This is a genomic window from Nitrobacter vulgaris, from assembly GCF_002028545.1.
GTDB classification, from domain to species: Bacteria; Pseudomonadota; Alphaproteobacteria; order Rhizobiales; family Xanthobacteraceae; genus Nitrobacter; species Nitrobacter vulgaris.
Genome location: NZ_MWPQ01000039.1, coordinates 113,017 through 161,972, shown reverse-complemented (window position 1 = coordinate 161,972; position 48,956 = coordinate 113,017). Strand labels below are relative to the sequence as shown.

Annotated in this window: 38 protein-coding genes and 1 tRNA gene (1 of these 39 running past the window's edge); 36 read left to right on the top strand and 3 right to left on the bottom strand. The window is 59.6% G+C overall.

Annotated elements, in window-relative coordinates:
- Together B2M20_RS09255 and B2M20_RS09250 are read left to right on the top strand one after the other, a co-directional pair.
- Positions 1-1,471: putative inorganic carbon transporter subunit DabA (locus B2M20_RS09255; RefSeq protein WP_139372873.1), on the top strand; the 1,471-nt coding region annotated here is incomplete at its 5' end.
- Complete coding sequence (locus tag B2M20_RS09250; protein ID WP_079446747.1) at positions 1,468-1,794, top strand: P-II family nitrogen regulator; 327 nt, start codon at positions 1,468-1,470, stop codon at positions 1,792-1,794. The genes B2M20_RS09255 and B2M20_RS09250, both read left to right, overlap by 4 nt.
- Here the strand turns inward: B2M20_RS09250 and B2M20_RS09245 are convergent.
- A complete protein-coding gene (locus B2M20_RS09245) occupies positions 1,735-2,715 on the bottom strand; it encodes a LysR family transcriptional regulator (protein ID WP_079446746.1) in 981 nt (326 codons plus the stop codon). The two genes, B2M20_RS09250 and B2M20_RS09245, sit on opposite strands and share 60 nt — an antisense overlap.
- Positions 2,716-2,958: 243 nt before the next feature.
- Between B2M20_RS09245 and B2M20_RS09240 the strand changes: the two genes are divergently transcribed.
- The 16 genes from B2M20_RS09240 to B2M20_RS09160 all read left to right on the top strand — a co-directional run bounded on the left by B2M20_RS09240 (position 2,959) and on the right by B2M20_RS09160 (position 18,102).
- Positions 2,959-4,380 (top strand): form I ribulose bisphosphate carboxylase large subunit, encoded by a 1,422-nt coding sequence (locus tag B2M20_RS09240; protein ID WP_079446767.1) that lies wholly within the window; start codon positions 2,959-2,961, stop codon positions 4,378-4,380.
- 70 nt (positions 4,381-4,450) lie between these two features.
- Complete coding sequence (locus tag B2M20_RS09235) at positions 4,451-4,777, top strand: ribulose bisphosphate carboxylase small subunit (protein ID WP_011315232.1); 327 nt, start codon at positions 4,451-4,453, stop codon at positions 4,775-4,777.
- A gap of 102 nt (positions 4,778-4,879) precedes the next feature.
- Complete coding sequence (locus tag B2M20_RS09230; protein WP_079446745.1) at positions 4,880-7,585, top strand: alpha-carboxysome scaffolding protein CsoS2; 2,706 nt, start codon at positions 4,880-4,882, stop codon at positions 7,583-7,585.
- Positions 7,586-7,596: 11 nt separating this feature from the next.
- Positions 7,597-9,123 (top strand): carboxysome shell carbonic anhydrase, encoded by a 1,527-nt coding sequence (locus tag B2M20_RS09225; RefSeq protein WP_079446744.1) that lies wholly within the window; start codon positions 7,597-7,599, stop codon positions 9,121-9,123.
- A gap of 13 nt (positions 9,124-9,136) precedes the next feature.
- Positions 9,137-9,394, top strand: a complete 258-nt coding sequence (locus B2M20_RS09220) for an alpha-carboxysome shell vertex protein CsoS4 (RefSeq protein ID WP_079446743.1) — start codon at positions 9,137-9,139, stop codon at positions 9,392-9,394.
- The gene (locus B2M20_RS09215; protein ID WP_079446742.1) at positions 9,394-9,642 is read left to right on the top strand and encodes a carboxysome peptide B; all 249 of its coding nucleotides are present in this window, start codon (positions 9,394-9,396) and stop codon (positions 9,640-9,642) included. The genes B2M20_RS09220 and B2M20_RS09215 overlap by 1 nt, the downstream gene beginning before the upstream one ends.
- A gap of 100 nt (positions 9,643-9,742) precedes the next feature.
- Positions 9,743-10,039, top strand: a complete 297-nt coding sequence (locus B2M20_RS09210; RefSeq protein ID WP_079446741.1) for an alpha-carboxysome major shell protein CsoS1 — start codon at positions 9,743-9,745, stop codon at positions 10,037-10,039.
- A gap of 74 nt (positions 10,040-10,113) precedes the next feature.
- Complete coding sequence (locus tag B2M20_RS09205) at positions 10,114-10,431, top strand: alpha-carboxysome major shell protein CsoS1 (protein ID WP_274533958.1); 318 nt, start codon at positions 10,114-10,116, stop codon at positions 10,429-10,431.
- A gap of 416 nt (positions 10,432-10,847) precedes the next feature.
- Complete coding sequence (locus B2M20_RS09200; RefSeq protein ID WP_079446739.1) at positions 10,848-11,114, top strand: 4a-hydroxytetrahydrobiopterin dehydratase; 267 nt, start codon at positions 10,848-10,850, stop codon at positions 11,112-11,114.
- 3 nt (positions 11,115-11,117) lie between these two features.
- Positions 11,118-11,753 (top strand): ParA family partition ATPase, encoded by a 636-nt coding sequence (parA, locus tag B2M20_RS09195; protein ID WP_079446738.1) that lies wholly within the window; start codon positions 11,118-11,120, stop codon positions 11,751-11,753.
- Positions 11,750-11,968 (top strand): hypothetical protein, encoded by a 219-nt coding sequence (locus B2M20_RS09190; RefSeq protein ID WP_079446737.1) that lies wholly within the window; start codon positions 11,750-11,752, stop codon positions 11,966-11,968. Before parA ends, B2M20_RS09190 begins: the two co-directional genes overlap by 4 nt.
- A 19-nt stretch (positions 11,969-11,987) precedes the next feature.
- The gene (locus B2M20_RS09185) at positions 11,988-12,914 is read left to right on the top strand and encodes a CbbQ/NirQ/NorQ/GpvN family protein (protein WP_201789012.1); all 927 of its coding nucleotides are present in this window, start codon (positions 11,988-11,990) and stop codon (positions 12,912-12,914) included.
- 90 nt (positions 12,915-13,004) lie between these two features.
- Positions 13,005-15,365, top strand: coding sequence for a nitric oxide reductase activation protein NorD (locus tag B2M20_RS09180; protein WP_079446736.1), 2,361 nt, complete (start codon positions 13,005-13,007; stop codon positions 15,363-15,365).
- A gap of 124 nt (positions 15,366-15,489) precedes the next feature.
- Complete coding sequence (locus B2M20_RS09175) at positions 15,490-16,011, top strand: hypothetical protein (protein WP_244553475.1); 522 nt, start codon at positions 15,490-15,492, stop codon at positions 16,009-16,011.
- A 5-nt stretch (positions 16,012-16,016) separates the two neighbouring features.
- The gene (locus B2M20_RS09170; protein WP_079446734.1) at positions 16,017-16,844 is read left to right on the top strand and encodes a S1 family peptidase; all 828 of its coding nucleotides are present in this window, start codon (positions 16,017-16,019) and stop codon (positions 16,842-16,844) included.
- 1,018 nt (positions 16,845-17,862) lie between these two features.
- Complete coding sequence (locus B2M20_RS09160; protein ID WP_139372872.1) at positions 17,863-18,102, top strand: hypothetical protein; 240 nt, start codon at positions 17,863-17,865, stop codon at positions 18,100-18,102.
- Positions 18,103-18,205: 103 nt separating this feature from the next.
- On the opposite strand, the gene B2M20_RS09155 is transcribed toward B2M20_RS09160, so the two are convergent.
- On the bottom strand, positions 18,206-18,388 hold the full coding sequence (locus B2M20_RS09155) for a hypothetical protein (protein ID WP_079446731.1): 183 nt from the start codon (positions 18,386-18,388) through the stop codon (positions 18,206-18,208).
- A gap of 1,119 nt (positions 18,389-19,507) precedes the next feature.
- Between B2M20_RS09155 and drmD the strand changes: the two genes are divergently transcribed.
- The 17 genes from drmD to B2M20_RS09065 all read left to right on the top strand — a co-directional run bounded on the left by drmD (position 19,508) and on the right by B2M20_RS09065 (position 47,128).
- Positions 19,508-22,711, top strand: coding sequence for a DISARM system SNF2-like helicase DrmD (gene drmD / locus B2M20_RS09150; RefSeq protein WP_079446765.1), 3,204 nt, complete (start codon positions 19,508-19,510; stop codon positions 22,709-22,711).
- Positions 22,708-26,634 carry an Eco57I restriction-modification methylase domain-containing protein gene (locus tag B2M20_RS09145; protein WP_244553474.1) on the top strand — a complete coding sequence of 1,309 codons (3,927 nt, stop codon included), beginning with the start codon at positions 22,708-22,710 and terminating at the stop codon, positions 26,632-26,634. The genes drmD and B2M20_RS09145 overlap by 4 nt, the downstream gene beginning before the upstream one ends.
- Before the next feature lie 41 nt (positions 26,635-26,675).
- Entirely contained in the window at positions 26,676-27,464 is a 789-nt protein-coding gene (locus B2M20_RS09140) for a hypothetical protein (RefSeq protein WP_079446730.1), read from the top strand.
- A gap of 22 nt (positions 27,465-27,486) precedes the next feature.
- Positions 27,487-27,924 carry a hypothetical protein gene (locus B2M20_RS09135; RefSeq protein ID WP_079446729.1) on the top strand — a complete coding sequence of 146 codons (438 nt, stop codon included), beginning with the start codon at positions 27,487-27,489 and terminating at the stop codon, positions 27,922-27,924.
- 147 nt (positions 27,925-28,071) lie between these two features.
- On the top strand, positions 28,072-28,326 hold the full coding sequence (locus tag B2M20_RS09130; protein ID WP_079446728.1) for a hypothetical protein: 255 nt from the start codon (positions 28,072-28,074) through the stop codon (positions 28,324-28,326).
- Complete coding sequence (locus B2M20_RS09125) at positions 28,313-29,191, top strand: hypothetical protein (RefSeq protein ID WP_079446727.1); 879 nt, start codon at positions 28,313-28,315, stop codon at positions 29,189-29,191. Before B2M20_RS09130 ends, B2M20_RS09125 begins: the two co-directional genes overlap by 14 nt.
- Positions 29,188-32,703 (top strand): DISARM system helicase DrmA, encoded by a 3,516-nt coding sequence (gene drmA / locus B2M20_RS09120; protein WP_079446726.1) that lies wholly within the window; start codon positions 29,188-29,190, stop codon positions 32,701-32,703. Before B2M20_RS09125 ends, drmA begins: the two co-directional genes overlap by 4 nt.
- Positions 32,700-34,556: a DUF1998 domain-containing protein gene (gene drmB, locus B2M20_RS09115; protein ID WP_079446725.1), complete on the top strand. Its 1,857-nt coding sequence runs from the start codon at positions 32,700-32,702 to the stop codon at positions 34,554-34,556. The genes drmA and drmB overlap by 4 nt, the downstream gene beginning before the upstream one ends.
- A gap of 41 nt (positions 34,557-34,597) precedes the next feature.
- Positions 34,598-35,308 carry a uracil-DNA glycosylase family protein gene (locus tag B2M20_RS09110; RefSeq protein WP_139372871.1) on the top strand — a complete coding sequence of 237 codons (711 nt, stop codon included), beginning with the start codon at positions 34,598-34,600 and terminating at the stop codon, positions 35,306-35,308.
- A gap of 299 nt (positions 35,309-35,607) precedes the next feature.
- Entirely contained in the window at positions 35,608-37,089 is a 1,482-nt protein-coding gene (locus tag B2M20_RS09105; RefSeq protein WP_244553473.1) for an SIR2 family protein, read from the top strand.
- A gap of 146 nt (positions 37,090-37,235) precedes the next feature.
- The gene (locus B2M20_RS09100; RefSeq protein ID WP_244553472.1) at positions 37,236-39,116 is read left to right on the top strand and encodes an ATP-binding protein; all 1,881 of its coding nucleotides are present in this window, start codon (positions 37,236-37,238) and stop codon (positions 39,114-39,116) included.
- Complete coding sequence (locus B2M20_RS09095) at positions 39,113-40,009, top strand: 3'-5' exonuclease (protein ID WP_079446723.1); 897 nt, start codon at positions 39,113-39,115, stop codon at positions 40,007-40,009. Before B2M20_RS09100 ends, B2M20_RS09095 begins: the two co-directional genes overlap by 4 nt.
- A 676-nt stretch (positions 40,010-40,685) precedes the next feature.
- On the top strand, positions 40,686-41,138 hold the full coding sequence (locus tag B2M20_RS09085; RefSeq protein ID WP_079446721.1) for a hypothetical protein: 453 nt from the start codon (positions 40,686-40,688) through the stop codon (positions 41,136-41,138).
- A 16-nt stretch (positions 41,139-41,154) separates the two neighbouring features.
- Positions 41,155-41,478: a DUF6634 family protein gene (locus tag B2M20_RS09080; protein WP_079446720.1), complete on the top strand. Its 324-nt coding sequence runs from the start codon at positions 41,155-41,157 to the stop codon at positions 41,476-41,478.
- Between the two features lie 49 nt (positions 41,479-41,527).
- On the top strand, positions 41,528-43,636 hold the full coding sequence (locus tag B2M20_RS09075) for an AAA family ATPase (RefSeq protein WP_244553471.1): 2,109 nt from the start codon (positions 41,528-41,530) through the stop codon (positions 43,634-43,636).
- A 162-nt stretch (positions 43,637-43,798) separates the two neighbouring features.
- Positions 43,799-44,728 (top strand): hypothetical protein, encoded by a 930-nt coding sequence (locus B2M20_RS09070; RefSeq protein ID WP_079446719.1) that lies wholly within the window; start codon positions 43,799-43,801, stop codon positions 44,726-44,728.
- Between the two features lie 630 nt (positions 44,729-45,358).
- Positions 45,359-47,128 (top strand): recombinase family protein, encoded by a 1,770-nt coding sequence (locus B2M20_RS09065; protein ID WP_079446718.1) that lies wholly within the window; start codon positions 45,359-45,361, stop codon positions 47,126-47,128.
- On the opposite strand, the gene B2M20_RS09060 is transcribed toward B2M20_RS09065, so the two are convergent.
- Positions 47,096-47,189: transfer RNA gene (locus B2M20_RS09060), tRNA-Ser, on the bottom strand. The two genes, B2M20_RS09065 and B2M20_RS09060, sit on opposite strands and share 33 nt — an antisense overlap.
- Positions 47,190-47,868: 679 nt before the next feature.
- On the opposite strand from B2M20_RS09060, the gene B2M20_RS09055 reads away from it, so the two are divergent.
- Positions 47,869-48,956 carry the 5' portion of a porin gene (locus B2M20_RS09055; protein ID WP_079446717.1) on the top strand. The gene runs 463 nt beyond the window's last position, so the window shows 1,088 of its 1,551 coding nt (coding positions 1-1,088); the start codon lies at positions 47,869-47,871; the stop codon falls past the right edge of the window.

Below are 48,956 nucleotides of genomic sequence, written 5' to 3'. Positions count from 1 at the left end.
CGTCACGGTGGAGGCGGTGGGTATGCTGTTCGGGTTGGACCTGTTCGGCAAAACCCTGGCGCCGCTGGCCTACAGCCGCTGGCGCAGCCGCATCGATACAGAAAAGCCGGTCACCCGCTTGTTGGTGGACAAGCTCACCCGCGAGCAGGCCGACTCCATCATTCGCACGCTGCAGCGAGCGATGATCGTTAAGGCGCTGCATGAGGAACTGAAAATCGAGCGCGAGCGGGTCGATGACGACATGATCCGCGAACTGCGCGAAATCGCGCTGCGCCACCGCGACGGGCCGACGCGGTTGCGCACGGAGTTCCGCGTATCTCAGACGCAGGAGGTCGAGTTCATCGACAAGCTGCGTGAGGCATATGGTGTCGATGCCGACTATGCAAATCATCAGCTCGAGCGGTTGGGGCGCATAGGTTACTCGCTCGACGAGCAGGTTAACTATGTGCACACGGCCCTGACGATGATCGGGCTGACCCAGACCTTCTCGCGCTTCGTGCTCGTTGTCGGCCACGGTGGGAAGACCGAGAACAACCCCTACGAGTCGGCGCTGGACTGCGGCGCCTGCGGTGGCGCCAGCGGCCTGGTTAATGCCCGGGTGTTCGCGCAGATGGCCAACAAGGCCGCGGTGCGCGAGCGGCTGGCGGCCATGGGCATCACCATCCCGGAAGACACCTGGTTCATGCCCGCGCTGCACGTCACCACCACAGATGCCATCGAGTTGTCCGACCTTGACCTGCTGCCGCCGCGCCATCTGGTGTATCTGGACCGCCTGCGCGAAGGCCTGCGCGCGGCCTCGCGGCTGACGGCGGCCGAGCGCATGCCCAAGCTTCTGCCGGACGCGAAGGCGATCGAGCCGGCCGAAGCCTGGCGCCTGGCGAACCGCTTGGCGGTGGATTGGGCGCAGGTCCGGCCGGAGTGGGGGCTGTCGGGGAACGTATACGGCATCGTCGGCCGGCGCGCGCTCACCGAAAACGCGGATCTAAAGGGCACCGCCTTTCTGTTATCTTACGACTGGCGCTGCGACCCCAAGGGCCGGCTGCTGGAAAATTTGCTCGCTGCCCCGGTGGTGGTGGGCCAGTGGATCAACCTCGAACACTTCTTCTCCACCGTGGACAATGCCCATCTGGGCAGCGGCAGCAAGGTCTACCATAACGTGTCCGGCCGCTTCGGCGTGATGACCGGTAACCTGAGCGATCTGCGGACCGGCCTGCCGATGCAGACGGTGATGCGCGAGGGACGGCCTTACCACGAGCCGATGCGTCTGATCGCGCTGATCGAGGCGCCGCTGGACTTTGCCGGCCGTGTGCTGGAACGCGTGGTCAAGGTCAAGAGTCTGGTGCTTGGCGGGTGGATTCGCGCCATCGTCATCGACCCCACTCAGGGTTACAAGCCTTTTGTCTTCAACAATGGCCAGTGGGAAGAGCGTCCGGCTCTGATTGCTCCTGCCGAGAAGGAACACTCCGCATGAACGAGATCAAACTGCATCCGCTGAAAAAGCTGGAAATCATTCTTCAGGGCGAGCACAGGGAATTCGCCACCGACTTGCTCGATCGCGCCGGGGTCAAGGGCTACACCATCATCGGCAATCTGTCCGGGAAGGGCGCCCACGGCATGTACGAAGGGCACTTGATGTTCAATGAAGATGACGTTCTCATCATGATCATCGCCGCCGTGCCGCAAAGCCTGTTCGATCCGCTGCTCGAGGGTTTCCAGCCGTTTTTCGAGGCCCATTCAGGAGTGCTTTTCGTCAGCGACATCCAGGTCGGTCGCCTGGTCAAGTTCATGGCGTGAGCGGAATTGCTGCGGATGCTTGGGCGAGGCCAGCAGCCGTGCTTGCTGGGTGATGAACGCCAGGAAGGACTGCGCCACCGCCGATAGGCGTTTACCTTTGCGGTGCACGACGAACCACTGCCGCACGATAGGAAAACTTTCCACATCGAGGGTGACCAGGCGGCGTATCGCCAGCTCCAATTCCAGGGTGTGCAGCGACAGGATGCCGAGCCCCAGTCCGGCTTCGACAGCTTGCTTGATGGCCTCGTTGCTGCTCATTTCCATCACTGAGTGGAATTCCACGCCGAGACGCGAAAAATGACGCTCCGCGGCGTTTCGCGTGCCCGAGCCGGGCTCGCGTGTAATGAACGGCTGGTGACCCAATTCCACCAGCGGAATCTTGCGGCGTCCGGCGAGTGGATGCTCGGGCGAGGCGATGACCATTAGCGGGTTGTCGAGAAATGCGCGCGCGACGAGCTCACCGTCCTCGGGCGGCTGCCCCATGATGGCCAGGTCCTGGTTCGCCGCTGAGAGCGTCTCGAGGATATGCGTCTGATTGGACACCTGCAGCCGTACCTGCACCCTGGCATGGCAGGCGCAGAAAGCTGCGATGAGCTTCGGCATGAAGTAGTTGGCCGTGCTCGCCACGGTGAGGTCGAGTTCTCCGCGATGGACGCCACGGAACTCCTCCATCGCCGACTCGAGGTCGCGCATCTTGGCGCCGAGGAGCGTGGTATGACGGTGCAACTCGCGACCTGCATCGGTGGGGTGGATCTTTTTCCCGACGTGGTCGAACAGCGGTACGCCGATCTGCTCTTCCAGCTGTCGCATCTGCATCGAGACCGCTGGCTGGGTGAGGTGCAGAACGTCGGCCGCGCGTGTAAAGCTCTGCTGTTGCACCACAGCGTCGAAGATCTGGAGCTGTCTGAGGGTCAGATGCATGGCCGATACATAAGCGACACTAATGCATTCGATCAAAAATATCAATTAGTGTTTATGCCGATCCTCTTCTATGTTCTTTACTCGTGAATCGCTGGGCTGGCTGAATCACAGGCCTTGCTGAGACCCACGAACGTCATCCCCGGGCCGGGTGGGGGGATGCCCCGCACCGCGGTAGGTCCTCGCCCGTCGTTCGCTTACCGCAGTTCGCTTACCGCAAAAGCGCGCATGAAGGAGTCCTCGAATATGGCAGTCAAATCATACCAGGCGGGCGTCACGCAATATCGGCAGAGCTACTGGCAGCCGGATTACATGCCTCTCGACACCGATATTTTGGCGTGTTTCAAGATCACGCCGCAGCCTGGGGTGGATCGCGAAGAAGCGGCGGCGGCGGTTGCTGCCGAGTCGTCTTGCGGCACGTGGACCACGGTGTGGACCGATCTGCTGACCGACCTCGATTACTACAAAGGGCGCGCCTATCGCCTCGAAGACGTGCCGGGCGACGATACCTGCTATTACGCTTTCATTGCCTATCCCATCGACCTTTTTGAGGAAGGTTCGGTTGTCAACGTGTTCACCTCTCTGGTGGGCAACGTGTTCGGGTTCAAGGCTGTCCGTGCTCTGCGTCTGGAAGATTTGCGCTTCCCCATCGCTTACGTGAAGACCTGCGGCGGCCCTCCGCATGGTATCCAGGTCGAGCGCGACAAGCTTAACAAGTACGGCCGTCCGCTGTTGGGCTGCACCATCAAGCCGAAGCTTGGTCTGTCCGCGAAGAACTACGGCCGCGCCTGCTATGAAGCGCTGCGTGGCGGTCTGGACTTCACCAAGGACGACGAGAACATCAACAGCCAGCCCTTCATGCGCTGGCGCGATCGTTTCGATTTCGTGATGGAGGCTGTTCAAAAAGCCGAACACGAGACCGGCGAGCGGAAAGGTCACTATCTCAACGTGACCGCGCCAACGCCTGAGGAAATGTACAAGCGCGCCGAGTATGCCAAGGAAATCCGCGCTCCGATCATCATGCACGATTACCTCGCTGGCGGGCTTTGCGCCAACGCGGGTCTAGCGAACTGGTGCCGCAACAACGGAATGCTGCTGCACATCCACCGCGCTATGCATGCGGTGATCGATCGCAACCCGCATCACGGTATCCACTTCCGCGTATTGACCAAGATCTTGCGTCTGTCGGGCGGCGACCATCTGCACACCGGCACCGTCGTGGGCAAGCTCGAAGGCGATCGTGCTTCCACCCTGGGCTGGATCGACCTGCTGCGCGAATCCTTCGTTCCCGAAGACCGTTCGCGCGGCATCTTCTTCGATCAGGATTGGGGTTCGATGCCGGGCGGCTTCGCCGTGGCGTCCGGTGGTATCCACGTTTGGCACATGCCTGCGCTGGTCACGATCTTCGGCGACGATTCAGTGCTGCAGTTCGGTGGCGGCACGCTGGGCCATCCCTGGGGCAACGCCGCTGGCGCACACGCCAATCGTGTGGCGCTCGAAGCCTGCGTCCAGGCGCGCGGCGAGGGCCGTCATCTGGAGAAGGAAGGCAAGGATATCCTCACCGCTGCCGCCGCTCACTCGCCCGAACTGAAGATCGCCATGGAAACGTGGAAAGAGATCAAGTTCGAGTTTGAAACCATGGACAAGCTCGCCGTCGCCAACAAGTAACCGGTCGCCGGCTAGGGTCGGCAGCGCCCATTGGGCGCCGCCGCCCAGCAAAAATCGAAAGGACTAAGTCATGGCTGTTCAAGCTTACCGTTCGCTCAAGAAATACGAGACCTTCTCCTATCTGCCGCAGATGACGCCCGAGCAGGTGCGCCGTCAGATCGCCCACGCGATTGCTCAGGGTTGGAATCCGGCGGTCGAACACACCGAAAAGGGCACGCCCGCCAAAGCGAGCTACTGGTACATGTGGAAACTGCCGCTGTTCGGCGAGCAGTCCGTCGACGCCGTGGTGGCCGAAATCGAGGCCTGTCACCGCGAGTTTCCGGATCAGATGGTGCGTTTCGTTGCGTACGACAATTACGCCCAGAGCCAGGGCATGGCGTTCGTGGTGTATCGCTGATGAAGTGGGCGCTGGAGCCGACTCGATTCGGCGCCCATGATTTGAACGCGGCGCGGCGCTTTGGTGCCGCCCCTTCATCGGGTTCTTTGTGCTGAGGTCCGAATGACAAACGTCGCCCCCGGTCATGCCACTGCAACTCTATCCGGCCGTGAACTGGCGCTCCAGCGCCGGCAGGCTATGGCGCGTCACGGCAAGGCCGGGACCGTCTCGACGGCGCAAACCGTCAAGCATTCCGCCGCCGGCCGCTTGCAGCTAAATGCGGCACACCTTGTTAGCGCGCATCATGGCGGTGCTGCTACAGCCGCATCGGCGGTGGCGTCTGCATCGGCCACATTTAATCAACCGGTGACATCGAAGTCCGCGGCGCGAATCCGACGGCAGGCGCTGTCCACGGTTGGGAAGGCCGGGTTGAAGAACGCCGGGCAGGGCGCGGCATCCCGTCCGGCGGCGCATTTGCGCCCGAGCCGTACGGCTCAAGCTGAGGTGCGTGGCTCCGATTGCGGCTGCGGCTGCGGCGGGCAATGCAGTTGCGGCGGACAGTGTGGCTGCAGCCGCGGCGCGCAGCGGAAGGACGCGGCGCAGATTGAGGCGGTGCAAATCGATACTCCGGCGGTCGCGCGTGCAGCCGTGAACGCGCCGGAGGCGACCGGCCGCGCGCTCGCTAAGATGCGCCGTGCTGCGCTGAACCAAGACGGTAAAAAGGGTCTGAAGCGCATCGCCCAAGCGACGCGGATCGCCGCTTCGATGCCGGCGCAGGATTGGCAGAGTGCCATGCTGAAAGGCGCAACCGGCCGTCAGGTCGCGATGCAGCATCGGTTGGTGCGGGCACTGGCGGGTCGAATCGACAAGACGTCGGGTGCCGGTACGCGCCCGACTGGTCGGGTGCGCGCTCGCAACGTGGTCGATGCACCGGCCAAGGTCGAGGAGGGGCACACGCTCTCTGGGCAGACCGTCACCGGTACCCAGGTCGAACGCATTTCCAAGGTGACCGGCAATGAGCCGGGCTCCTGCCGCGCGATTACCGGCACCGAGTATATCGGCTTCGAGCAGTTCCAGACGATCTGTGGCACCCGGCCCGAGCCGGCAGCGCCCAAGGTCGCGATCAGCAGCACGCTGCGCGAGCAACGCATCACCGGCACCGCGCTGGGGCGCTCCACCAAGACCACTGGCGATGAGCCAGGCGCGTGCCGTCCCGTGACTGGCACGGAATATCTTTCGAGCGAGCGCTTTGAGCAGTTTTGTTCGACGCGCCCGTCCGCCCCGCTGGGGAAGGTGGCGCTCACCCGTACCGACAAGGGCCAAACCGTCACCGGTGCGCTGGTCGACCGTCCGCGCCGCGTTACAGGCGTCGAGCACGGCGCCGATCGCGCTATCACTGGCACGCGTTACAGCCAGGGGGAAACCGACGACGCGCCCCCTAAAGTGGCGGTTACACATACAGCTGCGGGCAAGCCTGTCACCGGCACGGTGGTTGGCCGCAGTGAACGGCAGACCGGCGACGAGGCTGGAAGCTGCCGTCCGATTACCGGCACCGAATATCACACTGTTGAACAGTTTCGCGATTTCTGTCGAACGCCGCCTCCAGGAGGAGGCCCGCGAAAGGTCAGCGTGATGTCCACTCGCGACGAACAGGTCGTCTCGGGGACCGCGGTCGATCGGTCGGCCAAGGTAACCGGCAACGAGGTCGGTTCCTGCCGCAGCATCACCGGCAGCCAGTACTACACCACTGCCGATTTCGCCGGGCTGTGCCAGACGCAGAGCCCCAAGAAGGTGGCGGAGATGCAGACGCTGCGCGGTCGTACTGTGACCGGCTCGGAGGTCGCCCCAAGCCCAAAATTGTCCGGTGACGAGTCTTATGGGTGCGAACCCGTCACCGGCACGGACTACATTGGCACCCGCCAGTTAGCCGCAGTATGTCCAGTCGAAGCGTTGCCGGTAGTCTCGCCGGTCAGCAAAGTCGTGGTCGACACCACGCTGCGCGGCCAGACGATTACGGGCGTTGCTGCTGGACGTGCGGAACACGTCACCGGAAACGAGGCCGGGACCTGTGCGCCGATCAGTGGCACCCCATACATCGGTCAGGGCCAGTACTCGGGGTTCTGCGAGGCGCCGCAGCGTCAACAGCAGGCTGCGCGGGTACGCGACAGCGCGGTGATTCCGGCCACCGTCGTCACCGGTGATAGGCCGGGCGCGGGCGGGTCGCAGGTCACCGGCGACGAGCGTGGCGCTTGTGAGCCGATTTCGGGAACGCCTTATCTCGGGCTGGACAATATTGCGTCCGGGCAATGTGCGATGAGTGATCGCTTCCGCTCGCGGGGTGTGGATCAGCGTCCGCCCGCTCCCCGGGATTTCAGTGTCACCATTCCGGCGCGGCAGGCGCGCGAGCGGCAGACCGAGGTCGTTACCGGCAGCGGCATGGGCAGTTCGCGCATCACAGGTCCGATCAACAAGGCCGATGGCCTGATCACCGGCACACCGGAATTCCGGCACGGCGACCAATCGCGCCGTCCGCGTGACGAAGAGCATTCGCTTCCCGCTGCGCGTCGTTTGAGCGGCGAAGGCAGTCAGCAGGGTCGACGCGTCTCGGGAGATGCTTGGGACGGTAACAGCCGTGTCACTGGCACCGAGGGTTCGTCCAGCTTGGCGCGTAATCCTTCTATGCGCGGCCAGCCGCGTGGAGTCGGGGTGAGTGCCGTAACGTTTCGCGGGATCGAGCGGCCGGAAGTGCCAGACTCGGTGATTACGGGTTCTGCGGGGAACGCCCGTGGCGGCGCCGTGGTGACCGTCTCCGGCGGGGCGCGCGGCTGAGGATCGCGGATATGAACACGCGCAAACGCCTTCAGGCCCTGCGACGAGAAGCCAGCCCAGTTGCTGTGGCGGCTCCCGAGGCGGTGGCTATGCCCGATCATCCGGCGTGTATGATCGGCGGCGGGCAGATGTGCGAGCATGCGCTGGTCGATCGCGATCTCAATCGCATGCTGTTCGATTACGAGCGAACCGTGCGCTCGCGTTTTACCCGCATCGTCGACGTGCTCAAACATATCTCGACGTATCAGCACGACGGAAACTTCACCGAGCGCGCGCAGCAGCTTGCCCGCGAGCAACTCGGTTTCGATCTGCCGTCGCAGGTGCTCGAGGACGCCTGGGTGTGCGGGCTGGATTTGTCCGCACTGCACTCGCGCTGCATATTCAGCGCTCTGAAGGCGAGTGTTGAAAATGCGTCGACCGAGCAGGCCGGTTGGCGCCAACGCTTGCCGCTCGATGAGAACTTCCTGCGTTCGTGCGGCTACCACACCGTTGACATCAGCCCTTGTTCCGACGGCAGGCTGCAGGGCGTCAGCCCCTATGTGCTGCGCATTTTGCCTGGGCCGAATGTGCGGGTGAAGGCGTATGCCGGCGCACTGTTCGATGTCGACGTCGATGTATCAGACTGGGCGCAGCGCGAAGTCGAGCGGCTGTCGGGCGCTATGGTCGATGGTGACCGCCTGAATTACCTCAAGATCGCCGTCTATCATTTCAGCAGTTCCTCGCCGGACGGCCAGGGTTGCGCTGCTCACGGCAGCAACGACCGTCAGGCCACCGAGGCGGCGCTGCACCGCCTGCAGAATGAGTTGCGGACGGCGATCGACCAGACTTTCGGTGCGGGCGCCGCTCCAGATGTGCTGCTTATCGGCGTTGACACGGATCTGGATGCGCTGCGCATCCATCTGCCTGATGGCTTCGGCGAGCTTAACGCGCACCGCTACTTCGAAACCGCGCAGGTCTACCGCGACACCCTCGGGCTAGCGCCCGATGCCGCGCGGGCGCGTATCGCCGGGATCGTTGCCGATGCCGAGGGCATGGGTGGCTGGGGCCAGGGCAACGGCCGTATGCACGATGGTATGCGCCGCCTGGTGCTGGCGCTGGCTGAGGCCAACCTGTCGCAGGTCGAGTACGTCATCAAGCACCACACCGGGCGCTACGCGACAATCGGTCACGACGAGGAATGCATTGTTGCCGGTGAAGCGCTGCGGCCGCTGCAATTGCGCAATCTGTTTTATTTCGCTCACCTCAATACAATCGAGGAAGGCGCGCCCGACATGGATGTCGGGATCAATATCTTCTCCAAGCTCAACGTCGCGCACGGCCTGCCCGTGCCGGTTCTGGTGCATTTCGAATACGACGTGCGGATTCCTCAGTCGCGCGAGCGGGCGATCGCGCGGGGTCGGCGGGTGCGAGACGCGATCGAGTCGCGTTACCCCGATCTGGCCGCCCGGGGTCTGCTCAATTGCGCGATTGCGGTGAGCGAACGTGACGGCGACGAGCGCTGCGCCTTCGTCGCCGACGACGCTGTCGATGATCATTGAGGACGTATGAGCCATGAAGATCATGCGTGTAAGTACCACCCTCGTGTCGACCAATCGCATCCATGCCATGGGTCATCGTCCGCTGCTTGTCGTGCAGGAAACGCCGAATGGACCGCGCAGCGTCGCGGTCGATGCCGTCGGCTGCATCCCGGGCGACTGGGTGATTTGTGTCGGGTCCTCCGCGGCGCGCGATGCGGCAGGGGCCAGGGATTATCCATCCGATCTGACCATCGTCGGTATCATCGACCATTGGAATCCGGAGGTGGCGTGATGGAAATCTGGCGCGTGGTCGATGAATTGGTCTGCACCCGGCGTGTGCCAGAGATGAACTCGGCTTCGCTTCGGATTCTGAGGGGCCAGAAGGGAGAACTATCGGTGGCGACCGACCCGGTCGGAACGCCGCCTGGCAAGTGGGTATTCACTGCTGCCGGCACAGCCGCACGTATGGCCATGCCTGATCGAACAGTGGCCACCGACCTGACTATCTGCGGCATCATTGATGGCTGGGAGGAGGAGTGATGACGCGGTGAGCAAAGAGCAAAACGGCGCGCGCGTAGCGGGCGTCAAGGTGCCGTGACTGGCTTGTGATTCTTTTATTTCGACAACAAGGAGTGAACAGATGGCTGAATCGATGGGTATTGCGCTGGGCATGATTGAAACTCGCGGACTGGTTCCCGCGATCGAGGCGGCGGACGCGATGACCAAGGCTGCCGAGGTGCGCTTGATCTCGCGTCAGTTCGTCGGGGGCGGCTACGTCACCGTGCTGGTGCGTGGCGAAACCGGTGCGGTCAACGCGGCGGTGCGTGCCGGGGCTGACGCCTGCGAGCGCGTGGGCGACGGTCTGGTGGCCGCGCACATCATTGCCCGCGTGCACAGCGAGGTCGAAGGCATTCTGCCGAAATCGCCGAGCGCTTAAGCTCGGCTTTTTCTCCTGCTGGTAATTGGAAGGACAACGACATGGCAACACACGTGAACGGCATTGCCCTGGGCATGATTGAAACCCGCGGGCTGGTGCCCGCGATCGAGGCGGCCGACGCGATGACCAAGGCCTCCGAAGTGCGGCTGATCGGCCGGCAATTTGTGGGCGGCGGCTACGTCACCGTGCTGGTGCGCGGCGAAACCGGTGCGGTCAACGCGGCGGTGCGTGCCGGGGCTGACGCCTGCGAGCGCGTGGGCGATGGCTTGGTGGCCGCGCACATCATCGCGCGAGTGCACAACGAGGTCGAGGGTATCTTGCCGACCCAACCCGAGGTCAACGGCGGCAGCCGTGGCGGTCGCGACGCCGAACTCACGTCCACCCGCAGCTGATCCTGCGCGGAGGACGTCGTGGCGGTCGATCGGCGAACCCTGGCTGGCTCGCACGCGCGCTCAATCAAGAGTTGGCGGCGTGCAGCAAGTATCTCGTCCAAGCGTGCTCGCACGCTCCTGGGGAGATGCCGAAAATTTGGCACGCAAGCGGCGCGCCGAGCCGGAGCGACCGGGTCATGCCGAGCGTTTGATGGCGCGGCAGGTCCTGTTGGGTATGACACCTTGCGGCGGGCAGTTGCCCGCGGCGCGGCTGGGTCGGACAACGGTTCGGTTCGGGTCTCTGCAGTTGTCGACGCGTTGACGTACGCGCCGTCGGCTGCGCGGTAACGACACCGCCTCGCTATTCGAAGCCTTGCTACAGGAGGCGCTAGCGCATCTCGATCACGTAACCCAGATCGAACCGGGGTAGGACGCCCATGACTGATGATTTCCAAGGTTGGGAGCGCCGCGACAAGCCGCCGACGTTGTTTCGTCGCTTTGCGTTTGCGCAATATGCGCAGACCCGCGCCTTCCTCGACGCGCTTTCGGCGCTGTCCGAGGAGATTCAGCGCCATCCGCAGAACATCAACTTCGGCACCACCTACGTCAACATTACGATCGGGGCGGCCGACGGCGCCGCATTGAGCGCCGAGGACGAACAGTTCGCCGGGCGTATCGCTGCTCTGGCCGAGCGCGGGGAGTGAGCGATGGGCGGGCCACTGGTCATCGCGGTGATCAACCAGAAAGGCGGCGCCGGCAAGACCACCGTGGCCATGCATCTCGGTGCGGGGCTGGCGCGGCGTGCATCGGCGGTTGTGGTGGATCTGGATCCGCAGGGCTCGGCCACGCAATGGGCCGCGGCAGGCACGCAATCCTTTCCGGCCACGGTCAAGCACTTGCGCGTGGGCGTGGGCGCGGTCGATCTGCGGCGGGACTTTCGCGCCTATCCGTTCGTCGTGTTGGACTGCCCGCCGGCGGTCGAGAGCCGTGCGGCGGCGCTGGCGCTGCAAAGCTGCGACGTGGCTGTCATTCCGGTGCTGCCTTCGCCGATGGATCTGTGGGCCAGCCTGCGGCTACCGCAGGACATCGATGAGGCTCGACGACTCAACCCGGGACTCCGAGCCTACCTGCTGCCGAACCAGATCGAGGCGCGCAGCGCGCTATCGGCGGCGATGCAGGAGGCGCTGGCCGAGTTCGGCCTGCCGGTGATGCGTACCCCGGTGCGCCGCCGCGGCATCTACAAGACCGCTGCGCTTGAGGGCGTATCGGCATACCAACTAGGGGCGCGCGGCCAAAGTGCGGTCGCGGAAATCGAAGGCCTCATAGAGGAGATTCTTGCATGACCAGCATCAAAGACAAGCTCGCCAGCAGCGTCCGTCAGGCCAAGACTGGCGCGGAGCCTACCCCTGAAGAAAAGACCGAGACCCGCAAGACGGCGCGCTCGGCTTCGACCACTGCCAAGGCCGCTACCGCCAAGCGCGCCCCGACAGAATCACTGGCGGCCGAGCCGCCGGATAGTAAGCAGGAATTGTTCCCCGACCGCATTTGGCCGGATTGAGATTTCCAGGAACCCGATCATGCGTGACGATCCCACCAGGCGCGGCTACCTTCCGCGACGAAACCCAGCCTTCCACGTGCCCGCGGATTCCCCTGCGCCGAGCGGCGCGGCCCCTCGCGCCGTGACGGATGCGGCGGCCGGCGCCGCGGCCGGGCTCGACGCCTACCGCGTCGCCAAGGAGCCCTACTACCGCGCGGTAGCCGATGAAATCGAGCTTTATGAAGCCGCCTATTCGGTCCGTATGCCGATGATGCTGAAGGGCCCGACAGGCTGCGGCAAAACGCGCTTCGTTGAATACATGGCGTGGAAGCTCGGCAAGCCGCTGGTTACCGTGGCGTGCAACGAAGACATGACCGCCAGCGACCTTGTCGGCCGCTTTTTGCTCGATGCCAACGGCACCCGCTGGCAGGATGGACCTTTGACCATGGCGGCCCGTTTCGGCGGAATCTGCTATCTCGACGAAGTGGTCGAGGCGCGTCAGGACACCACGGTTGTGATCCACTCTCTGACCGATGCGCGGCGCATTCTGCCGCTCGAGAAAAAGGGCGAGATCGTCGAAGCGCATCCGGATTTCCAGGTCGTCATCTCTTACAACCCCGGCTATCAGTCGCTCATGAAGGATCTGAAGCAGTCGACCAAGCAGCGGTTCGGTGCGCTGGACTTCAGCTACCCTGAGCACGAGGTCGAGGCCGAGATCGTCGTGCACGAGAGCGGCGTCGAGTTGGAAGCGGCAAAAAAGCTGGTCCACATCGCCGAACATGCGCGCAACCTCAAAGGCCATGGGCTGGACGAGGGCATCTCGACTCGCATGCTGATCTACGCGGGCTCGCTGATTTCCCGCGGCGTCGCGCCGCTGGCTGCCTGCCGCGTGGCTTTGGTGCGCCCCATCACCGACGATCCCGATATGCGCAACGCGCTCGATTCCGCGGTGACGACATACTTCTGAGCGTCTCCGACGGCTTGCGGGCGCGAGGTGAGAAAGGAAACGAGAGGTCGGCCGGGCTAGAATTACAAGGGCAGTCCGAACTTACATATCATGGCCATCCACCTAGACGAATTCCAGGAGCTTCTCGACGAACTGCCCGGCCGTGCGCAGGAGTTGTTGCGCGCCTCCTGGAACGAGGCTGCGCGCACCATCAGCCCGCGCGGACTGAATAATTATCTCAAAGGCGCAGTGGCGCTGCATGAGCTTGGTCGCGGCGAAGACCTAGTGGTGAGTTTCATCCAGTCCATGCCGGAGGTCGGGCGTGCCATCGGCGAGGAGGTGCTGCCCGATCTGGTCAACTTCCTGCTGAGCATGGCATCCAAAACCTCGGGGCAGGTATTGGCGCTGATCGCCAGCACCGCGCCGCTCGCAGCGCACAGAGTGGGCGATGCCGAACTATTTCGCCAATACCTCAATGTGCTCGAGATCGTGCTGGCCCAGGCTCCGCGCGGCTTGCGGCCGATGCTGGAAAATCTCGACCGCCTGCTCAGCCAGCTCACGCTGGGTGGCTTGCGCCGCTGGGTGCAATGGGGAGCGCAGGCGTACAAGGCGGACTTCGAAGGGCAGGCGACTTATTTCGGACTGCAGAGCGCCGATGCGATGGCCGTGCTGCAGCAAGAGCGCAAAGGCACGCTGTTCGTCGACATTCAGCGGCGGCTCAACATCTACATGCGTGCGATCTGGGGTCGCGATTTTTTTCTGCGTCCAACCGCCGGTGATTACGAGAGTCGCGAAGGGCTCAAGCCGTATATCGAGCATTATGTAATCCACATCGCAGACGCCTATGACGACTATAAACCCGAGGGCGATGCGACCGCGCCCGAACGGATCGTCAGTGCGCTTGAGGTCTACCGCGCCGCCATCAACCATTGCGCTGCGCATCTTGTATTCACCCAGACGCCGCTTTCGATGCAGCAACTGTTGCCGGTGCAGATGGCGCTGATCGAGCTGTTCGAGGATGCGCGCGTGGAGGAGTTGGCGATTCGCAAATTCCCCGGGATGCGCCAAGCCTGGTTAGCGCTGCATCCGGTGTTTGACTATTCGGCCCAGCCGCAGACCGTGGGGGAGCTGCTTGATCGTCTCGCCCGCGCCTTGCTCGATCTCGACACGACCGACCCGCATCCGTTTGTGCAGCAGGGCGTGGCCGCGTTTCGTGCCCAGTCTGATCTGGACAGCAATCAGGTGAGCTGGAATTTGGGCGTGGATTTATCGCACCACCTGTTCGAACTCGACCTGCCTACCTACAACAAGCTTACGGATGCGCTTAGCGCCATCTACCGTGATGACAATCGCGCCGTCTGGTTTCTGGAGGAATACGACGAGGCGCAGGTGATGGCTGCCACCTGGGAGACCCGCCAGCAGGTGCGCAAAAAAGTCAACGTGATGGAAATGGTCAACGAGGTGGACGTTGAGTTTGCCGGCGACGATGCGCAGGAGGTTTGGGAGCTTCCGACCGAGTTCTATCTCGACCAGGAGAACGTCAGCATCAACTCGCTGGAAGGCCGTCCGCCGGTCTCCGAGCCTTTCCACTATCCCGAGTGGGACTATCAGATCCAGCTCGAGCGTCCAAACTGGGTGACGTTGCTTGAGTACCACCCGGTGATGGGCGAACTGGAGGTGATCGAGGGTATCATCCTAGAGCACAAGCCGGTGATCTCGCGTCTCAAGTTCCTGATCGAGTCGATGGTGCCGCAAGGTATGCAGCGCATTCGTCACGTGGAGGATGGTGACGAGATCGACATCAACGCCGCGGTGCGCGCGATGATCGATATTCGCATCGGCCAGCAGCACGATCCGCGTATCATGATGCGCTACAAGCGAGCGCTGCGCGATCTGGCGGTGCTGGTGCTGCTGGACATGTCCGAGTCGTCAAACGAAAAGGTGCGCGGCCACGACTACACAGTGATGGACCTTACGCGCGCCGCCACGGTATTGCTGGCAGGTGCGCTGGATCGTATCGGTGACCCGTTTGCCATCCATGGGTTTTGCTCTGACGGCCGGCACGATGTGCATTACCACCGCTTCAAGGATTTCGACCAGCCGTATGACGATGTAGTCAAGGCGCGGTTGGCGGGGATGAAAGGACGGCTCTCCACTCGCATGGGCGCAGCGTTGCGTCATGCCGCCCACTACCTGGCGCTGCAGCCCAGAAGCAAACGTGTCATATTCGTCGTCACCGACGGCGAGCCGGCCGACAACGACGTCACCGATCCGAAATACCTGCGCCACGATGCCAAGGCCGCAGTGGAAGAACTCAGCCGTCAAGGTATCACGGTCTATGGTCTGTCGCTCGATCCGCATGCCGACCAATACGTGTCGCGCATTTTTGGCATAAAGAACTTCACCGTTATCGATAAGGCTGAGCGCCTGCCGGAAAAACTGCCCATGCTCTACATGAGCCTGACGCGGTGAGGGTGGGCTGAGGATGAAGATCACCCTGCGAACCTACGTGTTCATGGACGCGCTGCAACCGCAGCTGGCGTCCTATATCGCGACGTCCTCGCAAGGTTTTCTACCGGTGCCTGGCGATGCCTGCATGTGGATCGAGGTCGCCCCCGGCATGGCGGTGCACAATCTTTCGGATATCGCGCTGAAAAAAACCAACGTGCGCATGGGTGAGCAGGTCGTCGAGCGCGCTTTCGGTTCGATGGAGCTCCACTTCCGCAATCAGAGCGAAGTGCTCGCCGCGGGCGAGTTGATCTTACGGCAGCTCAACACCACGATGGATTCTCGGCTGCGCTGCAAGATAGCGTGGAACGAGATCATCCGCGCCATCACGCCCGACCACGCCACGCTGATCAACCGCCAATTGCGCAAGGGCTCGATGATCCTGCCCGGCAAGAGCATGTTCATCCTGGAGGTCGAGCCGGCGGGCTATATCATGTATGCCGCCAATGAGGCCGAGAAGGCCGCGCACATCACCTTGGTAGATGTCAAAGCCTTCGGTTCTTTCGGCCGGTTGACCATGATGGGCAACGAGGCCGAGGCCGAGGAAGCACAGCGCGCCGCAGTGGCCGCGATCGAGCGATTGAACCAGCGCGCCGTAGCGCACGCGTGAGCCCCATGGAAATCGACTCCATAGCAAAGAAGCTGCTGTTTTCCACGGTGCGGGTGGACACCGAACTCGAGGACGGCAGCGCCGGCTCGGGCACGGCCTTCATCCTCAGCCACGCCCACGCTAAGGGCAGTACGCCGTTTATCGTCACCAACCGGCATCTGGTCGAGGGCGTGCGCCGCGGTGGCCTGGTGTTCACCCAGACAAGCGAGGGTAAGCCGGCATTCGGCCAACGCTTTCAGCTCAACATCGACGACTTTCCCGCGGCGTGGTTCGTCCATCCCGACCCCGCGGTCGATCTTGCCATCGTGCCGCTGCGGCCGCTCGAGCGTGCGGCGCGCGATCTCGGCGTGCAGCTATATTATCACGCGATCGACAGCCAGCGCATTCCCGATGCGGCAACGGTGCGGGGCTTCGATGCGCTGGAGGAGGTCCTGTTCGTCGGCTATCCCAGCGGAGTGTGGGATCAGGTCAACCTCGTGCCCATCCTGCGCCGGGGCACCACCGCCACGCCGCTGGAACTCGATTTCGAGGGGCACAAGCAATTCCTGATCGACGCCGCGGTGTATCCCGGATCGAGCGGCAGCCCGGTTTTTGTGGTGCGCGACGATCCACTGCGCCCGCGCGGCGACGCGGCGCGTACGATATGGTTTGCTGGCGTGGTGGCGGAGGTATTCTTCCGAGAAGAGGCCAACCAGCTCGTGCCCGGGCCAGTACCGACGCAGAGCGAGTCCGGGTTCATCGGTGCGGAGATGATCGACCTCGGCTTGGTGATCAAATCCGAATCCGTGCGCGAGCTCATCGACGCATACGTACAGAAATGGCTGTCTGACTGAAACAGTCTACGCGGCGCTCGACAATAATGCAGCGGGAGTCATGCCCGACGCTTGTTCAGCGTGTGTCGACAGTCAATGAACTGGCGTGCACGCTCCCTCGTCCGAATTAACGCGAAAGATCGGTCGAGGGTATGTCAGGGCACTGCTCTTAACTCATCGAATAAGATGGTCCCAGAATGATATCGTCCCAAGACAAACCTAGCTCGACCCGCTTGGCTTCCGCTTTTTTCGCAGCCGCCAGAACCTCACCGTCTTGAGACGATCCTAGCATTCCAAGAATCTTCGAGATCAATTTCAACCGTTCGTTTTTCTGTTGCACAGGCGACTCAGGTCCTCTGCGCCTGAAGCTCCGAGCTTCCCTTTGTCGCGACGCGAGAGCCCATCTCCCATCGAGCCGGACGACTTTGCCCACCGCTTCCAGAGTTCGAAGCGCACGATGAACTGATGCAATCATCGACCTGCTGCGCACCCCGCCGTTGACGACGTGAGCGAGGTCAAGTGTCGAGAGGGTGATGATCAATTTGTCCGATAACGCCTCGAGTATCGCTCGTTGGATCGCGCCAAAGCCCCGGGACATTTGAAATCTCCACTGTCGAGCACCTAAACGTTATTTCGATGCAACGCTTAGAATCAAGAAACAAGCGCCAATCTCGATGAACCACCACGTAACGCCATCACGCTTTTGCGACCCACGCGGACTTCACTTGTAGATGGTGGCGTTACTCACGCCATCCTTGCGGCGATATCCCGGTGATTTGGTCTTCGGTGAACCTGCTGCGCTTCATCTTCGCGTTTCGGTAGTAAGACACGCTAGATTCTCCTTATTAGACGCATTTATTCTAAATGGGCACGGACCCGCGGAGGTTACCCTTATGGCAAAGCTCTATTACTCCGAATATTCCGTCGTTGGCGCATTCGAATCCCCCGCGCAAATGGCGCTTGAACCGTCGATTGCGGTGCGGGTTTTATCGGGTCTGCGGGCTTGTTTTGGGCGGACAACTTCCAGGGCGAAGTTCGTATGACCAATGTGCTTATCCACGGCGGCGGGCGTGGCATGGCGATTTACGCCGACACCGGGACGACGCACATTTCCTTCGAGAACGTCTTCTTCGTTCCATCACCGGATGGGTGGAAGTTTTTCGACTACGACATCAGGGCAACGGGCGGCACGCTGATCGTAGACAAGTGGGTCAACGTTCGCGCCGCGACGATCGTCGACGGCGTCATCGTACCCGGTGCGTCATTGCCGTCCCCGTAACGGGTCGGCTATTTCGACAAAGCAAGGGACCAATACAAGCGGGTACAGGCGAGATGCCGAGTCCAGAAGCGTACAGCGGGCCACCCGGCGATGCTCGGCCCGATCAGGTGCCACCGCTATACTCAGTATCTTGTTGGCCGTGAGGATGTTTCGGGTCGATCATATCTGCCCTTACGGCCTTCCTGATTTCGGCTTTCCTGATTTCGTCCTCGTCGGCCTGCTGGCTCGGATTTTGACTTTGGCTCTGCTGCTGCAGGTCCGGATTTTTCTCGTTCTGATTGGACATAGGGAGCTCCTTTTTTATTGCCCCCACGGCTGAACATATAGTGACAGCCGATGCTCTCTTGCAGAGTCGGGCCACCTTTTTTGTCCCTCGCCAGCTTCCGCTTTTCCCACATTTGGCCTGAGCGCCGCACACCCTATCGCCCGAGCGCGGGGGCTACATCAGGAACTGCGAAAACCCTGTGCGGTTGTAGTTCCTAGACAGGCATGGAGTGCAGGCAACATGGCATCCCCAAATGACAATCCCTCCAGGGGGAAGGACCATATAAGGCGCGTCAACAACACCACGATCGGCTGGGTTATCGGAGGTGTAGTGCTCGTGATGCTACTCAGTCTCTCAGTCTTCACCGGGCGCGGCACGCCACCGAAATCCGGCGAGAATGCGCCGAATAGCCCAACGCAAACGCAACCGCAGAGATGAGCTCGCCTTAGATCAGGCTCCCGATAGAGGCGGCGCGCCTCGAACCGAAGCGCATTCTGGCGGCCCAGCTCCTTCGCCAGGGCCCTTGCTCATCCCGCCTGGGACAGGGCGTAGGCACAAATCTCAGGTCGCGCTCGAGGGACAGCAGGGCGTCAGATTCTACATCGCGAAAATGCGCGAAGGGGATTCGCCGGAATGGCTGGCGGCCGAGCTTTCGGACGGGGTGGTTGGTGATGAGCATGTCTGATCATAGAGCGAACGGATCGAAACACACTGTGCCGGGTTTTGTGCTGGCCGAAATCGCTTCTATTGGCGGCAACCGCGCCATATGCGGGAGTATTTTGCGAAGAATATTGCAGGAAACCTGCATAAAACATTGATTGGCGGGTGAAGCGGAACAGAACTGAGAACCAAGAATTATATTGGAATGTCAATATCTTACGATCCGATCTCAGACGGCAGACACAGGCTCAACGGCAAGCTAGCCTAATAATAGCACTGCAATCCGAAGGCATTTCGCAAGCGCGAATAGCGAAGAAGCTAGGACTCAGTAACCAATCGGTCTTCCGAGTTCTAAAGAAGGCCAGAGAAGCGATCAGCAAGGACTCCTGAGACGATTCCGAAGGGTGAAATCGCCCCGCATTCTGTTAGAAATCGCAGAGGGTTGGAATCTTTGGGGTTGGTGTCTTGGCTGGTGACGAGGTGGTGCGTGGGCTTATCGGTGGGGAACTAGTTCGGCTCAGAGGAAGGGAATGGGTGGTGGAGGGGGTCCCGGATGGGGCCGCGCCGCTGCGAGCATTTGACCTTGCCTGCATTGACGACGATGCACAGGGCGAGGGTTTGCGTGCCATTCTCGAAGCTGAACTCGATCTTAGCCGCGCCGAAGATGACGCCTGGCATCGGATTGGCGAGAGCGGGACGGACGATCCCGAGGTCTTTTCAGCCCACCTGCGCGCCGTAACGTGGCGGTCGGCGACCGCTGCCGACCGTAATCTTTTCCAGGCGCCTTTCCGGGCGGGAATCCGGCTCGATCCGTATCAGCTGCTGCCCCTTGCCAAGGCACTGCGGCTGCCGCGCGTGAACCTCCTCATTGCGGACGATGTTGGCCTTGGCAAGACAGTGGAAGCTGGCCTCGTTCTCAGGGAAATGCTGCTCCGCCGCCGTGTTGATTATGCCGTCGTGTCGAGTCCGGCAGCCATGACGGCCCAATGGCAGGACGAACTGGCGCAAAAGTTCGGCCTCGGCTTCACCATCATCGATCGCGACTACCTGGCTGCGGTCCGCCGCAACTACGGGTTCTCCGCGAATCCTTGGTCAGTGGGGTCGCGCTTCATCATTTCGCACAGCCTGTTGGCGGACGAATCCTATTCCGACGGCCTAGTACAGCTATTTGGCAACTTCCGGCCCCGGGCCATGCTGATCCTCGACGAGGCGCATCATGCGGCTCCCGCCAGCGGCATGGCCTATGCCACCGATAGCCAGTTTACCCGCGCTGTACGAAACCTTGCCGAGCGGTTCGAGCATCGTCTGTTCCTCTCCGCCACACCGCACAACGGGCACTCCAACAGCTTCTCCTCGCTTCTGGAAATCCTCGATCCGCAGCGCTTCACCCGCGGTGTGCCGGTGGAACCCGACGACCTCGAACCTGTGATGGTACGGCGCCTGAAAAGTGACCTCCTGAAACTGGACGTATCAAAGTTCCCGAAGCGCCGGATCGAGCCCGTCGTCCTCTCCAACCTTCCAGCGGAGACGCCGGAGCTGGTGCTGTCGGATTTGTTCGAGGATTACCGGTCGTGGTGTGAGGACGGCCTGCAGGGGACTTCGCTGGCGAAGGCTCGTTTCGTGATGTCCGGATTGCAGCAGCGGCTGCTTTCGTCGATCCCCGCATTTGCCCGAAGTCTGAGAAAGCATCTCGAGACGTTGAAGCGGCATCGGGAGAAGGCCGAGACCGCCGCCTCCGAGGCAGCGGCTTCCCTGATCGCCGACAATCCCGCCGAGTTCGAATTCAGCGAGGGCGCCAGTGAAGATGACCTGTTGAAGGCAGTTCAAGAGCAGGAGGACGAGGTGGCGGAAGCCGCCACCGACGCGATCGCTCCCGACGTCCGGAACTTCGACGAGGCGATCGCGCGCGTTGAAGCGATGCTGGAGATCGCGCGACGCAACGAGCGGAAACCCGACGCGCGCGTCGAGTGGCTCATCGGCTGGATCGAGAAGAACATGATGTCCTTGCCTGGACGGTGGAACGACCGCAGGCTCCTCATCTTCACCGAATGGGAGGATACGAGGCTCTGGCTGGAAAAGCGCCTGAAGGAAGTCTTCGAGGACACCGACCACGGCGAGGAACGCATCGCCACCTTCACTGGCATCACGGGCCAGGATCGGCGCGAGCAGGTGAAATTCGCCTTCAACGCCGATCCGGCCAAGGAACCGCTGCGCGTCCTGCTGTGCACCGATGCCGCACGCGAGGGCATCAATCTGCAGACGCGCTGCTATGACCTCATCCATTTTGACCTGCCTTGGAATCCCTCGCGCCTTGAGCAACGCAACGGCCGCATTGATCGCAAGCTGCAGCCTGCCGAGGTCGTGACCTGCCGCTACTTCGTCTATGCCCAACGTGCCGAGGATCAGGTTCTCGCTGCCCTCGTCCGGAAGACGGAGACGATCCGCAACCAGCTCGGTTCGGCCGGGCAAGTCTTGGGCGACACCATCCACAAGAGGCTCGCGAGCACCGGCATCACCAGGCGTTCGGCCGCCGCCATGGCGCGCGAGATCGAGAAGGACGATGGCAACGCCTTCGTCCACCGCGCGCGGCGCGAGATGGCCGATGAGGAGGAGAAGCGGCTCGGGCGGCTATCTCGCGAACTCGGCGTGCTCGACCGGGAACTGGAGCATGCCCGCGAGCGGGTCGGCATCGAGCCGGATGAACTGCAATCCGTCGTCCGTACCGCGCTTGCGCGGGACGGTGTACCCCTGCCGCCTGCTGCCGACCTGGGTGTCGATGGCGCGTTCCAACTGGACCCGAGCTTGCCGATCTTTGCCAAGGATTCGTCCTGGGGCGACCTGTTCGACGAGTTGCGTGAAGGGCGGCCACCGAAACGGAAGCAGCTTGCCGAGTGGCGGGTCAAGAAGCCCGTCAGGGCGATCACATTCGAGGCACCCGTCCTGCCCGACGGGCGCGATGCCGAGGGCATCGTGCACGTCCATCTGGAGCACCGCCTGGTACGCCGCCTCCTGTCGCGATTTGTTTCCCATGGTTTCCGGGCCGGGCTGAACCGCGCGAGCGTCATCTACGGACCTGGCACCCAGCCCCGTGTCGTGCTCATCGGACGGCTTGCCCTGTTCGGTCCGGCTGCAGCGCGGCTGCACGAGGAAATCCTGCCGGTGACGGCGTTTTGGAGTGAGGCGGCCCGCTCGGATCAGGGACTGAAGGCATTTGGCGCCGCGGGAGAGGAAACCACGCTGGCCGAGTTACAAGAGGCGCTGAGGACCGCGAGCATGCCGCCGCAGGAGATTGTCGGAAAGCTACTCGCAGGCGTTCAGAAGGACCTTGCTGACCTCCGCCCGGCGCTGGTGGATCGTTCCAAGGCGGCTGCCAAAGCGGCGAAGAAGGACTTGGCCGAAATAGCAATCAAGGAATCGGTTGCCCTCCGGAGTTTGCTGGAGGCCCAACGCGACAGGATTCGCAAGGCGGCGGCCGGCAAGGACACCGACCAGTTCGAACTCGACCTGACTGAACCGACCGAGCGACGCCAGCGGGAGGCGGATCGTCGGCACTGGCAGCGCCGCCTCGACACCTTGGAAAAGGAGCTGGTGGAGGAGCCGAAGCGCGTCGCCGACTCCTATGATGTCAGAGCCGAGCGATTGGAGCCGGTTGGTATTGTTTATCTCTGGCCGAGGCTGTCATGAGCGTCATGTTCGACACCCAGGTCGATCCGCAGCTTGAATGGCTCTACCACGTTGGGCCTGTCGGCTTGGTCATCGGCCCGAATGTCATCCGGGAAGAAGGCCTAAACCCGCCGCACCAGACCGCAGTGGATACTCGGACGGTGGCGGAACTCCTGGACGCGGACGGCGATGGACCGGTTCTGACAGATCCCTGGGTCTTCTTCGAACGAATTCTTGGCTGGGAAGCGCGCTATGTGGCCGGGGCGCCTGGTGGGCCGGCACTGCCAACGAAACTCGCTGCCCGGGTCGACGAGCACGACGTGGTCCTGTCGCCCGACTGGGCGGTGCGCGATCTGGGCGGCACCGATCCGGAGCCCTTCCAGGTTCTCGTGAAGCTTCACACCGATCTGGAGGCGGACAAGCGCGGCGCGCTCGACGGCTGGGAGGCGACGCCGCACCAGCAGTTCGAACGACTGCTCCGCGAGACCGGCGTCGCCATTGGCGTGCTGATTGATCGCTCGCATCTGAGGCTCATTTACGCGCCGCGCGGCGAGACTTCCGGCTGGCTATCCTTTCCGCTTCGCAGCCTAGCCACTGTCGCCGGTCGTGCGATGCTCGCAGGCGTGAAGCTGATGCTTGGCCACGCGCGGCTGTTCACCGAGCCGGAGCCGCGCCGCCTGCCGAAATTGTTCGCCCGCTCGCGTGAGGCGCAGAACAAGGTGTCGGCCGAACTCGCCGAGCAGGTGCTGGGTGCGCTGCACGAGTTGCTGCGTGCCTTCCACGCCGCTGACCGCGAGCGCATCGAGCATCTGGCTGCGACGCGACCACATCACCTCTACGAGGGTCTGCTCACCACGCTGATGCGGCTGGTGTTCCTGCTCTATGCCGAGGATCGCGATATGATTCCGACCATGCGCACAGGCGAGGCCGTCGAGATCTACGAGCAGGGTTATTCGGTGCGTGGACTCTATGCCCGGCTAACCGAAGACCGTGCGCTTAATCCCGACACGATGGACGAACGCGTCGGCGGCTGGGGACGGCTGCTGGCGCTGTTCCGGCTGGTACATGGCGGCCATCCGTCCGGCTGGATCACCGCGCGGGGCGGAAAGCTGTTCGACCCGAACGTGTTTCCTCTCCTTGAAGGCCGGGATGAGGGTGACCCGCTGACGGCGGCGAAAGTCCTGCCGATCCGCGACGGTGCGATCCTTCGAATCCTTGAATTGCTGATGACCATCGAGGCACGCGCCATCACCGGCGATCGGGTGCGCGAAAGGCTGTCCTACCGTTCGCTCGATGTTGAGCAGATCGGCTCGGTCTACGAGACGATTATGGGCTTCACGGTGTTGCGCGCGCCCGGCCGGATGATCGCGGTCAAGGGCGAGAAGAACCTGCCCGTTTTCGTCGACATTGACGCCTTGGCTGCGAAGAAGGGCGCAGACCGCCAGAAGCTTCTTAAGGACGTAGGTGTCTCGCCGACGGGAAAACGGCTGGAGGCGATCAAAAGGGCCGAAGGGGCCCAAGAACTGACAGAGGCTTTGGCGGTGATTGCCGAACCGCGCGGTTCGCCGGGCGGCCATGTGACGGTGGTCGGCAGCCCAATCTTGCAGCCGACCGATGATCGCCGACGTTCTGGTAGCCACTACACCCCGCGCTCGCTCACTGAGCCAATCGTGCGCCATGCGCTGGAGGCCGCCTTCGAGCGCATCGGTGTAGAGGCGACGCCGGATCAGGTGCTGGAGATCAAGGTCTGCGATCCGGCCTGTGGCTCCGGCGCCTTCCTCGTCGAGGCCTGCCGTCAGCTCGGCGAGCGATTGGAGAAGGCCTGGGGTCGTCATCCGGACCTGAAGCCAAAGATTCCCGCCGACGAGGACGAGGCGCTGCATGCCCGGCGCCTGGTCGCCCAGCGCTCGCTCTACGGCGTCGACAAAAATCCGCTGGCCGTCGATCTCGCCCGCCTGTCGCTCTGGCTGGCGACGCTGGCGCGCGAGCATGAGTTCACCTTCCTCGACCACGCGATTAAATCAGGCGACAGTCTCGTCGGGCTGACGCGCGCGCAGATCGAGGCGGCGCATTGGGATGAGACAAAGAACAGCGCGCCGCTTTTTCGCGGGTTAGTCCATGATCGCGTCAACGAGGCGACCACCGGACGGCGGGAGATTCAGTTCGCATCCGACGATGTGACCCGCGCCATTCAGGAGGCACGCCACCGCGTTGTCGAGCGTAGATTGGATCAGCCGCGTATGTACGGCGACGCTCTCGTCGCGGCCTTTTTCTCGGCCCAAAGGGCGAAAGCCCGCGAAGAAGCTCGTGTCGAAGTCGCCAAGTTGTTGTCAGGCTCCGGTACCAACGAACGCGAGGATCGTCTCGCTGCGGTCGCTGCCACGTTACGGCACGGCGAGCATCCGATACGGCCGTTCCACTGGGAGCTAGAATTCCCGGAAGTGTTTTCGCGCGACAATTCGGGGTTTGATGCGATGGTGGGGAATCCCCCCTTCTTGGGGGGCAAACGAATCTCCACAGAGTTGGGCGACAAGTACCCCGAGTGGCTTTCATTTACTCACAGCGAAACCAACAAAAATACGGACCTTGTTGGCCAATTCTTCCTTAGATCATTCGATCTCCTTCGTCATGAAGGTGCTCTTGGCCTGATTGCAACCAGTACAATTCAGCAGGGCGATACGAGAGAGGGAAGCATTTCAGTAATATTGAGAAATGGAGGCCGTATATTTCGAGCAATCCGGCGGAAGAGATGGCCTGGCGACGCTGCTGTAATTGTCTCTGAACTTAATATAATTAAAGGATCGGAACGGCAGGCGTTTCTTGATGGCAAGCCAGTTCATCGTGTCTCTGCCTATTTGGTCAGCGGAGATTATGATTCTTCACCACACCAGATTTCCGCAAATGATGGTCGGTCGTTCATTGGCTCGATTCTATTGGGCATGGGGTTCACGTTTGACGATTCAAATCCAGATCGTGGCCAGTCATCGTCCATAGCTGATCTTGAGAGAATGACCTCAGCGCGACCGATCCTTTCGACCAGAATACATCCCTACCTTGGTGGCGAGGAGGTGAACACTGATCCCAGGCAGGCTTCACATAGATTCGCATTCGACCTTAGCGATCTTTCTGAAGAGGATGCGCTCCTCGAATATCCTGAGCTGATGGAAATCGCGCGGGAGAAAGTCAAACCAGTTCGGGATCAATTGAAGCGGGGCGTATATAGGGACAAATGGTGGCGCTTCGGAGAACCACAGTTTGCTTTATATGAAGCGGCGCGAAAATCAGAATATGTCTTGGGTATATCTCGCGTCACAGCACACGTTGCCTTTGCCTTTCTGCCATCGGAAACAATATTCGCTGATACCGTCGTTGTGATAACAAACCCAAGTCAGCAAATGTTCTCTGTGCTGCAGTCACGTCTCCATGAAAACTGGGCGAGATATTTTTCATCTACGCTTGGACAGACACTTCGATATGGCCCCACAGACTGTTTTCGTACTTTCCCATTCCCGGTTGGCTACACCAACGACGAAGCACTTGGTCTCGCTGGACAGGCCTACCACGACTTCCGCGCTCAGTTCATGGTCGCCCGCAACGAGGGGATGACTAAGACCTACAACCGCTTCCACGACGCAAACGGGACGTCGACCGGCATCGTGCGCCTGCGCGAACTCCATGCCGACATGGATCGAGCTGTGCTGCGCGCCTATGGTTGGGACGACCTCGCCGACCGCGCTCAACCGCAATTCCTGACCGAGGAAACCGAGGACGATCACACCTATCAGGGCCGGCTCTTTTGGCCGTCCGACGTCCGCGACGAGGTGCTCGCCCGCCTCCTCAAGCTCAACGCCGAGCGCCACGAGGATGAGGTTCAACTGGGATTGGCAAAGGCGGGAAGTATCAGGGCAAGCGAGGAGGACGAGTTGGAGGATGCAGCGGAGTAGTGAATGTCATTGATGCACGTGTATTCATAATCGAGAATTGAATGGCTGCCCCAGATCCCAAGCGTCAGAAGCTGGCTTTTGTTGTTATAGATCGTCTTTTCATGGATGCTTCCAATGTATGGGTGATCCATTACTCATGCGAAAGCTTTTACGATCGAACCGACGGAAAGTCGCCGCGCATCACCTCAATAGCGATCCGAAAGCTGAATTCGGGGCAGACCATTTCCTTCTCAATTCACCAGATCGGCGAGCTAGAGAGTGTTCCGCTGGATCGGATCATCAGCCAATATGACGCGCTCGAATCCAAGATGCTGCAAGCATATTTTCAGCACATAAGCAGCCACCAAGGCATGAAGTATCTGCATTGGAACATGCGCGATATCAATTATGGATTCGCGGCCATCGAACATCGTTTCAAGGTACTGGGCGGGACGCCATTCGTCATCCAGGACGAGAATAAGTTTGACCTGGCGCGTTTGCTGATCGACATCTACGGAGTGGCATATACAGGACATCCGCGCTTAGAAACCCTACTTGAGAAGAACAACATCCAACCTCGGGACTTCCTTACTGGCGCGGGAGAAGCGGAAGCATTCGAGAAGCAGAATTACGTCGGCTTACACCAGTCAACGTTGAGAAAAGTCGATGTGATCGCTAACATCGCCGGGCGAGCTCATGATCGATCCTTGAAAACGAACACGTCGCGGTGGGAGATGCACGGCGGTCGCATTCGCACTGCAATAAATTGGATGGCAGAAAATCGCACTTTTCAACTTTCTGCGGGGGTGGCCAGCATCATTGGCGTGGGCTTGGCAATCTACGTGCTCTGACTGAGCACAGCTTGGGGGAGCGATGCTAAAGACGATTCGCGAGGCGAAGGTCGGCAAGGCGACGGTGCGTCTCGTGCAGACGCCGAACGGCTATAGCGGCTTGGTATTGCTTGATGGAAGGCGGCAGGCTCTCGAGGAAGGCGACGACGCAGATGATGTGTGGCGTCGGATTCATGATGCGGCGGCAGGGCTGAACCCGCGTTTCTTCGGCTACGACGGTGCCCAATCCCGGTTTCTGCATTTCTTTCCGCAGGGATTTGAAGATGGGGACTACACCGGCCATGAGCGTGCTTACAAGTTGAAGGCAAAGGAGAAGCTTGACGAAACTGCGCCCCTTCCGGAAGTAGCCAGAGGACATGGGTTTGGAGAAGCGATTTTCTCGGCCTACCGGGCTACAAATCTCTTATCGCCCTTCGAGAAGACGCGACTTCAGTCGCTGCTCAGGGGGGCCGGATGCTGACGAATTCATCCAGGCAGCAGCAGCATTCGCCAACGGCGATATCAAGGGCGGGCTAGGCGCGATGGCCACCGCGTTAAAGCGTCACGATAACGCGAAATGGACGGTGGTTGCCTACCTACCATTCCTGTGGGAGAGCCTGACGTTCACATGTTCCTCAAGCCCACGATGATCACCGCCTTCGCGGAGCGCGTCGGCCATCCCTTTGCCAACGCCTACAAATCGGAACTTGATCCGGCCGTTTATGAATCCTTATTCGATCTGGCGCGAACTACCAGGAACAAGATTTCCGACCTTCGTCCGCGGAACATGACCGACGTTCAATGCTTCATGTGGACGTCAGTGGAATACACCGAAGACGATAAGCAAGACCTTCTGGAAGCGCGGGCTGATGAGCATCACTGAGGACGCAACCGCCAAGATCGAACAATTGAGCAAGAGGCTCATCTCGATGTCAGCCGCAGATATCGCAGGAATGATCGACAGCGGCGACACTCTGAATGATGTGACTTTTCGACTCTGGCGCGAAGAGGACTTTGGTGCCTTTTACGCGCCATTCGATTGGGTCAACGAGCAGGCCGATATCGTGTTGATCGGCATCACTCCCGGAAGACGTCAAGCGAAGGATGCGCTGCTTGCGTTGCGTGCAGCGCTTATGGCGGGGAAGCCGATCCCAGAAGCCGCAGCGCAAGCGAAGCAGGCGGCTTCCTTCAACGGTGATATGCGATCCATCGCTACAGAACTCATGGACCACTTCCGCCTCAATGAAGTGTTCGGACTGCGTGGCTGTTCGCTGTTATTCGATGTTGCGGCGTCTCGGGCTCACTATACTTCAGTTTTGCGCTACCCGGTTATCGAGTGGAAGACGGTAACTAAAAAGGGAATGAAGACGACCAAGTGGACCGACTATGGTGGTGATGACCAGATCATCCGTCGGATATGCATGAAGAAGACAATAGAGACAAAATTTTTGCCGGAGCTGCGTGAATTTGCAAATGCTTGGCTTGTGCCATTTGGCCCCATCCCGGCCCTCGTTCTTGAGCAGCTTGCCGATCGTGGTGAAATCGACCGCTCCCGCATCCTGACAGGCCTCAACCATCCTTCCGGGACGCAATGGAATCGACATAATTGTCAACTGGACCGTGTCGACCATAGAGCCTGCGCCAGGAATGTCGGCTGCTCTACAATCCAGGATCGAAGCAGGCGGCTCCGCCAGAGGATACGAGAAATCTTATCCATCGACGGCCAAGCCGAGAGGACCGTTTCATGACTAGCTCCGTAGAAATCCGGTCCAAGCTTGTCGACCTGCTTCGCCGCGATCTTATTGGGCCGCATCCGGACCTCGATCATGATCTCGCGCACGAGGTGCTGCCCGAGAAGCCATCGCGATGGTATGTGGGTGGCTTTATCGTGCCCGCCTATGATGGCGTTGTACCGGCCGTTGCGGACGAAGACGAGGTGGTAGAGGAAACCGGTGACGACCTGCTTGCGGGTGAAACGCTGGATTCTGCGGTTGACGGCGATGCTGACGAGAAGGATTCGTCCGACCAACCACCACGCGACAGGTTTCTTCCGTCTTCAATCGGCCTAACAGTGATGCTGCCGGAAACGGTGAACCAGATCACCATGCGGGCGACGTGGGGAAACTACAAGACCGAGCCGCCTTTACCTGATGCACTGCTGATCCCGGAATTGTCAGAAACAGGAAAACCAAAACCCGAAAAGCCCGACGCGCTGCGCTGGGTCCGCATCCCCGGGGAAGCTAGGAAAGTGCTCGATGTCACGCGGAACCAGTCCGGTATTCCCCTTCCGGAGAGTGCGGCACCGCAACGCCCCGGCGGCGGCCTCGAAATTTCCGTCCACCAGCGTGTTCTTCAACAGAACACCCCAGAGGGGACTGAAGAGCGATTACGGGTGGTCACCGTATTCTTGGTGAACCGTCGACGCAGTGCAAAGGCCCCCTACAAAGACGTGGCCTACGCATTTCAATGTCGGATAGAACTCGAGTGTGATGAGGGATTTTATCCTCGCGGCGACCTGTCTACCTACCAATCGGACGATCCAGACCTCAGGCTCGCCGATCTTCATTACCGAGATGTCTGCGAATACGGCGTCGGCCGAAATACGTCGGCAGGCTGGGAAGGAAGCGAGGACAGATCAAACGGAGACGCGCCGATGACGCGTGTCTGGACGGAATTCCTTCCACAGCAGGAAGTAGAACGTGTCGTGCCTACCAGAATCGATGGCGTTCAGTTCGGCATGGAAGCTCTAGCCGCGGCGGCGATGTCGGGCCCGGCGGCACTTGGCGCAGCTCTGGACGCTTTACCTGATCTCTACGCGGAGTGGCGACGAGATCAGGAGCACCTGATGACGGGTCTTGCTCCACGACGGCTACAGACTGTTCAAGCGTTGTTTGCGAATGCTGATGCTGCGAATCGAAGGATTCGCGCTGGGATCTCTCTTCTCAAGCTTAACAGCCAAGCGCGCGAGGCCTTCGGGCTCATGAACGCGGCGATGGCCATGGCCAATCGACAGCGTGAGGCCGCGATACAAAAGAGGGCTCCTGACGAACTAGATCCGCCGACTTGGCGGCCGTTCCAGCTTGCATTCGTCCTCCTCAATCTCGCCGGTATGACCGACCGCAACAATCCTGAGCGAGACATCGTCGATCTGCTGTTTTTCCCCACGGGCGGCGGCAAGACCGAGGCGTATCTTGGCCTTGCCGCTTACGCGATTGTGCTGAGGCGGTTGCGGGGGTCAGGGGTTCTGGGGGCGGGTGTGAGTGTCATAATGCGCTACACATTGCGACTCTTGACCCTTGACCAACTCTCGCGCGCTGCCGGCCTCGTTTGCGCCCTTGAGCTTTTGAGAACGAAAAATGAGAACGGTCGCAAGTCGCTGGGAGATTGGCCAATCGAAATCGGCCTTTGGGTCGGTGGCGCGGCTTCGCCGAATAATCTTAAGCCCCGGAATCCGTCTGACAAGGACGCCGCGACAACCTGGCTGAAACGCTACCAGAGGCGCCCGAAGACCAAGTCACCTGTGCCGCTGAAAGCCTGTCCGTGGTGTGGGACTCCGTTCAAGCCGGAGAGCTTTCACTTTACGCCAAACAGCACGGCACCGCAAAACCTCGCCATCAAATGCGAGAATGCGGAATGCGATTTCACTCGTGATCGAGCACTTCCTATAATCGTTGTGGACGAGCCGATCTATCGTCGCTTGCCCGCATTTCTCATCGCCACGGTGGACAAGTTCGCCTCGTTGCCTTGGATTGGTCAGAGCGGCGCGTTCTTCGGACATGTCGATCGATACGAACCGGAAAGGGGCTTCTTCGGCGCATCCGAGCCCGGCCAAGGCAGACCGCTCGGAAATGGCCACCACCTCGACCCGCCGGATCTGATCATCCAGGACGAATTACATCTTATCTCGGGTCCGCTCGGAACAGTCGCGGGTCTCTACGAAATGGCAATCGATCTGCTCGCGTCTCGTTCGGGTACACATCGGTCGGTCCGACCAAAAATTGTCGCATCGACTGCCACCGTGCGTCGGGCAGAAAGGCAAATCGCCGCTTTATTCGATCGGTCCGAAACGGCCGTGTTCCCACCGCCCGGCATCAGCCGGGCCAACAGCTTCTTTGCTAAGACAGTGCCGTCTTCGGAAGAACCTGCGCGCCTCTATATAGGTGTCGCGAGCCAGGGCCGCGGGCCAAAGCTCCTTTTCCTTCGAAGCATGCAGACGCTGCTTTCAGGATCGCAAGCACTGACTGCACCGCAGCCAGCTGATGAGAATCCAGCTGATCCGTATCTCACCGTGCTTGCCTACTTCAATGCGCTCCGCGAGTTGGGTGGTGCACGCCGCATCGTGGAGGATGAAATCCGCGAGCATGTTGCGAACTATGGCGACAAGCGCCAGCGCGTCGCGCCCGCGGGGATGGCATTTGCGAACCGTCAGATGCGACAACCTCTGGAATTGACATCGCGCGTCACAACGGACGAGGTCGCACTGGCGAAGGATCGTTTAGGCAGGGCATTGATGAAGGGTGGATTTGTTGACGACGATAGCGTGGATGTCGCGCTGGCCACCAATATGATTTCGGTCGGCCTCGATATCAGCCGTCTCGGTCTGATGCTCGTCCAGGGCCAACCCAAAACCACCGCCGAATACATCCAGGCCACCAGCCGTGTAGGCCGCGCTAGCGGAAAGCCAGGTCTGGTAGTGACAATTCTAAACCTCCATAAGCCGCGGGATCGCGCCCATTACGAGCAATTCCGCGCCTTCCACTCTTCTTTCTATCGCGCGGTGGAAGCAACAAGTGTGACACCGTTTGCTCCACGAGCGCTGGATCGCGCTTTGGCGGCGGTCGTCGTTGCGGCGGCACGGCACCATGATCCTGCGCTTTCACCTTCGGACGCGGTAAGCAGGCTTAAGGACTATTCAGGCGCTCGCGATACCGTCATTACAGCTCTTCGTCGGAGAGCACTTTCCGCTAGGGTAGACAGGGACTCGATAGACCGGGCTGTGTCCCGTGCAGTCGAACTCTTCGACATGTGGGAGCAGGTCGCGGAAACACAGACGGCAACGGGCGGCACCTTCACATATGACGGATCCGGCGTGGAAAGACGGCTACTGCAATACCCGCTGGATCGCGCTTCTGAAACGCTCGACCGTGCGCACCAGCAGTTCGTAGCCGCACGCTCGATGCGAGATGTCGAATACGCTGTCTTCCTGAAGAGTTGTGATCCATTCGGCCAACCTTTGCACGAATCGGAGCATGATCAATGAGCCGCCCCAAACAGAGCTTGAGTCAACTGTTCACGTCTTTTGGACCCGGAGCGATGCTCGATCTTCCAACTCGGTCGGTGGTCATAGCGGGGCTTGATCACTGGGATGGTAAAAAGATAGCCTTCAAGCGCATTGAGGAGCCGCGGCTCGCAATGTTGCTTCAGACCTTTCTTTCACAGAACGGGCGTTGGGACGCGAATAAGCCCGTCCAGCTTCGAACACCGCCGATTGCCCAAGACAGTCGAAACGAGAGCGATCCGGCGAGCGTCGCCGTCAGGGTCTTCCCCACTTGGTTCACCTGTGAGGGCGTTGTTAAAGAGGCTGGAACAGCGGATCCTCGACGTAGACGGCTCGTTCGCTGGAATGAGTTGGACGCGAGCGGCGGCAGGAAGAAATTCCAACGCGATGATGGCAAGAAAGTCGATGTCACGCCAATCCGTTTTGTTGGCGCCTGCAAGAAGGGACATCTTCAGGACATAGACTGGAAGTGGCTCGTTCATCGCGGGGAAAAGTGTAGCGAAGCCCTGTGGATCGAGGAGCAAGGCACCAGTGCCGATCCCTCGAATATCCGCATCGGCTGCCATTGCGGTCGCCCATCAGTATCCCTTGCGGACGCATTCAAGCCGGGATTTCTAGGACGATGCATGGGAAAACGCCCGTGGCTAGATAGTGAGGAGCCAGGCTGCACGGAGCAACTGCATTTCTTGTCGCGTTCAGCAACCAATACTTATTTTCCCCAATCGGTGACGATCATATCATTGCCGATCAATGAGGATGCGCTGAGCGAGGCTATCCGGAAGAACTGGTCCAGCTTGCAGAAGGCTACGGATCCAGCCTTCGTTGAAGTGTTGAGGAATGTGCCTGAAATTGGCGCCTCTCTGGCGGGATACGGAAATGAGGATATCTACCGTCGTATTATACGAATGCGCGAATCTGTCGTGCGAGAGGCCGTGCAAGATCCGAAAATTGCGGAATACGATTTACTGGCGAGCGGTGACAGCATAATCGGTGCCGATGGCATCGGCGAACCGCTCTTCGCAGAGACCTTAGACGTTCCGGACATTAACCGGTGCGTTACTGTTGATGGACAGCCATATCTGAATTCGATTGTCGCCGTACATCGGCTGAAGGCAGTGACGTGTTTATACGGTTTCACTCGACTTGAGCCTGCGCCCACCATAGCCGAGGAAATGTTGGAAGAGGTGCGGCTCGCAGTGGACGGCGCGCCATTGGCCGAGAATGAAGACTGGCTGCCTGCCATGGAGCAGACCGGCGAGGGGATATTTCTGACGGTGAAGCCTGCTGTGATCCGGGATTGGCTTCAGCGAAAACGAGTAGTGGATCGCGCCGGGAAATTGGTAGCAGGAGTCAAAAACTACGAGTCCCGTCACAATGTAAAACAGCAGTTTCCAAGCGTGCCTTACATCCTCTTGCACTCGCTTTCGCATGCGCTCATGGAGGAGATCTCTCTGGATTGCGGCTATCCACTTAGTTCTCTGAAGGAGCGAGTTTACGCGATAGCATCGAGAGAGGCAGATCAATCTGATCGCTTCGGAATTTTGATCTATACCGCCAGCGCAGGAGCCCAAGGAACCCTGGGAGGATTGACCGAAATCGCGATCAGAATTCCCCGATTGATCGAAAGCAGTTTGGAACGCCTAAAATTATGCTCGAACGATCCTATATGCGCCGACCATGACCCGTCGGTTTCGGGTGATGAACGTTCTCTCATCGGAGCGGCTTGTCATGCATGCGCTCTCGTGCCGGAGACAAGTTGTGAGAATCGAAACAATTTTCTGGACCGGACGTTGCTGACCAATACGGTAGCAAACGCTGACGCCAATTTGACGTGACAGTTTAGAACATTGACGACTTGCCGCGTTTTCAGCGGGAGATGGCGATTATGCTGGAGCGGCACCCTTATAATACTCGTGAGCCCATTCCAGATGACACACGGCTTGTTGTTATCGGCACGGCCCCACCTCCCAGGTTCTCCAATCCCGCATGCGGCGGCATGAGAGGGTTGGATTTCGATTTCTTCTATGGTTCAGAAGATAACTACATGTGGGAATTTCTGGAGAACATCGCCAAGCGGAAACAAGGCGTCAAGCTTTTTGGAGACGATCTTTCACCCCAACAATGTTGCGATGCTGCGCGGAAGTTTTTGCGCGACAATCGAATTTGGATGCATGACGTGCTGAGTTCCTATCAAAGAAAGGAAAGCAAAGAGCATTTGGCTGACGATGCTTACATCATCCCAGTTGAGCTATCTTCCTTTCGAGAACTGCTTCACACCGCCGCAATTTCAAAGCTGGCTTTCACAAGTGAAAAGGCCGCAGAGTGGACCTTTACTGCATTGATTCAGGAAGGGCAGTTGGCGAATCCTGAGCATCTTAAGGCCGCCTTTAAGGAATGGCGCGCGATTGATCGAGGCTTGGAGATCGAAGCATACGTCCGAACAAAATTCAAAGAGCCATTTATAGAATGCCAAATTGGTGGCCGCAATTTCCACCTTCACATTTTGCCGACGCCGACGAGGCGCAGCGGGGTAAAGGGGCTCACCCTCGGATTAAAGGAAGACATCTACGAGCATGTTCTGTTTTGACCGAGTGTCAGTCAGTGACTTTGAACCCACGCAGGAGTTCTGATCTGATTCAGCTTGGCCATTCTAGAACGAAGTTTGCGTTTCTGGTCGTTCTTATCGTCCTCTTTGCAATGTCGGCCGCACATGCGGATTGCGAGCACAGGCTTGTTCTTTCTAATTGGAGATGGTGTGCGATACCCGAATGGTGAAGACGGTTGCTCTTCGACCATGCCGAACCGTTCGGGGCGCTCATGGCGCGATGTGCAGATACAGCCGCGCGAGCTACCGCGGCAAAATAAGAAACTGATGAGGGGGTGTGCATGAGTGAGGGCGACGAAGGACGCAAATTTCAATTTCTGCGGAACGGCGATGCCGAACCTTTAGATCTTGACTGGAACAAAGGGGGTGAGAGCGCGCGTCAGGCCATTTCCGAGGCCATGAGCGCCAAGAACATAGCATTCTTGCTTGGCGCGGGATGCTCCTCCCTGATGAAGGGCGGCAAAGAGCTCGGCATTTCAACGATGGCGCCTCTGGCAAAAGAGTTTTGCGGGGAAACCCTCGACGCGCGCAATGCGGGATTTTACGCTGAGACGCCATCGATGGAGGGCGGTGAGGCCGTCGCTGATGACGATGTCATCGAAGCCGAGGGCCGACCGCCCGACCCAACTGCTGACCCGCTGACGGAAATGTTCGGTGATTCAGTCGTAGCCGAAGACGCTGGCGCCGGCGGTGTGTTGGAAGCACAGGTCCTTGGCGAACGAGAGCGGGAGCCCGCGCCATGGCGGTTGACCAAGGCCGAACTCGATTATCTCGATGCGCTCGGGATCAATTTGGGGAAAGATTACAGCCGCAACCTTGAGCGCCTGATGGAGGTGCTATTCGCACAGCGGTTTGTGCTACGTCATAGCGAGAACACCGACCTTAGCCCCGACCGCGCTGTTCTCGATGGCATCATCAAAAAGGTCCAAGATTTCCTGTGTATCCGTGTCACCAACGGGAGCTTCGCCGCGGACGGCGACACCACCGTGCGCGATCTCTACGAGCGGTTTTACAAGAAGCTGGTCCTGCGCGATCGGTCCTTGCCTCGGCCGTGGGTGTTCACGACCAACTACGATCATTTCAGCGAATTGGCGATGGACCGCTTGGGCATTCCATATGCCAACGGCTTCTCTGGTGTGGTTGAACGCCGCTTCAACCCAGCCAGTTTCCGCTATGCCTTAGCCGAGCAGCTCGATGTCGCCAGCCGTAAGTGGACCGCCGTCGATGCCTTCGTCTATCTCTGCAAATTGCATGGCTCGGTCACTTGGACCGAGGACGATCACGGCTTGTTCCCGATCAAGGAGGTTTGGCCGCCAGCGTCCGCGAACCAGATGCTGATCTATCCGACGCCGGCGAAGCAGAACTCTTCGCTCGGCTCGCCCTATGCGGACCTCTTCCGGGAATTTCAGTCCCGAATCGTACGCGAGCAGAGTGTTCTCATGACGGCCGGCTACGCCTTTGGGGACGAGCACCTGAATAACATCATCTACCAGGCGCTAACGATCCCGACTTTCCGCCTGGTGATCTTTGCGGCGCCGGACATGGACGGGGAGATCGCCAAGCTTCGGGCGCTGCGCGATCCTCGGATTTGGATCATCGGTGGCGACGGCCCCACCGAGGGAACGAAGGCGCACTACTTCGATATGATCGTCGAACATTTCATGCCGCAGCGTCCCAGCGATCGGATCGACGATGCTGTTCGCAAGGTGTTGTCTGAGTTGGCGCCGAAAAGGGACGATGAAAAGAAGGAAGATGAGGCATGAGCCACGACGATCGCAAGCGCGCGATCGGCAAAGTGGTCTCGGTCGCAGCCGACCGCTTTGTCGTGGAGATGCACGCCGGGACCGACAATTTTACGGTCGTCGGTTTCGACGACGTACACTACGTGGCGCGGCTGGGGTCATTCTTGATGATCCCGTCGCAGTCGGAATATGTCGTGGTTGAGGTTGTAGGCTTGCGCGAACGCGATGCGAGCGCGCCATCCGAGCGCGGTGACTTCGACCGGGCTGGCTCTTCCAAATACCTGGATGTGGTGCCTGTCGGCATGTTGCCGATGCGCGGCGGCGTGTTCCGTTTCGGCGTATCCGTTTTCCCATCCCTGTATGCAGATGCGCTCTATGCCTTGGATGGCGAACTCGATCGCATCTTCGAGACCGAGGCGGCCATTGAGCCATCGGTCGGCCCGGCTGGCGGTGCCAGCCAACCTGCAGGCGCCACGCGCTACCGCGTTCTGCCAATCGGCAAGTCGGTGGTGTTCGAGGATTATGACGTCAAAGTCCGTCTGAACGAGTTCTTCGGCGGCCATGTCGCCGTCCTGGGCAATACCGGCAGTGGTAAGTCATGCACGGTCGCGTCGGTTTTGCAGTCTCTCTTCTACAAGCCGAACGAACATCACGCCCGCGGAGCGACGTTCATCGTCTTTGACGTGAATGGCGAGTATCACGAGGCGCTCGCGCCTTTGGCGAAAGACGGCGGCATTGGCGTCCATCGAGTGATCCTTGATGGGACGACCGCCGGCTTTCGCATGCCGCACTGGTTCCTGGAGATGGCAGAATGGGAACTGCTTTTGCAGGCCAGCGAGCGAACGCAACTGCCGGTCCTTCGGACGGCGTTGGGTCTGACAAGCCTCTTCCACGCCAACACGCCAGATGCCCTGGCGCTGCGTGAGCATTTTGTCGCCACTTGCATCATTGAGTGCTTTCGAGGAGCAGATGGCGACTCTCCAGTGTCGAAGTTTCAGCGCGTCGTCTCTCTTCTCCAGAAGTATCCGACGAACGATCTGAATATGGCGCTGTTGAACCGCTTCAGCCCGAATTTTCAGTACGGAAATTTTCATGGGAATAACCAATCGTTGTTTCTGGACGAAGTACGGAAGAAGCTCCGGGAGGATGCGCCCTTACCAGCCTACAATCGGACGCCGTTCTCTTTCGATGAGCTGCACGAATGTCTGGATTTCGCGATCCTCTATGAGGAGGCCCACGGCAACCGCCAAATCCGAGATTACTGCTCGGCCATGGTTACGCGGCTCAAATCTCTTCAGGAGCGGACGGAATATGCCTTTCTGCGGCACGAAGGCGCCGACGTCGATGCGGCCGTAAGCGATCTGGAGTTCTTGAGCAACATTGTGGGACTGGAAAAGGCCGCTGGCGGCGCATTCGCTAAATGCAATCAGGTCATCATTATCGACCTGAATGCCGTCGAAGATGAAATCGTTGAGTTGGTCAGCGCGGTCATTGCGCGCATGCTATTTCGGTTTCTTTGCCGCGCAGAACCTCGAAACCGCTTCCCGATACACCTGCTCCTCGAAGAGGCTCACAGGTATGTCGCCTCTACACCTTCCCGGTTCTCCATCGACGCCACCAAGATTTTCGAGCGCATCGCCAAAGAGGGCCGCAAGTACGGCATGTTCGTGCTCCTGGCGTCGCAGCGTCCGAGCGAGCTGTCCAAGACGGTTCTCAGCCAGTGCTCCAATTTCCTGGTTCACCGCATTCAGAACCCCGACGATCTCTCTCAAATTCGCCAGATGACTCCATTTATTTCGGAGTCCGTCCTGAAGCGGCTGCCGTCGCTGCCTCGGCAGCACGCGCTGGTGTTTGGAACTTCAGTCAATCTTCCCACGACATTCAAAGTGCGGGAGGCGTCGCCGCGACCGCGTAGCGACGATACGGCCATCGTCGATCTCTGGTTCCATGAAGAAGGTCGAGCCGCTGATATTCGCCTTACACCCCGGTCGGTCGATGATGCCGCAGCGGCTGGAAGGGAGCCAACAGCGGAGAACGAAGCAGGATGATGACTTCTTCTGACCATCTGGAGTTGATCGCGCAGACGCTGGAGGCCACGGGGGATTACCGCGTCATCCGGCGCCTTAAGCCGCGCCCATCTAACGTTCCCCCTCCCGGTACGCCGGTCAGACTTGGCCTTGTGGTGGATGTGGAAACTACAGGGCTCGATCCGCGGCGCGAAGAGATTATCGAACTCGCCATGACGCCGTTCAGCTACGGCCTGGATGGCACCGTCTTCAGCGTGGGCGAAAGTTTCCAAAGGTTGCGTCAGCCGAGCGAGCTGATTACGCCTGAGATCACCGCGATCACTGGCATTACGAACGAGATGGTGGCGGGTCAAGTCATCGACCAGGCTGAGATCGCTAAATTCGCGGCGCCGGCATCACTCATCATTGCTCATAACGCGGCGTTCGATCGCCGCTTCCTTGAACGGTTCAGCGATGTGTTTTCGTCGAAGCCGTGGGCTTGTTCGCTCAACCAGATCGACTGGGCTGCGGAAGGGTTTGAGGGTACGAAATTGGCCTATCTCGCCCAGGCGACCGGCTTCTTCTACGATCGTCACCGAGCGATGCACGATTGTCTCGCCACCGTCGAATTGCTGGCGACTCGACTGCCCAAATCCGGAGTCACGGGCCTCAGTCGCCTCCTGGATGGTGCCCGAGCCGTGACATGGCGAATCTGGGCGGAGAACTCCCCATACGAATTGAAAGATGTCCTCAAGGCTCGAGGGTATCGCTGGAACGGCGATCCTGGACCTCAGCCTCGTGCTTGGTACATCGACGTTTCTGAGGCTCAACGTGAGACCGAGCTACGTTTCTTAAGAACGGAGATCTATCAGCGTGCGATCGACCCTGTGCTCCGGCGGATCGATGCACATGATCGCTTTTCAGATCGGATTTAAACTATTTGCGAAAGACGAATGGGATGGAACTGGCTTAGCCGGTCAGTATGTCTACGTCAGAAAAGCAGCTCCACGTCTCGGCGACGAAATCATGGACGAGACGTGATTGGGCCGGCTCCGGCTGGACGATAAATAAGAAACGGGGTTGAACGGACCTGGCGGCGTGAGGGGCTGAAAGCCCCCGCCAAACAACCCAAGCGAGGGCGTCGTTCGCTGACCATGACCCGTCGGTCATCGGGTGATGAATGTTCTCTGATCGGAGCAGCGTGCAATGCATGGGCTCTCGTGCCGGAGGCGGGTTGTAAAAACCGAATATTTTTTGGCTTGGACTCCACTGCGATAGGTTCCGTTGCGCATCTCGATGGACATGATCCACATTACGTTGCGTTCTACAGCCTTTGCCAGGCGATATTAACCATGCGTCGGGTTTCTCCGGATGCCCTCCGGAAAGGTGCAGGCCAACATGGTACAACTTGTCTCAAGTTTGATGACTGGTTCGCCAGATTGCGCAGCGAAATTTCAACCGCCATCAAACGCCAAGCTTCGTTGAAATGAATCCCTGAAGAACCGCGGCGGCGCTTGCAGCCCGCCCGCGCGGCAGGATTCGCGACAGCAAGTCCTGCACCAGTACGTCCAAGACCCGTCGCTTTGATCCTTTTTTTTGGGAGGGTAACGCATGCGCGTAGCGATCAGTCGTGCCTTCGAGATCAGTGAATCTTCTGGATTATCCCCGAACGCAAGGATACCGGTTCCTGCGCTGGCCAACGACGATAATGACCCGGCTTCCCCATTGACGTGGTGGAGGACCAAAATCCCCGGCGAGTTCAGAAAAAGGGACTCCGCCACCCTTCGATGGGCCCTGATAGGAACGAGGATCGACGGGGAGCCTTACTGGCCTGACGTAGCCACGGGTGAAGTGCCCGCCGCGATCAAGATTACCGTGGATCGACTCAAGAAGCGGAAGATCGATCACGCTGAAATCGATCTCGTCCTCTCGGCCATGCTTGCTTTCGCGATAGACGGCGACGTCACATCCGGAATTCTCATTTCCTCGGCGTTGCGACGGCGGTCAAAAATCGACCCGCAGTGCCGCCTGCTCAGCGATCTCTGGCTGATTGCCGATTTCTGATCGTCAGGAGGATGCAATGACAATCGAGACGCCGTTTCGGAATATCATCGACCTTCAAAACGCCTTGGTTGATCTGTCGCACGACATCCATGACATCCGTGTTCATGGTTGGCCGAACCATCCTTCCCTGGCCAACGCACCCTGGCTGGAGAACTGGTCTTCCGCGGCATTGTTCAGCCCGTGCCTGATTGGCGAGGTAACGGATCATCCGCTGCTCGGCGATCGGCCCCGCATCCATACCAGTCAACTCATGGTTCTGGACGCCGAACGTGGATGGGCACGAACCTGGTCGCGGTTCTATCGACTCGGGCCGCCACATCATGGCGATCGGCACCACTGATCCCCCTCGCCAATCCGACATCATCATCCTTTCACAACGAGGCACCCTCATGTCCGTGATGGAAACCGACGACCGCGTCGCCGCGACTGCTTTAAGCCCCGCCACCAAAACGTCGTCAGATTTACTGGCGCGCGCCTTCCTCGACATTTTAGCTCGCGCAGCAGGCGCCGAGGCCAAGCCTCTGCTCCGGAGTGGCGATCCCACTGATCCGATCGAGCAGCTGCTCGATGATCTTTCCGGCAGCGCCGATCCGGACAATCAGACCTCCATCCGGCCGGACATTGCCGCCGTCGCGATCCTCACGGCCCGCGCCATCGAGACGGTGCCCGGGCTCATCAAGGAATTGCGTCGCGGCAATCCAGTGATCACGATCGCCACCCATGACGCAGAGCTGGTCGCCCTCGTTGCCGAAGTGCTGCACGAATGCGCGTTCGGCTCCGATATCCAGGTCCTGCAAGGCAGACAGTATGGTTCGAGCCGCCAGCAACGAACAGCGTTGGCGTTCGTGCGTGACGGGACCGAAAACGGGGACAAGCCAGAGAAGGGCAACGACACCGTCGCATCCGCCCTCCATGCACAGAGCCCCATCATTGGCATCGCTCCGGAACCACGGCGCCATTTGCCGCGCGATCTGATGCGGACGGCAGAGCATCATCTGGTCCTCGGCGAGATCGACGAACGCGCCATCGCACTCGTGATCGAGGCCGTCACCGGTCATGCACCCTGCGGCGCTATCGATCCGGAGCTGGTCCGCGCCGCCGATGTCGGCGACCTGCAACTGGCCGTGAGAAAGCGCCAGACGCCCGATGAGTGCCTGAAGCGGCTGGACGAGATCATCCGCAATAAGGATATCTTTGACGACAGCGGTCCACGGCTCGAGGAGCTTGCCGGATACGGCGCGGCCAAAGACTGGGGCCTGAACCTGGCGGCAGATCTCGCCGCCTACAAGCGCGGTCATCTGGACTGGGCAGCCATTGACAAGGGCCTGTTGCTGGATGGCCCACCTGGCGTCGGCAAAACACAATACGCGAAGGCGCTGGCTCGCAGCGCCGGGGTGCCGATCGTCGCCACGTCGGTGGCTGACTGGAATGCCGCCAGCTATCTGTCAGGCACGCTTCAAGCCATGCGGACCGCTTTCGTACAAGCCCGCAGACTGACGCCATCAATCCTGTTCATCGATGAACTGGACGGAATCTCTGACCGCGCCCGATTGCGCGGCGAGTACGTCGAATACTGGTCGCAGATCGTCAATCTTCTTCTCGAGCTTCTGGCCGGGATCGACGACCGCCCGGGCGTCGTTGTCATCGGCGCGACCAATCATGCGGACCGAATCGACCCCGCCATCCGTCGTGCCGGGCGCCTTGACCGGACGATCAGTATCGAACGGCCCGGGACCGATGATCTGTGTGAAATCATTCGGTTCTATCTCAAGAACGATCTTCCGGAGGCCGACCTGATGCCACTTGCTCTGGCCGCACGTGGTGGCACCGGGGCCGACGTCGAAGCCTGGGTCCGACGCGCCCGATCAAATGCCCGGCGCGGCAACCGTGCATTCACCAGCCATGACATCCTCCAAGAGATCAGAGGGCAGCAGGTCGGGCTTCCGCACGATCTCCGGAATGTCGTCAGCATCCACGAGGCGGGACATATCGTCGTCGGCGCCGCACTGCGATGTTACGAACCCAAGATGGTGTGGCTCACGGAAACGGGCGGCCTGACCAGCGGTCAGATGAATATGGGCAACGATCTCACGCTGCGCGGCCTTGAGCACGTCATGACGACGCTACTTGCGGGCCGCGCGGCTGAAAAGCTCCTTCTGGGAGCGCAGGAAGTCACCATTGGCGCAGGCCTCGGTGACACGTCCGACCTGATGAAAGCGACCCAGATCGCTTTGGATATCGAGGTTCGCTTTGGCCTCGGTCAATCTGGCCTGGTTCAGTTGCCGGACGCCTCGAGGGAGGCAATGCTCCATAACCAGACGACGTTGGCGGCGATCAGACAACGACTCGATCGATGCCATCTCTATGCTGAAACCATCGTCCAACTGCATTGCCCAGCCATTCTCGAGATTGCATCAGCCCTCAGAAACAACGGCTATCTTGAACGGGCGGCAATCGTCGAAGTTCTCCAGCATCATAATCTTGGCGAGTCTGATTGAACGGCGGCTCCAGACTCCATCGAACGAAGTCAGTAGCGGTTAAAAAAATTCTAAACAACGTACCGATCCAAGGTTCATCTTTTTCTTGAATGCATCACGCGCCGGCCGCCCGGTTCAAGTGGTGTTCGTGTTGTCCGATCGACCCTGAAGAAAGAGTGTCCCATGAAAACTCGCTTATCGAGCGTGGCCGTCAGGCGCGCTTATTCCTGCCGCGCTTCGATTTCCGATCTGGAGCCTGAATTCAAATCCATGGTCGATAAAGCGATTCAAGCAATTGTCGCGTATGAACCGAACCCCGACCGCATCTTTGGAAAGTATTCTGAACTTGCGTCTGTCGCCCGATCCGTAGCATTTCACGAGGGAAAGCTCCTCGAGTGGGGCATTGCGGCGATCGCCAAATGTAATCCTGATCTTGTGATCTTGCCGCCGGACCGACCGATGCCAATCGTTCCCGCTGCAATCCAACTTCTCAAAAAGAACGAGTGGCGCGAAATCCAGGGCATCCGGCTGCCGTCCGAGGTGCACGCAAACAGAACCTACACGCCCGATCTGTTCATCGCGAACCGCGCACGGCACGCGGGACTCATCATCGACGTGAAGCGCTCGCTCGGATCCTATGCCGAGAGCAAGTTGGAAGACCTTCGCTTCCGGATGTTGGCGGTAGCGGCGATCGCCTCGAGTTGGTTGAGCGAGCGGCAAGGTCCGATCCTCGTCGAAGTCGGCACCGCCATAATCGATGGCGCGGATATCTCCAGCGATCATGAGAAGGGCGTCTTCAAGCTTTCCGAAATTGGCGATCTTCTCGAGGTCGACGAAGCCGGCGACGCGATGACGCGCCTTCGGGATATGTTTGCCGCGCGTGTGCAGCAGGAACTCGAATCCCAGTGCCGCAAGGTAATCGGCACCGCGAAGCCTGTCTCACGGCAGTCGATGTCGAGCGTCGACTTTAGCCGCGACGAGGCGGAGGATGCGCTGCTCGATGCGGGAAGTACTGGAATTTCCACCGCGCGGAGTCGCAGTCATCAAAGCCGCATGCCGTCATTGTCAACAAATGTCCGGGTAGGATTCGCACGTTTCCGCAGCGGGTCCTGAGCTTCACACTCATTTTTATGTGATCGCTAGTCACGCGCCGGGCTGCCAATTGAAGGATTCGTTGGCGGGATTATGCCTGTCTGTGTTCTTCGAGTTTTCCTTTTGTGTTCCCGATCGAGTCCTTAGCGAGAAGATCTCGCGAACGGATCGCAAAAAAAATTAAAGATCAAACGTCGTTCTGTCGTTTATTCGCTCGGGCTGGCGCGCTTGTTTGCTCAATGAGTTGACAGCTCGAACCGAGAATACTCAGATGATGGTGGACAGGCTGACTGCTTGAACGGCTTTGATACAAGCGAACCGACCGGCATCTGACGTGCGTGTGGAGGTAGCTGTGATGAACAGGGACCAAATCCCGTCTGTAACAAGTGGCTGTCGGGACCAAGTGTATCGGCGACGGCGACCTCAAACGAAACGACGCTTGCGGGGACGTGACGCGGCTCGGCGCCCGATGGCTAATTCTGAGACGCGTCGACGGGACATCGTTTTGAGGCACCGCGAGAGATCCCACAGCATGCTTTACCATGTAGCTAATAATCTGCCGGAGGAATTGGTGGTTAGCCTAGGCGAGCTGGACGCCTTAGAAAGCCTGTTCGACGATTTGCCCAAATTTTGAGCTGGAGGAGCGGTCGAATGGCACGTTCGAAATCGCGGAATAGACCGGCACATGTGCGAATCTCAATGGACAGCTTGGGCCGAGTAACGTCAAAAAAGCTGCGTTCGACGAGTGCGCGTCGTGCTCTTGCAAACGGCAATACAGCGGTTAAGGGACGTCGTAGCGACCGTGCTATTCGTGTCGTGCTTTACCTGCGGGTCTCAAGCAAGCGGAGTGTCGAATCCAACCTATCGATTCCAGAACAGGAAGCTCAGTTGCGACGCTACTGCGAAGAGCGAGGCTTGGAAGTTGTGGCGGTTTACGTCGAGCCGGGGAAGTCTGCAAAAACGACAAATCGGCCGCAATTCCGGATGATGGTCGAAGACGCTCAGGCGCTCGAACGGCCGTTCGACAAGATCCTCATCTGGACGACGTCTCGCTTTGCAAGATCATCGAGCGACTATGCCATCGTGGAAAAACTGTTACGCGTCCACGATATCGAAGTTCTTTCGGTGTCTCAGTCATTCGCAAAGAATGCCGGCGGCCTAGTGGCAAAGCGAATCTCTACGCTATTCGATGAATACCATTCTCACCGTTCTGCCGAAGACTCCCTCAATGCGCGTCGTCAAATGGTACAAAATGGTTGGTGGCCGGGTGGCAAACCACCAGATGGACTGAAATTGATTCCTGCTCCAAACAACTCCCAGCGCAAGGTGGTCACGTTCGACGAAGATCGCAGGCCCGTAATTGAGAGGATCTATGATCTTACGTTGCATGGCGATGGCACCAGTCCGCCTCTCGGTATCAAGGCTATTGCTAAATGGCTAAATACCCGCGGTATCACGACAAGGGCCGGATCACGCTGGGGAAACCAGACTATCCACCGTATCCTCACCAATTCTGCTTATTTCGGTGACTATTACTGGGGCGTCGATCCGGCGATCAACGAGTTTCGCGAAGAGCTGGAACCAGCACTCCTGCGAGTTCCCGCGATTGTCAGTAAGAGCACGTTCGAGGACGTTCAACTCATCCTTCAACGTCGCGACCCGAAGACGGGAAAAGCCAAACAGATGAGCAGCCCACTGCTTCTGTCCGGGCTCGCGCGCTGCAGCGAATGTGGTGCATCAATGACGCTACGTACAGGCAAAGGTGGAGCGTATCGATACTACTATTGTAGCGCCGCCAATCGAGGCAAGATGGTTTGCAGCGGTCCGAGAATTCCGGAGAAGGTGCTTGATGAGGCAGTTCTGACGGCGGTTCGTTCTAGAGTACTGGATCAAGGCCATTTGAGCGAATTGATCTTGGGACTGCAGCGACGGAGGCAGCAGCGGGCATCTTCGGCCATGCAGGATCTTCCAGCCTTACAATCGCGGGTATCGGTGGCAGAAGCTTCAATCGAAGGTCTTTTGGCAAGCATTCGTTTAGCGCCATCCTTGGAGAGTGATCCGCTCTTCCAACGCAATCTACATCGCGCTGCCGACGAACTTGGCATGGCGCGGACACGTCTGACAGAGGCAACGGCGGCGATTGGTAGAACTGACGAGGTTACCGAGGAAGCCATTGCCCATTTCAGAACGCTCATGATCGGGCTCTTGGAACGCGAGAGTCCAGCTCGCACCAAAATCTACCTCTCTACGGTTTTGGAGCGTATCGAGGTTGGAACCGATGAAATCCGGATTGAAGGGCATATCGACGATCTTCGCAAAGCCGTCGTGAGTTCTACCCAAGGCTCGGGCGGCAATGTGCTGCCCGAAGTTCGCAGATATGTACGCAGATGGCGGAGCCGGAGGGATTCGAACCCTCGATAGGGCTTTACAACCCTATAACGGTTTAGCAAACCGCCGCCTTCAGCCACTCGGCCACAGCTCCGCTGATGACCGATATGCCTGACACGCTCGCCAGCCGCAAGCACATGATCGCGAGATAAGGCGTAGCACTTGAATCCATGAGACTATGTGACGCAGATCTGTGATGCCGATGCTGATCGGCACCACCCGACCCTGCATTTGCGGTGCAGAAGTACAGGTCTTCGCATTGTATTATCCAGCATACAACGTTGAATTCGTTGTAGCTTTTCCAACTTTGAAACGGCGATCCACGGATCGAATCAGGTGTCTATGATTTGCGATGTTTGAGAAGCGGAGACGAACAGCGTGTCATGTGGGGCGGATGTGCCATTTTAGACGCCTCAAACACGCTGAAAGAAAAATATACTAAAAACCAATGGCTTATCGAAAAAAATGAGGCGATTGGCATGTGCCATTTGAGCAACATGCCACCAAAATCGTTTCGACTTATTCCATTTCGAAGCTTCCTTCATTGCGTGTGCAAGACGGTTCGGTAATTCTGATCGTGCGACGGAGGGGGGCATCCCAAAGTCGTTCTGTTTTAGATGGTCGCTGTTTGGTCGCCCGTTTGCGTCCCTCCTCGCGTTGAGCGGGGGTCAGCAAGCACGAATGCTATCGGTTAGTCCGCAATTGGGGAAACGCTCTTGAGTGCTGCGTTTAGCGGACCCGGTCGCCCTGCAGAGCAACTTGGAGGTTTGACGATGAATTTGATGAAGAGCCTTTACCTCGGCTCGGCGGCAGGGCTGGTCGTCATGAGCGGGGCTCACGCTGCCGATCTTCCGTTAAAGGCCAAAGCGGTCGAATACGTGAAGGTCTGCTCCCTGTATGGCGCGGGCTTCTATTACATCCCCGGCACCGACACCTGCATCAAGCTCGGCGGCTATATGCGCGCCGATCTGGGCGTCAATACGAATACGATCTTCCAAGGCAACACTGGGCTTCAGGCCGGTGCGCAGAACCGTAGCTCCAACGCTTTCACTTGGCGCGCGCGATCGGACCTGACCATCGACACCCGAACCGCGACAGAGTACGGCGTGGTTCGCACCTTTTTCGAGGGTGTCTTCACCTGGACCTCGGGCGGCTACCAAGGTGTGCGCGTCGGCGGGAGTGCGTATGACGGAAACCCGAACGGCGGCGTACTCGGCGGCCAGCTTGGTGTGTTCCACGCCTTCATCCAGTTTGCTGGCTTCACGATCGGTAAAGCTGCTTCTCAGTTTAGTGCTCCCTGGGGGCAATATCCCGGAAACGTCTATGACGGTCTTGTCGGCGGTGGCGGCGCGCTCACGGGCGTGAACCAGTTCACTTACACGACAGAGTTCGGCAACGGCGTATCAGCTTCGATCGGGGTGCAGGATCCGAGCGCATACTACCAGCCCGGCATTCAAAACCTCGGGATAGCGCCGCCCGGCAACGCCATCCTCGATGTTCAACCCCCCTTCTTCGGTCCCGTCCCCTACGGCACCCCCCAGCTCGGCTACGGCCTCAGCGCCTATGGTGGAACCACTTTTCCGGATATCGTCGGCCAGCTCCGCGTCGATCAAGCTTGGGGTATGTTCCAGGCCTCGCTCGCAGGGCATCATAACAACCCGGCTTACTACACTGGCGTTGAAACCGGCGGCGGTCCCGGAGGCAAGTGGGGTTGGGCCGGTCAAGGCGCTCTGACGATCAAGAACATCCCGACTGGTCCGGGTGACGTGATCAATGTCTCGGGTGTCTACACCAACGGTGCGACCCGCTACAACATCCAGGACATGACCGCTTTGGCAGGTGCTAACCTCATCTACGGCGG

What these genes read in the sequence shown, in the direction of transcription:
- B2M20_RS09250 (WP_079446747.1), top strand. Translation starts at nt 1,468, where the DNA reads ATGAACGAGATCAAACTGCATCCGCTGAAAAAGCTGGAAATCATTCTT.
- B2M20_RS09245 (WP_079446746.1), bottom strand. Translation starts at nt 2,715, where the DNA reads ATGCATCTGACCCTCAGACAGCTCCAGATCTTCGACGCTGTGGTGCAA.
- B2M20_RS09240 (WP_079446767.1), top strand. Translation starts at nt 2,959, where the DNA reads ATGGCAGTCAAATCATACCAGGCGGGCGTCACGCAATATCGGCAGAGC.
- B2M20_RS09235 (WP_011315232.1), top strand. Translation starts at nt 4,451, where the DNA reads ATGGCTGTTCAAGCTTACCGTTCGCTCAAGAAATACGAGACCTTCTCC.
- B2M20_RS09230 (WP_079446745.1), top strand. Translation starts at nt 4,880, where the DNA reads ATGACAAACGTCGCCCCCGGTCATGCCACTGCAACTCTATCCGGCCGT.
- B2M20_RS09225 (WP_079446744.1), top strand. Translation starts at nt 7,597, where the DNA reads ATGAACACGCGCAAACGCCTTCAGGCCCTGCGACGAGAAGCCAGCCCA.
- B2M20_RS09220 (WP_079446743.1), top strand. Translation starts at nt 9,137, where the DNA reads ATGAAGATCATGCGTGTAAGTACCACCCTCGTGTCGACCAATCGCATC.
- B2M20_RS09215 (WP_079446742.1), top strand. Translation starts at nt 9,394, where the DNA reads ATGGAAATCTGGCGCGTGGTCGATGAATTGGTCTGCACCCGGCGTGTG.
- B2M20_RS09210 (WP_079446741.1), top strand. Translation starts at nt 9,743, where the DNA reads ATGGCTGAATCGATGGGTATTGCGCTGGGCATGATTGAAACTCGCGGA.
- B2M20_RS09205 (WP_274533958.1), top strand. Translation starts at nt 10,114, where the DNA reads ATGATTGAAACCCGCGGGCTGGTGCCCGCGATCGAGGCGGCCGACGCG.
- B2M20_RS09200 (WP_079446739.1), top strand. Translation starts at nt 10,848, where the DNA reads ATGACTGATGATTTCCAAGGTTGGGAGCGCCGCGACAAGCCGCCGACG.
- parA (WP_079446738.1), top strand. Translation starts at nt 11,118, where the DNA reads ATGGGCGGGCCACTGGTCATCGCGGTGATCAACCAGAAAGGCGGCGCC.
- B2M20_RS09190 (WP_079446737.1), top strand. Translation starts at nt 11,750, where the DNA reads ATGACCAGCATCAAAGACAAGCTCGCCAGCAGCGTCCGTCAGGCCAAG.
- B2M20_RS09185 (WP_201789012.1), top strand. Translation starts at nt 11,988, where the DNA reads ATGCGTGACGATCCCACCAGGCGCGGCTACCTTCCGCGACGAAACCCA.
- B2M20_RS09180 (WP_079446736.1), top strand. Translation starts at nt 13,005, where the DNA reads ATGGCCATCCACCTAGACGAATTCCAGGAGCTTCTCGACGAACTGCCC.
- B2M20_RS09175 (WP_244553475.1), top strand. Translation starts at nt 15,490, where the DNA reads ATGTGGATCGAGGTCGCCCCCGGCATGGCGGTGCACAATCTTTCGGAT.
- B2M20_RS09170 (WP_079446734.1), top strand. Translation starts at nt 16,017, where the DNA reads ATGGAAATCGACTCCATAGCAAAGAAGCTGCTGTTTTCCACGGTGCGG.
- B2M20_RS09160 (WP_139372872.1), top strand. Translation starts at nt 17,863, where the DNA reads ATGACCAATGTGCTTATCCACGGCGGCGGGCGTGGCATGGCGATTTAC.
- B2M20_RS09155 (WP_079446731.1), bottom strand. Translation starts at nt 18,388, where the DNA reads ATGTCCAATCAGAACGAGAAAAATCCGGACCTGCAGCAGCAGAGCCAA.
- B2M20_RS09145 (WP_244553474.1), top strand. Translation starts at nt 22,708, where the DNA reads ATGAGCGTCATGTTCGACACCCAGGTCGATCCGCAGCTTGAATGGCTC.
- B2M20_RS09140 (WP_079446730.1), top strand. Translation starts at nt 26,676, where the DNA reads ATGGCTGCCCCAGATCCCAAGCGTCAGAAGCTGGCTTTTGTTGTTATA.
- B2M20_RS09135 (WP_079446729.1), top strand. Translation starts at nt 27,487, where the DNA reads ATGCTAAAGACGATTCGCGAGGCGAAGGTCGGCAAGGCGACGGTGCGT.
- B2M20_RS09130 (WP_079446728.1), top strand. Translation starts at nt 28,072, where the DNA reads ATGTTCCTCAAGCCCACGATGATCACCGCCTTCGCGGAGCGCGTCGGC.
- B2M20_RS09125 (WP_079446727.1), top strand. Translation starts at nt 28,313, where the DNA reads ATGAGCATCACTGAGGACGCAACCGCCAAGATCGAACAATTGAGCAAG.
- drmA (WP_079446726.1), top strand. Translation starts at nt 29,188, where the DNA reads ATGACTAGCTCCGTAGAAATCCGGTCCAAGCTTGTCGACCTGCTTCGC.
- drmB (WP_079446725.1), top strand. Translation starts at nt 32,700, where the DNA reads ATGAGCCGCCCCAAACAGAGCTTGAGTCAACTGTTCACGTCTTTTGGA.
- B2M20_RS09110 (WP_139372871.1), top strand. Translation starts at nt 34,598, where the DNA reads ATGGCGATTATGCTGGAGCGGCACCCTTATAATACTCGTGAGCCCATT.
- B2M20_RS09105 (WP_244553473.1), top strand. Translation starts at nt 35,608, where the DNA reads ATGAGTGAGGGCGACGAAGGACGCAAATTTCAATTTCTGCGGAACGGC.
- B2M20_RS09100 (WP_244553472.1), top strand. Translation starts at nt 37,236, where the DNA reads ATGATCCCGTCGCAGTCGGAATATGTCGTGGTTGAGGTTGTAGGCTTG.
- B2M20_RS09095 (WP_079446723.1), top strand. Translation starts at nt 39,113, where the DNA reads ATGATGACTTCTTCTGACCATCTGGAGTTGATCGCGCAGACGCTGGAG.
- B2M20_RS09085 (WP_079446721.1), top strand. Translation starts at nt 40,686, where the DNA reads ATGCGCGTAGCGATCAGTCGTGCCTTCGAGATCAGTGAATCTTCTGGA.
- B2M20_RS09080 (WP_079446720.1), top strand. Translation starts at nt 41,155, where the DNA reads ATGACAATCGAGACGCCGTTTCGGAATATCATCGACCTTCAAAACGCC.
- B2M20_RS09075 (WP_244553471.1), top strand. Translation starts at nt 41,528, where the DNA reads ATGTCCGTGATGGAAACCGACGACCGCGTCGCCGCGACTGCTTTAAGC.
- B2M20_RS09070 (WP_079446719.1), top strand. Translation starts at nt 43,799, where the DNA reads ATGAAAACTCGCTTATCGAGCGTGGCCGTCAGGCGCGCTTATTCCTGC.
- B2M20_RS09065 (WP_079446718.1), top strand. Translation starts at nt 45,359, where the DNA reads ATGGCACGTTCGAAATCGCGGAATAGACCGGCACATGTGCGAATCTCA.